Raw genomic sequence first — 47498 nt, forward strand, 5'->3', positions numbered from 1 at the left:
GCGGGACTCCGTCAGCCGGAGCCCCGCCCGTCTATTCGCCGTCCTGGAAGCCTTCCTCCCGCACTCACACCTGACTGCCCTTGGCCAGCACGATGGGATACGAGCTGTGTCCCATCAGCGTCCGGTCCGGCAGGATTTCTACATTTTTATCCGCGATCAGATGGGACACCGCCGCGCCCCGGCGCACCGCCGTCTCCTTGAAGAGCACGCAGTTGCGCACCACAGCGCCGGCCTCCACCACCACGCCGGGGAAGAGGATGGAGTTCTCCACCACGCCCTCGATGTTGCAGCCGTCTGCGATCAGGGAGTTCTCGCAGTAGCCGTCGGGTCCGATGTAGGCGGAGGACTTGTCAGTGGCCTTGGCTCGGATGGGCCGCTCGGCACAGAACAGCTCCGCCCGGATGGCCGGGTCCAGCAGCTGCATACTGCGGTCGTAATACTCCTGTACAGAGCGGATCTGCGCCGCGAAGCCGCCCCAGATGTATCCCTGGAGCTTCAGGCTGTCCTTCCGGGCCTGGAGCACGTCCCGCCGCAGGCTGTACTGATCCCGGGTGGCGCACTCGTCCACCAGATCCAGCAGCAGCCTGGTGGAGAGGATGTACACTTCCAGCCCCCGGTAGCCCCTGGGCCGGTGGAGGTGATACAACACATCCGTGACGCGGCCGGTGCCGTCCAGCTCAAAATAGGTGCCGTTCTCCGTCTCAAAGCTGTCGTTGCCGCAGACTACGGTGATGTCCGCGCCGGACTTGATGTGCTGGTCATAGATGTCGGACAGGGGCAGGTTCACCACCAGGTCGCCGTCCATAAGCACCACATAGTCCCGGCGGATCTCCTCCAGATAGGAGCGGACGCCCGCCAAGGCCTCCATCTTGCCCCGGAAGACCGCCGCCTCGCCCCAGTGCTGCTTGTATGCAAAGGGGGGCAGGATCTTCAAGCCGCCCCGCTTGCGGGACAGGTCCCAGTCCTTGCCGGTGCCCAAGTGGTCCAGCAGACTCTGATAATGGCCGTGAAGCACCACACCCACATCCGTGACACCGGCGTTCACCAGGTTGGACAGGGCGAAGTCCACCGCCCGGTACCTCCCGCCGAAGGGGATGGACGACGCGGAGCGGATCTCCCCCAGCTCCCGCAGGTCATTGCGCTTTTCATAGGAAAAGATGATCCCGTGCATGCCGTTCATCTGGACACCTCCTCGCCGTTCTTGTTCAGCATCACGCCGGGGCGCACCCGCTTCTCATCCTCCAGGACGCAGCCCGGCGCCAGCACCGTCAGGCCCCAGGGATCCGGCGCCGTCTCCTCCGGCGTGCCGCCCAGGCGGCAGTTGCGGCCGATGCGGCAGCCCTCGCCCAGGATAGCGTATTCCACCACGGCGCCGGGCTCCACGGTCACCCCGGGGAACAGGACGGAGTAGGACACCCGGGCCCCCTCCCCCACGGTGACATTGGGAGCCAGGACGGAGTTCTCCACCGTCCCCTCCAGATCGCTGCCCCGGTTGAAGGCACTGTGGCTGATCTGGCAGCGGCGGCCCAAAAAGGCCGGCGGCGCGTTGACGGACCGGGCGTAAATGGGCCAGGACTCGTCCAGCAGGTCCAGGCCCGACTCCGGGGAGAGCATATCCATGTTGGCGTCCCACAGGGACTCCAGCGTCCCCACGTCCTTCCAGTAACCGCTGAAGCGGTAGGCGGCCATCCGTTCTCCATCCCCCAGCATGGCGGGGATCACATTTTTGCCGAAGTCATTTTCGGAGTTAGGGTTGGCCTCGTCAGCCTCCAGATACCGCCGCAGGGTCTTCCAGGTGAAGACGTAGATGCCCATGGACGCTAGATTGCTCTTGGGCTCCTTGGGCTTCTCTGCGAACTCCGTGATGAGGTCGTTCTCGTCCACGCTCATGATGCCGAAGCGGGACGCCTCCGACCACGGCACCTCCATGACGGAGATCGTGCAGGCGGCGCCCACGGCCTTATGGCGCTCCACCATCTTGGAGTAATCCATCTTGTAGATGTGGTCGCCGGAGAGGATCACCACATACTCCGGGTCATACAGGTTGATGAACCCGATGTTCTGATAGATGGCGTTGGCGGTGCCCTTGTACCAGGTGCCGCCCTTGCTGCCCATGTAGGGCGGCAGGATGTGGACGCCGCCGGTGGACCCGTCCAGGTCCCAAGGCACGCCGCTGCCGATGTAGCTGTTCAACTCCAGGGGCCGGTACTGGGTCAGCACGCCCACGGTGTCGATGCCGGAATTGGTGCAGTTGGACAGGGGAAAGTCGATGATGCGGTATTTCCCGCCGAAGGGCACGGCGGGCTTGGCCATGTCGCCGGTGAGGACGTACAGGCGGCTGCCCTGGCCGCCGGCCAGCAGCATGGCGATGCACTCTTTTTTCATGTCTTTTCCAACTCCTTTGCCTGTTGTTTCTTCCTGGGTCTGGGGAACGTCCCCTCGCCCCGCAGGAACACCGCACCGAAGGCCGGGATCCGGATGGCGGCGGAGCATTCCTTTCCATGGGAGGGCACGGCCTCCACCATCACCGCCTCAGAATCGCCGAAACCGTCGCCGCCGTATGCGGGGTCATCGGTATTGAACACGGGCACATACCGCCTGTGGGGCGGCACGCCCATCCGATAGTTCGTATAGGTGTTGGGCGAGAAGTTCACCGCGCACATAAGGTCGCGGCCCTTCTTGTCCCTGCGCAGAAACACCACCACGTTGTTGTGGTTGTCGTCCGGCACCAGCCATTCAAAGCCCGCCCAGTCGAAGTCGACCTCCCACAAAGCCGCCGTCTTTTTATAAAAGGCGTTGATCTCCCGGAAGAACTTCCGGAGCTTCTGATTCTCTGGTCGGTCCAGCAGGTACCAGTCCAGCTGCCCGTCGGAGTCCCACTCGTGCCACTGGCCGATCTCCGCCCCCATAAACAGCAGCTTCTTCCCCGGGTGGGCCAGGAGATAGGCGTAGAAGCCTCTCAGGCACCGCAGCTGGTTGTCGTAGTCCCCGGGCATCTTCCCCACGATGGACCCCTTCATGTGGACCACCTCATCGTGGGAGATGGGCAGCACAAAGTTCTCAGAAAAGGCATACATCATGGAGAAGGTGATGTCCTTGTGGTTGTACTGGCGGAAATAGGGATCCAGCTTCAAATAGTGGCACATGTCGTTCATCCAGCCCATGTTCCACTTCAGATTGAAGCCCAATCCCCCCACGTCCGGCGGGCGGGTCACCAGGGGCCAGGCGGTGGACTCCTCGGCGATCATCAGCACGCTTGGGTCCGTCTGGAAGGCCATGGTGTTCAGCTCCCGCAGAAACTCGATGGCCTCCAGGTTCTCGTGTCCACCGTACTGATTGGGGGTCCAGGCTCCGCCCTGGCGGTCGTAGTCCAGGTACAGCATGGAGGCCACCGCGTCCACCCGCAGGCCGTCGATGTGGTACTCTTCCAGCCAGAAGCGGGCGGAGGAGAAGAGAAAGCTCTTCACCTCGGGCCGGCCGTAGTCGAAGACCCGGGTGCCCCAGGCGGCGTGCTCCCGCTTGTTGGGATCGCTGTACTCATAGCAGTAGGTGCCGTCGAATTCGTAGAGGCCCTGAGCGTCCTTGCAGAAGTGGGAGGGCACCCAGTCCAGCAGCACCAGGATGCCGTTTTTATGCATGTGGTTCACGAACCACATGAAGTCCTTGGGCGTGCCGAACCGGGAGGTTGGGGCGAAGTACCCGGTGCACTGGTAGCCCCAGGAGTCGTCCAGGGGGTGCTCCGTCACCGGCAGCAGTTCGATGGCGGTGTAGCCCATATCCTTCACATAGGCGGCCAGATCCTTCGCCAGGTCCTTGTAGTCGATGAAGTCCCCGTTCCCCCGCTTTTTCCAGGAGCCCAGATGGACCTCATAGATATTCAGCGGTGATGTATAGACCGGGTGCTTGGCCTTCTTCTCCCGGAAAGCGCCGTCCGTCCACTTGAATCCGCTGATGTCATACAGCTTGCTGGCTGTCGCCGGCCGGGTCTCTGTGTGGAAGCCGTAGGGGTCCGCCTTCTGGCGGACCTGGCCGTCCGCCCCCCGCACCGCATATTTATAGGAAGTATAGACCGGCAGGTCCGGCAGAAAGCCCTCCCAGATCTCGCCCTTGCGGGCGAGGGGGGCCGCTCCCTCCTCCCAGTCGTTGAAGTCGCCCACGACGGACACCGCCTCCGCATGGGGGGCCCAGACCCGGAACGTCCAGCCATCTCTGCCCCGCTTTTTGGCAGGGTGGGCGCCGAACCAGCGCCAGCCGTCCGTCATCGTCCCCTGGTGGAAACGGTCCGCCTGTCCTTGTTTTGCCATGGCAGCAGCTCCTCTCCCCGCCGCGGAGTATCCCCGGCAGGCTCGTCATTCTTAGAGTAAAGCGTTTGCGCGGAATCTGGATATGCATATAATTGTTTATATTATACTTCCTGGGAAAAATACCGTCAAGGATGGTCCTGTCGAAAAAGGGCGGCACAAGTTGGTGGGATTTCCCAGTTTTTTCCCGTATTTTCACAAGAATGTTTGGTGCTTTTTGTGGGATTGGTCAGGATTTTTCCCGGAACTTTCCGCTTTTTAATCTCGTCTGAACAGAGGAAAAATTTTCCGCCCGTGTTGGGCGGAACGGAAAGGAAGAATCCCATGAAATCCCGCTCTCTGTTCTGTGCGGCACTGGCCGTGCTGCTGCTCCTGCTCTCCGCCTGCGGTCATCCGGCACCAGAGGCCAGCGGAGCCGCAGCGGAAGGGCTCTCCGCCACGGACACCATCACGCCGGAGGAAGGCGTCGCCATTCTGGAAAAGCAACTGGGCGCAGTGGACGAGGCCACCGGCAATGTGATGTCCTACGGCTACGAAGGGCCGCTTACTCTGGACGGAGTGGACTATTACAACTACCGGGTCTCCTGGCTGGTGGACGGCGATCACCTGTCCTATCTCACCAACTATCTGGTATCCACCGACGGGCTGGTGGTCCAGGAGTACCTGCCGGAGACGGATTGATTGCCAAATGAAACCACCCGCCGGGCCTGCATAGCCAAACAAATCCTGCGGATACTAGCTTTTGCCAAGCAGAATCATCCTGAAAAATCTGAAAGACAAAAGGAGTTTTCGATATGAAGGCAACTGGAATCGTGCGGCGGATCGATGACCTGGGCCGGGTGGTAATCCCCAAGGAGATCCGGCGCACCATGCGGATCCGGGAGGGCGATCCATTGGAAATCTACACCAGCCGCGAGGGTGAGGTCATCTTCAAGAAATACTCGCTGCTGGGCGGTGTGGAGGACTTCGCCGCGGAGCTCTGCGAGACCATGAGCCGGTCCACCGGCAGCGTCTGCGCCGTCACGGACCGGGACACGGTCATCGCCGTGGCGGGCGGCAGCAAGCGGGAGCTTATGGGCAAGCGGATCACCCCGGAGCTGGAGCAGATCATGGAGAGTCGGAAAATCTACCAGTACACCGGCGAGGGCCAGCCCCTCCAGGTGACGGAGGGCATCGACAGCCTGCTGACCACCGTGGCGGCCCCCATCCTGGCGGAGGGCGACCTGCTGGGCCTGGTGCTGTTCATCTCCAGCGATCCCGCTGCCGTCACCGGCGACACCGAGTACAAGCTGGCCCAGACCATCGCCGCCTTTCTGGGCCGGCACATGGAGAGCTGAATCCTCTCTCCCGCGCGGACGCCTGTACAGGCGTCCGCGTTTTTGATGGCATGAAATGCCGGAAAGACGCTATGCTGGAAGTATCCCCCAATTCGGAAGGAGCTGCTTCCATGACAGTTTCAGAGTGGATCGCGTATGTGGACCAGCGGGTCTGGGGCCCGGGAATGCTGGTGCTGCTGATGGGCACCGGCGTCTTCCTCACCCTGCGCACCCGCTTTCTCCCCTGGCGGAACCTGGGCTGGGCGCTGAAAAGTGTTCTCGGCCGTGACTCCCGCGCCAAGGCAGGCGGGGCCGGCGATGTGTCCCCCTTCTCCGCCCTGATGACCACGCTGGCCGCCACCATCGGTACCGGAAACATCGTGGGCGTGGCCACGGCCTTGGTGGCGGGCGGCCCCGGCGCCTTGGTGTGGATGGAGATCTCCGCCCTCTTCGGCCTTTCCTCCAAGTGCGCGGAGTGCCTGCTGGCCGTCAAGTACCGCCAGCGGGACGCCGGCGGCGAAATGCGCGGCGGCCCCATGTATACCATGTGCGCCGCCCTGCGGTGGAAGCGGCTGGGAGGTGCCCTGGCCTTTCTCTTCGCCCTCTTCACAGTCCTGGCCTCCCTGGGCATGGGGGACATGGCCCAGGCCAATTCCATCGCCGGGGCGCTGGCCGACAGCTTCTCCGTTCCGGCCCGGACCACCGGGGTGGCAGTGGCTCTGCTGGCTCTCGTGGTCATTCTGGGCGGTATCCGGCGGATTGCCGGAGTCTGCTCCGTGGTGGTGCCCCTCATGGCGGTCCTTTACCTGCTGGCGGGCACCGCAGTGCTGCTGGGGCATCTGTCCGTTCTGCCCGGAGCCGTGGCAGAGATGTTCCGCCTGGCCTTCTCTCCCGCCGCTGCTGCGGGTGGCGCGGCGGGGACTATGACCGCCTCCGCCCTGAACGCCGCTCGCTGGGGCATTGCCAGAGGCTGCTTTTCCCATGAGGCGGGCATGGGCTCCGCCGCCATCCCCGCCGCCTCTGCCGCCACAGACAGCCCCGCCCGCCAGGGCTATGTGAACATGACCGGCGTATTCTTCGACACCACGGTGATCTGCACAGTCACGGGCCTGTGCATCTGCGCCTCCGGCGTGCTGGGGACTGCCGACGCTTCCGGCGGGCAGGTAAACGGCGTGGCCCTCACCGCCCTGGCCTTTAAGACCGTGCTGGGCCCCCTGGGGGGGCTGCTGGTCTCCCTGGGGATCGTGCTGTTCGCCTTCTCCACCATCCTGGGATGGGAGTTCTGCGGGGAAACGGCCTTTGCATTTCTCTTCGGCCGCCGGGCCATCCCTCTCTATCGAATTCTCTTCGCCCTGGCGGCCTTTCTGGGCGCCACTCAGAGCCTGGAGGTGGTATGGAATCTCTCCGACATCTTCAACGCCCTGATGGCAGTGCCCAACCTGATCTCCCTGCTCCTCCTCTCCGGCACCGCCGCCCGGGAGCTGGAGGCCTTCCAGCCGGAGATCCGCCGCGGGCGGAGACTCCGGCAGATGCGGGCCGTCCGGCGGGCACTCTGAGTCCGCTTTCTTCAGGTGCCACCGACGGGGGCCGCCTGCCCCTGCCGACATGTCCGGGACCGTGTGCAGGTCCGTCTCCCCATTCGGATGGGAAATGGCGGAATTCGTGAATTTTTTTCTGGAGGAGTTGCTTTTTTCCAGTTTGATGGTAAGATAAAGTACGGTAAAAATTTTAAACAAAGGACTTGATACCATGACCAAAATTGATATTGTCTCCGGCTTCCTTGGCGCCGGCAAGACCACTCTTATCAAAAAGTTGCTGGCGGAGGCCTTTCCCGGCGAAAAGCTGGTGCTGATCGAGAACGAGTTCGGCGAGATCAGCATTGACGGCGGCTTTCTGAAGGAGTCCGGCGTGCAGATCAGCGAGATGTCCGCCGGGTGCATCTGCTGCTCCCTGGTGGGGGACTTCCACAAGGCGCTGAAGGACGTGCAGGCCCAGTTCCACCCGGACCGCATCCTCATCGAGCCCTCCGGCGTGGGCAAGCTGTCCGACGTGATCGTGGCGGTGCAGAACACCGCCGATGAGACCGACGACATGAAGCTGAACAGCTTCGTCACCGTGGCGGACGCCACCAAGGTGAAGGTCTACATGAAGAACTTCGGCGAGTTCTACAACAACCAGATCGAGGCCGCCGGCACCATCATCCTCTCCCGGACCCAGAAGATGAGCCAGGAGAAGCTGGAGGCCGCCGTGGCCATGCTGCGGGAGAAGAACGCCGACGCCGCCATCCTCACCACCCCCTGGGACCAGCTGGACGGCAAGACCATCCTGGCGGCCATTGAAAAGGTGTCCCTGGCGGACGAGCTGCTGGAGAAGATGCGCGCCGAGCACGCCGCCGACGAGGCGGAGCACGAGCATGCGCATCACCACCATGACCACGAGCATGTGCATGAGGAGCACGAACACCATCACGATCATGACCATCACGACCACGAGGAGCATGAACACCATCACGATCACGATGAACACGCGCATCACCATGACCACGAGTGCGACGATCCCAACTGCTCCTGCCACCATCATCACCACCACGCCGACGAGGTGTTCACCTCCTGGGGCAAAGAGACCCCCAAGGTGTTTGCCCAGGCGGACATTGAGCGGATCCTCACGGCCCTGGACTCCGGCGACTACGGCAAGATCCTGCGGGCCAAAGGCATCGTGAACGGCGAGGGCGGCAAGTGGATCGAGTTCGACTTCGTCCCCGAGGAGCATGAGGTCCGGGCAGGCCATCCCGACTACACCGGCCGGCTGTGTGTCATCGGCGCCGAGCTGCAGGAGGACAAGCTCTCCCAGCTCTTCGGTCTGTGAACTCTTTTCTTGAAAGACTGTAACCACACTTGATATTGCTGCACAAAATCAAGTGGAGTCCGTCCCCGAAGTAGGGAAAAGAGCCAAAAGAGCTTCAGCGCGCCGCGGTGGCCGGTGTGGGGGACTGTCAGAGTCGAAAGTCAGATTTCCTGCTGTCCGGGCGCCCGTTCCGCGTATTTTACCCGAAAGGAAATGCACATTATAATGGCAGACATTCCTGTTTATCTGGTGGCCGGCTTTCTGGATGCCGGCAAGACCAATTTCATCAACGGCATCCTGGAGGACGGCTTCGCCCGCCAGGATCCCACCCTGCTGCTCTGCTGCGAAGAGGGCGAGGAGGAGTACGAGAAAAACGCTTTGGACAACGTGACGGTCATCACCATTGAGGACGAGGAGGACCTGAAGTGCTCCTACCTGAAGGAGCTGGAGAAAGAGTACCACCCCAAACAGGTGCTGATCGAGTACAACGGCATGTGGCAGATGGAGCGGCTGTACCGGGAGGTTCTGCCCGCCAACTGGGTGCTGTACCAGATCATGACCTTCGTCTACGCCCCCACCTTTGAGATGTACGCCAAGAATATGGGCCAGCTGATGATGGAGAAAATCACCAACGCGGACATGCTGGTGTTCAACCGCTGTACGCCGGAGCTGCGGGACGCCCTGCGGAAGCGGAACCTTCGGATGGTGAACCGTCGGGCTGACATTTACCTGGAGATGGAGGACGGCACCAGCGAGGACTACCTCACCGGCGACGAGTGCCCCTTCGACCTGAGCCAGGACCTGATCGACGTGCCGGACGACGACTTCGGTGTGTGGTATGTGGACGTGATGGATCACCCGGACCGCTGGGCGGGCAAGATGGTCCACATGAAGCTTATCATGTGCCACTCCAAGAAGTACCCGGGCATCCACTGCCCCGGCCGCTTTGTCATGACCTGCTGTGAGAACGACATCCAGTTCATGGGTCTCATCGCCAAGGGCATGAACCTGAACCAGTACCAGAACCGGGACTGGGTGGAGGTCACCGGCCGGATGGCGGTGGAGAAGCACGCCGCTTACAAGGGCAAGGGGCCGGTGATGCATGTGATCTCCATCGGGCCCTGTGAGAAGCCCCAGCAAGAAGTCGTGACGTTCTAAGGGGGGAGCGGGCTCCCCTCCTAACCACCCCACCACCAGTCTGCGGACTGGTGTGTGCGCCCAAGGCGCACGGATCAACGTATTTTCGGCAGGCGCATGTCCTGCCGAAAATGGATCCGAATTTCTTTGAAATTTGATACAGGGTGTATAACTTTGCTGCAAAAATCCCCTCCGTTGTTGAACGGAGGGGATTTTTGTCTTATGCGAGACCAAGCGCCCAAGGATTCTCATCGGGCAGGCCCCAGCCCGTCTCCCAGCGGCTCACGGCCTTGTCCGTCACGTGGAGCCATTCCGTCAGTTCCCCCTGGCTCCAGTTCTTCTCTTTTCGGCGCCGGGCGATCAGCCCGCCGGTGGCTTTTGCGTCCATGCCATCCGCTCCTTTTCCAGCCATATCATACCACAAAACTGTCTCAAAGGCACTCTACACTTCGCAGGAGCCTTGCTTTTTTCCGGAAAATCCTTATAATGGAGGTATTCTGTGTGTGGAAATCTAACCAGAAAGGACCGTCTGCTCTTGAAGCTCCATGACCATTTTCCCAAAGTCCGACTGCCCCTGTGGGCCACGCTTCTGGCCGCTGTGCTGCTGGCGGGCGCCATCACTCTGCTGGCGCTCTGGTGCCAGCCCAATGCCCTGCGGAGCGTCCTGGCCGTCTTCCGGGCGCAGCCGCTGCTGATTATCCTGAACTGCCTGCCGGTGGGGATGCTGCTGCTGGTGTTCACCTGCCTGCTCCGGAACGTGTTCTTCGCCGGGGCGCTGGCGAACTTCGCCGTCTGCGCCCTGTCTATCGCCAACCGCATCAAGATCGAGGTACGGGACGAGCCGGTGTTTCCCCGGGACTTTGCCCTGCTGAAAGAAGCGGGCAGCGCTGTGGGGACTTACGACATCCAGTTCCCGGTGCCGTCCATCGCCGCCGTCGTGGTGTTCTCGCTGGTGCTGGTGGCCCTGGGGCTCTTCGTAGGCAGCCGCCCCTTCCCCATCGCCCGGCTCCGCGGCTGGGTGGGAAGCCTGCTGGGGGCTGCCGCCAGCTTTGCCGTGCTGGCAGGACTGATCCTGACAGTCTATGCCTCCAATGATCTGTACAACTCCTTCCGGGTGTCTAACGCCTACTATATTCCCTCCGTGTTCAACGAGCTGGGGTTCCCCTACTGCTTCTGCCACCAGTTCACCACCTACCCGGTGGACAAGCCTGAGGGCTTCAGTCGGTCGGAGGCGGCCGGCTGGGACCAGGGCGGCGACACCGGTCTGGGGAAGGATGTGAACGTCATTATGGTGATGGATGAGGCCCTCTCCGATATCACGGACAGCGACGCTTTCGCTTTCACAGCGGAGAACGACCCCCTGCCCAACCTCCACGCCCTGCGGGAGGATCCCCACGCCGTCGCCGGCCATATCGTGGTGCCCGGCTTCGCCGGCGGCACTGCCAACACGGAATTCGACGTGCTGACAGGCATGCAGACCAACGCGCTCGCTGCCGGAACGACCTCCTCCTTCCGGGTGGTAAACCGGAACCTGGACAGCCTCTTCCGGGTGTTTGGCGGCGATGGCTACCACACCTCCTTCTTCCACCCGGGGGACGACTGGTTCTACAACCGGGAGAACGTCTACCGCTGGTTCGGGGCGGAGGAGACCGTATTTGCTGACCAGATGGAGGCGCTTGCATACAAGGGCCGCTGGGTCACGGATGACTACATGGCGGGCCTGATTGAACAGGAATTCGCGGACACTGTGGCCGCCGGCGAGACGCTGTTCCACTACACAACCACCATTCAGAACCACATGTCCTACACCCTGGACAAGTACGGCGAGAGCTATGCCTATCCGGAGGTGCCGCTGAACACGGCGGTGTCCGACGAGGTGGAGACGCTGCTGAGAGTCTACACCGAAGGGGCTCGGGACGCGGACGCCATGCTGGGCCGTCTGGTGGACACTTTCTCCGCCGCGGAGGAGCCGGTGGTGCTGGTGTTCTTCGGAGACCACCTGCCCTATCTGGGCGACAACCAGCTGGCCTACGCGGAGCTGGGCTTCACGGCCCGGGCGGAGTGGGACGCGCTGACCTCCTACGAGACGCCCTATGTGATCTGGGCCAATGACGCCGCCGCGCAGGCCCTGGACTGGGAGGCCGCCGTAGCGTCCCTGGACCTGCCGGAGGATGGGCGGCTCTCCGCTAGCTTCCTGGGGGCCGCAGTGCTGGAGCTCACCGGGCGGACCGGGGAGAGCCCCTGGTTCGACTTTCTGAACCAGCTGCGCCGGGAGCTGCCCGTGGTGCAGAAGCAGGCATATCAGCTGGCAGACGGCACAGTGACGGACCAGCTGACGGAGGAACAGGCGGCGAAGATCGCCAAATGGCGTCAGTGGAGCTACTACAAGCTGATGTATAAGGAGATCGACTGAAAACGGCCCCCGGTGGACAGTGTCCGCCGGGGGCCGTTCTTTTCTTGACAGGTCTGACTGCCCTTGATACAATGGAGAAAAGCCCCATCTTTTGAAAGGATGTGCGCCCCATGAAGTCCTGGTCTCAACGGGAACTGGCGCTGGCTGTGCTGGTGGTTTTGGCGGCGATCTTCGTTCCCTATGCCGCTGTCCCTCTCTTGGCGAGGCTGGAACAGCTCCTCTCCAGCAGTGCGACGCCGCTGATCCTGTTCCTCTACGCCTGGATCTCGGCCCTGGTGACAGGGATGCCGTTTTTTCTGTGGGCCCGGAAAGGCCGGCGGGTCTGGCCCTGGATTTTGGTCCTGACTATCTGCCTGGGGTTGCTCTTCCTTTTGAGCAGAAATCTGGACACCGCCGCCCATCTGGTGGCGGTCTTCACCGATTTTTATGATACGGAGTCCACCGCCTTCCTGCTGCTCTTTGCCATGCTGACCTGCGGCGGGATGCTGTTTGGGGTCCTCCTGGCGGCTGCTGTCGCCTGGGTCCTCCGCAAAATCGACTACTGACAAACAACCCGCCCGGAGCTGTTGGCTCCGGGCGGCCTTTTCCGCGAAGCGCCCGCAAGTCGATCCATCAATCCCTGCCGCCTGTTGTCCGGATTCCCTTCGGCGGCACCAGTTCTGTCCCCTCCGGGAAGGCTCCGGCACAGGAGACGCCTGCGGCGTCCAGCAGCTCCAGCCGCATCCGGCAGAAACTCCCGCCGCCGGTGATGTAGAACACGTTTTCCCCCTGCCGCAGCGTCACCGGCCAGTTGCTCCAGATGGCGCCGTATGCCTCCTCCGATGCCCCCGGCAGTTCCCAGGACTCCCCACCGGCCAGACACACCGTCACCGGCTGGTCCTGAGAGGCATAGGTGCAATTCACCGTGGTCGTGCAATCCTCCTCCACGGTGACATAGAGAAACGCCGCTTGTTCCTGCCGGGTGGTCAGGGAGAATTCTGCCGTGATCGGATCATCGGCAACCGTCAGGGTTTCAAACTGCGGCCCTGCCGGGGTCTCGGCGGTCTCTTTCCGTTCCGTCTCTGGAAACGCCGACAGATCCTCCGGAATGTCTTCCAGGCGGCCGCAAGCCGCCATGAGAAAGCAGCAGATCAGGATCAAAACGCAGTGTTCCTTCTTCATGAAAATACCAGTCCTTTCCTCACGCTCTGTTTATCAAACGAAATGGCTGCATCCTTTTCCTCATCTCCCGTAAAAAAGCCAGCGGCTGTGCCGCTGGCTTTCAGACGTTCTCGTTTTTCGGGTGAAAATGTTCCCACACCGCCTGGGCGGCGGCCCGGGGCACCACGGCGGCAAGGGTCTCCACATCCGCCTCCCGGATGGCCTTGATGGTGCCGAAGTGTTTCCGCAGCTCCGCCCGCCGCTTCTCGCCCACACCTGGGATACCGTCCAGGGCGGAGCGGGTGGCGCTTTTGCTGTGGCTCTCGTGGTGGTAGGTGATGGCAAAGCGGTGGGTCTCCTCCTGGATCTGGCCGATGAGGGAGAACACCGCCTGCTGGGTGACGATGCCGATCTCCCGGCCCTCCGGCGTCACCAGGGCCCGGGTTCGGTGGCGGTCATCCTTCACCATGCCGAAGATGGGCACATCCACACCGAATTCCCAGGCCACCGTCTGCGCTGCCCGGGCGTGGGTCTCGCCGCCGTCGATCAGAAACACGTCCGGCAGGGGCAGAAACTTCTCGTCCCCATCCGCTGCCCGCTGGAGCCGTCGGCGCAGCACCTCCTGCATGGAGGCGTAGTCATCCGGATGTCCCTCCAAAGACTGGATGCGGAAACGGCGGTAGGCGGACTTCAGCGGCCGGGTGCCGCTGTATACCACCATGGAGGCCACGATGTCGCTCTTTCCCGTGTTGGAGATGTCGAAGGACTCCATCCGCTTCGGAGGCTCCGGCAGATTCAGCATCTTCCCCAGCAGCTCCAGGGTGTAGGCAGTCCGCTCCTCCACGGTGGTGGCTCGCTCTGTCTCCTCCTGGGCGTTCCGCTGGGCCATGGCCCGCAGCTCCGCCTTCTCTCCCCGCTGGGGCACGTGGACCCATACCTTGTGGCCCGCCCGCTTCGTCAGGACCTCCGACAGCTCTTCGCAGTCCTCCGTCTCCATGGGCAGCAGGATCTCGTGGGGCAGGATGGCCCGGGGCAGGTAGTACTGGGCCGTCAGGGCGGAGAGCATCTCGGCCTCCGACTCCTCGTTGGGGGCGGAGAACAGCTCCGTCTCCCGGCCGGCCAGATTTCCCTCCTCCATGTGGAGAATGGCGTAACAGCTCTTGCCGGATCCCCGGTACAGTCCCCAGATGTCCGTATCGGCACAGAGGCCCGCGATCACCGTCTGCTTTTTGCTGAGGGCACCGATGGCGTTAATCCGGTCCCGGAGCAGCGCCGCCTGCTCGAAGTGGAGGGCCTCCGCCTCCGCCTCCATCTCGGCGGTCATGTCCCGGAGCAGCTGCTTGCTCCTCCCCTCCAGCAGCTGCACCGCCTGCTCGATCCGGCGGTTATACGCTTCTGCTGTCATCTCCGGCCGGCAGAATCCGTCGCACCGGCCCATGTGGAAGTTCAGACAGGGGCGCTCTGCCCCGATATCCCGTGGGAATTTCCGGCTGCAGGTAGGCAACCGCAGGGCCACACACACCGCGTCCAGGGCCTGGCGGGTCTCGAACCGACCGCCGAAGGGCCCAAAGTACCGGGCGGAGTCATTGGCCATCTTGTTCACCAGGGAGAAGCGGGGGTATGCCTCTTTGGACAGGCGGACGAAGGGGTACCCCTTGTCGTCCTTCAGCAGGATGTTGTAGCGGGGCATGTGCCGCTTGATAAGGGAGTTCTCCAGCACCAGGGCCTCGAACTCGCTGGTGACGAAGATAGTGTCGAAGCGGTCCACCTGAGACACCATGTTCCGCGTCTTGGCGGTGTGGGAGGCGCTGTCCTGGAAATACTGGCTCACCCGGTTTTTCAGCTTCTTGGCCTTGCCCACGTAGATGACCCTGCCTGTTTTATCCATCATCAGATAGACGCCCGGCGCCAGTGGCAGGTCGTTGGCCTTCTCCCGCAGCTCTTCCTTTGTCACGCCCGCCGCCTCCTCGCATAAAAGATACACGGCCTTGCGCGCCGCAGGGCCGTGTCGTACTTCCTGTATCGAATGTGTTATTCGCCGAAGTTGTCCTTGACCAGTTCCACCAACGCCTCGACAGCCTCTTTCTCATCGGCGCCGTCGGCGATCAACGTAATGGTGGTGCCCTTCACGATGCCCAGGGACAGAACGCCCAGCAGGCTCTTGGCATTGACGCGGCGATCCTCCTTTTCAACCCAGATGCCGCTCTTGAACTCATTTGCTTTCTGGATAAAGAACGTGGCCGGTCTTGCGTGCAGACCTACCTCATTATTTACGGTGATCTCCTGTGTATACATGATCCAGCTCTCCTTTTCTATACCAAGTCAACCAAGTCTGTTCCAACAGCTCCACATGATAACCGATGATTTTTCTGATAACATCATACCCGGTTTTACACAGACAGTCAACGGCGTTTTTCACAAACATTTTAAAATTTCCAGGAAACCGTACACAGTCTTTTCGTCTTTCAGCCTATCTTTCACAATTTTCCGGCAGTTACGCCCTCTTTTTTATCTATTTCTACAAGGGCGGCTGGAGACGCAGACAGGGGACCTCCCAAAAGGAGGTCCCCTGTGGACAGTGGGATCAATAGTTCTCGGCCTTCACCTGGAAGTAGGCCTGGGGGTGCTTGCACACCGGGCACACCGCCGGCGCGCTCTCGGCGATCTCCACATGGCCGCAGTTGCGGCAGAACCACATGACCTTCTCGCCCTTCTTGAAGACCTCGCCCTTCTTCAGGTTGTCCAGCAGCTTTAAGTACCTCTCCTCGTGGGTCTTCTCGATCTTGGCCACGCCCTCGAACTGGGCGGCCAGCGCCAGGAAGCCCTCCTCCTCGGCGGTCTTCGCCATCTCGGCGTACATCTTGGTCCATTCCTCGTTCTCGCCTGCAGCGGCAGCCACCAGGTTCTCCTCAGTGCTGCCGATGCCGTCCAGGGCCTTGAACCACAGCTTGGCGTGCTCCTTCTCATTCAGAGCGGTTTCCTGGAAGATGGCCGCGATCTGCTCGTAGCCCTCTTTCTTGGCCTTGCTGGCAAAATAGTCGTACTTGTTCCGGGCCTGGGACTCCCCGGCGAACGCGATCCACAGATTGGCTTCCGTCTTGCTGCCCTTCAGTTCCATGTGTCTGACTCCTTTCAAATTTTACAATTGTCTCTTTTTTCCTCTGGTCTATACTCATGCCGGCCGTCCTGTCCCGCACAGCGCGGGCAGTGTCCGGTGAATATCAGGGTGTGGCCCGTGACCACGCAGCCCTGGGCCGCAGCCAGACGGTCCAGCCTCTCGTCATAGGGCACAGTCTCCAGATCCAGCACAGCCCCGCAGGCGCGGCAGCGGAAATGGGTATGGGGCCGAGTCACCGCGTCAAAGCGGGTCACAGGGCCGTCCAGCTCTGTCAACCGCCCCTCCCGGGCCATCTGCTGGAGATTGCGGTACACGGTCCCCAGGCTCAGCCGGGGCATCTCCGGCTTCAGCTGCTGATAGACCATCTCCGCCGTGGGATGGGCGCGGCTCTCCAGCACAGTCTGGTAGATCCGCTCCCGCTGCTGGGAAAAACGCTGCGGCATAGGCTTTCTTCCTTAAATAGTAATAATTACTATTATTTATATATCATATCCTGCTGGAAAATGCAAGCACTTTTTCAAAATTCGGACAACATTCGACTGTCCGGCGCTGGCGGAAACTTCCGCTGCTAAATCCAGACGCCACGGAGACAATAACACCTGGGTATCGCGAAACAAACGCCCGCGCAAAGGGAGGTCAACCCATGAAAAGACAGTTTACGCTCTTGCTGGCCTCTGTCCTGGTGGTGTTTGCCCTGACCGCCTGCGGCGGCAACGACAAAGACACCAACCAAGATAACAACGGCCAAAACACGGTCGGAGAGGATATCCAGAACGCTGGCGAAGACATCATGGATGCCGGCGAGGACATCCTGGACCCCGACAACAACAATAGCAACAAGGACAACGGGACCGGCGATCACAAGAACGACCAGAACACCACCGACAGAGGTGACAGTGCCCTCACCGGCGGCGACACCACCGTGGAGGATGCCGTCACCAAGCAGAACAGCCGTCCCGGCGTATCCTACGGACAAATGCTGCGCAATGCCCGGGTCCACGATTCCGACGGGCTTCTGACGGACCACGAAAATGCCGCCAGCGGCCGCACAGCATAAAAACGGACAGAGAAGCGTTTTGCCTGCTTGAACAGGAAGACGGCGCGCAGAAAACACACAGGGCCGCGGCAACAGCTGCGGCCCTGTCTTTTTCCGAAAGGGCTTGGGAAGGTCCTTGCCTTTTCCAGGGAACATGGTACAATAAGGCAAAGCATACATTTTGTGGAAAAGGAGCCGCTATGAGCACTGTGAAAGAACCCCTCCACCCCCTGAGGACAGCCCGGTACCTGTGGCTGGGCATCCTTCTCTGCGCCCTGGTGGGCGGCGCCTGCTTTCTGGGCGGGCGGTGGTCCGCCGGCCGGTCTGAGACAGCGAAAATAGACACGGTCGTCCTGCAGAATCAGCTGTCGGAGATCCGGGAGCTGGCCACGGTCACCTACGCCTACACCAACATGGCCCAGTTCGAGAGCAGCAACGACTTCTACGGGGTGAAAATCCCCTTCACCACCAAGTCCTTCATTCTTACCTACGACGGCACCGTCAAGGCCGGGGTGGACCTGGACGGGGCGGAGGTGTCCGTCAGCGGCACCACGGTCACCATCACACTGCCGGAGGCGGAGATCCTCTCCCACGAGATCGATGAGGACAGCATGGAGGTGTTCGACGAGAAGACCTCCATCTTCAATCCCTTCACAGTGGAGGATTTCACCTCCTTCCAGTCGGATCAGAAGGCAGCCATGGAGGAAAAGGCCCTGTCCCGCGGGCTTCTGGCGGAGGCTCGCGCCAAAGCCGTCTCCAGCGTAGAGCAGCTGTTTGCCGCCGCACTGCCGGACACATACACCGTCACGGTCCAATAAAAAACAGAGGCGGAGCCGCGGCTCCGCCTCTTCTCATGCCAGGATATAGTCTCCCAGGGCCTCCGGCGTGTCCGCCAGATGGTCCGCCCCGGCGTCCTCCAGCTCCTGCCGGCTCCGAAATCCCCAGGTGACGCCGCAGGCCGTCAGGCCGCCGTTGTGGGCCGTTTGCATATCCACGCCGCTGTCTCCCACAAACAACGTCTCCTCCGGGCGCACTGCCAGGTCGGCCAGCAGAGCGTGGATGCCCGCCGGGTCCGGCTTCACCGGCACTCCCTTGACTTGGCCCCGCACCAGATGGAAGACACCGGGAAAGTAGTGTTCCACGATCTCCCGGCAAAAGCCGTCCGCCTTGTTGGAGTAAACCGCCAGGGTCACTCCCCGTCTCCCCAGCCGCTCCAGCAGTGCCGGGATGCCGTCATAGGGCCGTGTCTCGTCCATGTTGTGGGCGCCGTAATAGGCGGAAAACTGGGCGAGAGTATTGGCCAGCAGCAGGGGACTGCGGCTCTTCTCCGGAGAAAACCGCCGCACCAGATTGGGGATTCCATGGCCCACCATGGTCTTGAACTCCTCTGCGGAGTACTCCGGCCAGCCGTTCCGGCGGCAGACCCAGTTTCCGGCATTGGTCAGGTCCTGAATCGTGTCCAGCAGGGTGCCGTCCAGGTCAAAGATCACTGTATGATACATGGCCCGTCTCCTTTGTTCTTCGGTAAGATTGTTTTTATTTTATCAATTTCTCCGCACCGCTACAACTGGCATTCAAACCGAAAGGCGCGGTTTTCACCGCGCCTTTTTTATGAAAGTTTCCCGTCATTTCACAGGGGGCAGGGCTTCCAACCCTTCCCGGTCAGCAGAACACATTCCCGGAAACCCGCCGCTCTTGCCAGCTCCGCCGCCTGGCCGTAGCCATACACGACCGTTTCCGGGCTGTGGGCGTCGGCGGTGAGGATGATCTGTCCTCCCATGCCCCGCCACTCCCGCAGAAGGAACACCGCCGGATAGGGCGTGTCCCGGTATCCCCGGGAGATGGCGCCGGTGTTGACCTCCAGCAGCGTGGCATCCGGATCCGTGTGGTGCAGGGCCTCCAGCGCCGCCGTGCGGCAGCGGGGATCGTCCTCGTCAAACAGGGCATTTCCCCGATTCAGCTTGGTCACCAGGTCAATGTGGCCCAGAATGGCGGGTCTTCGGTCCGCCATGGCGGCCACATCCCGGTAGTAGCCCTCTGTCAGGGCCAGCATATCGCCGCCGAACATCTGGTCCCGGCAGGCGGTCAGCCGCTCCCGGTCCCAGTCTATGCCATGGTACTTCCCGGTCTTCGGGTCATAGAGGTTGTGGACGGAGCCGATCCAGTAGTCCGCCCAGTCCGGCACCGGCTGTACGGACTGGCTGTCCTGCTCGATACCCAGCAGGACCTCCATCCGTCCGGCGTATTCCGTCCGGAGGCGCAGCACCTGCTTCCGGTATTCCGCCGGATCGGTTGGCAGGACGTTGCCCGCGTCGTGGGGGATCTCCGTGTGGCTGTGGCCGGAGGCGCCGAAGAAGCGGACCCCTGCCGCATACGCGGCCGCAGCCATCTCCGCCAGGGTTCCCTTCCCGTCGCAGAGGACGGAGTGGGTGTGGACGGAGCAGCATTCCGGTGTCAGTCTCATTGCATCCGCTCCTGCTTCACCTTGTGGTCGATGACATGGCGCTTCTCCAGCTCCGCCGTCACGTCCTCCAGGGTGATGCCCATCTGGACCATCAGCACCATCACATGGTAGGTCAGGTCGGCGATCTCATAGATGGTCTCCTCCCTGTCCTCCTTGCGGCCGCCGATGATGACCTCGGTGCACTCCTCGCCCACCTTCTTCAGGATCTTGTCCAAGCCCTTTTCAAAGAGATAGGTGGTGTAGCTGCCCTCCTTGGGATCGGTCTTCCGCCCCTGGATCAGACGGTACAGGCCCTCATAGCTGAAAGCCTTCAGCTCCTCGGAGAGGTAGACCGGCCGGAAGAAGCAGCTCTCCGCCCCGGTGTGGCAGGCGGGGCCGTCCTTCACCACCTCCACCACCAGGGCGTCCTTGTCACAGTCCGCGGTGATGGACACCACATGCTGGACGTTGCCGGAGGTCTCCCCTTTGCGCCAGAGCTGCTGGCGGCTGCGGGAGAAGAAGCAGGTCCGGCCCTCGTCAATGGTGATGGCCAGGCTCTCTGCGTTCATGTAGGCCAGGGTCAGGACCTCCTTGGTGTAGTGGTCCTGGACGATGGCGGGGATCAGGCCGTTTGCGTCAAATTTCAAATCCATGGTGCTGTCTCCTTTTCTTGGGTATGCCGCCCGTGGGCGGCTGGGACTCCGCTTCCCGTCCGGAACCGGGCGTTCTGTCAGATCCGCATCTCCACGCCTTGCGCCCGCAGATAGTGCTTCAGCTCCTTGATATCCACCTGCCGGGTGTGGAAGATGGACGCCGCCAGCCCCGCATCGATGCCGGGGTGGGTGAAGAGCTGGGCAAAGTCCTCCATTTTCCCGGCGCCGCCGCTGGCGATGATGGGCACGCTCACCCGTGATGCCAGGGCGTCCAGCATCTCCAGGTCAAAGCCCTGCTTGACGCCGTCGGTGTCGATGGAGTTCAACACGATCTCCCCGGCGCCGTCGGCCACGCCCCGGGCGGCCCACTCCATAGCGTCGATGCCGGTGTCCTCCCGGCCGCCCTTGGCGAAGAGGCGGAACTGCCCGTCCACCCGCTTCACGTCCATACTGAGCACCACGCACTGGTCGCCGTACTTCTTGGCTGCCGCGCCGATGATGGCGGGGTCCGCGATGGCGCCGGAGTTGACGCTCACCTTGTCGGCGCCGCATTTCAAGACCCGGTCAAAGTCCTCCAGCGTCCGGATGCCGCCCCCTACCGTCAGGGGAATGAAAATCTCGCCCGCAACCCGCCGCAGGATGTCCGTAAACAGGTTCCGGCCCTCCGCAGAGGCGGTGATGTCATAGAATACCAGCTCGTCCGCCCCGGATTCGTTGTAGAACCGGGCCATCTCCACCGGGTCTGCCATATCCCGCAGACCCTCAAAGTTGGTCCCCTTCACCACCCGGCCGTCCTTCACGTCCAGGCAGGGGATGATCCGCCTGGCTAACATGCGCCCACCTCCCGGATGACCGTTTTTAAATCCAGACGGCCCGTGTACAGGGCCTTGCCCAGAATGGCGGCTTTGGTCCCGATCTTCCGGAGCTCCCGCAGCTCCTCCAGACTGCTGACGCCGCCGGAGGCGGTGATGTCCAGGCCCTCAATTTTTGCCAGCTCCCGGTAGAGCGCCAGATTGGTGCCCTGTTCCGCCCCATCCCGGCTGATGTCCGTATAGATGACGGTCTGGACGCCCGCGTCCCGGAGGCGGCGGCAAAAGTCCACGCCCTTTTCCGCAGACAGCTCCTTCCAGCCGCTGACGGCCACGTAGCCGTCCCGGGCGTCCACCCCCACGGCGATCCGGTCGCCGTATGTTTGGGCCATCCGCTCCGTGAAGTCGAAATCCTTCACCGCGATGGTGCCCAGGATGCACCGGCCCACACCCAGATCCAGGTACCGGCGGATGCGGTCCTCGTCCCGGATTCCGCCGCCCACCTCGATGTAGAGGCCACCCTGTCCGGCAATGGCGGCGATGGTGTCAAAGTTGGCCAGGGTGCCGTCCTTGGCGCCGTCCAGGTCCACCACATGGAGGTATCCGGCACCGGCGGCGATGAAGTCCCGGGCCACGGCGCAGGGGTCCTGGGCGTAGACCGTCTCTTTGTCATAGTCTCCCTGATACAGGCGGACCACCTGTCCGCCCCGCAGGTCAATGGCGGGAAAAATCTGCATAGACCACGTCTCCTCTGTCAATCTTTGTTCTTGTTGTCCAGAAGCACCAGCACCAGACCGATGATCCCACAGAGCAGACCCACCGGGGCCCAATAGGCCCGCATCCAACTAAGAATCGTGAGCGCAGGGGGCTCAAATCCGACCAATACCAGCAGAATGCCGAACAGGATCCAGGCAAAACCCAGCCAGATCCGCCTCATGCCGTCTCCTCCCAATCTAATTATAGGTGCTCCTTGCAGGAGAGCTCCTCCGCATCCAGCCGCAGGACGCACACGGCGTCCACCGCCGCGTCCGGAAAGGTCCAGTCCCCGCAGCAGGTAGCCTGGCGCATGATAGCCGCCAGACCCCGCCGCCTCTCTTCCGCCGTCTCTACCACACGGATGGGGCCCTCGCCGATGACGCTTTGAAACGCGGCGGTGTAGCCGCAGGCCGCCTCCGCCCCCTGAAGCCGGTAGCCGGTGTCCAGCTCGAACCCGGCCCAGCCGTTTCGGCGGACCAGGTCCACCTTCCGCCCCTCCGCGGCGCCGTGGAAGTAAAAGACATGGCGGCCGCCCTCCACCGTGTGGCCGAAGTTCACCGGCACCACGTAGACGCCTCTGCCGTCCTGAAGGCCCAGGCGGCAGACTTCACATGCGTCGATAACCGCCCGGACCTTCTCCGGAGCCGTGACGGCCCTGTCCTGTCGTCTCATAGGTCTCATGGCATCCTCCCTCACAGTTCCGCAAAGGCCCGCAGCAGCCGCAGTCCCGTGTCCCCGGATTTCTCCGGGTGGAACTGGGTGCCGTAGACGTTTCCCCGGCGCACCACACCGGTGACATCCACATTGCCGTACCGGGACGCGGCCAGAGTGCCGGCGGCGCAGTCCCGGGCATAGAAGCTGTGGACGTAATACACATACTCTCCGTCCCGGACGTGGCGGAACAGGGGGTCATCTTTCAAAATCTGCAAGCTGTTCCAGCCCATGTGGGGGACCTTCAGCGTCTTGTCCGTCAGGTCCCGGCGGAGGTCCACTACTTGGCCGGGCACCAGCCCCAGGCCGGGGTGCTCCCCGTACTCAAAGCTCTTGTCAAACAGCAGCTGCATCCCCAGGCAGATGCCCAGGAGAGGCTTCTTCTCCGCCTCCTCCTGAATCACCGGCACCAAGCCGGTGGCATCCAGCTTGGCGCGGGCGTCCCCAAAGGCGCCCACGCCGGGCAGGATGATCCGGTCTGCCGCCCGGAGGCGGCCGGCGTCGCCGGTGACCTCCGCCTCCAGGTCCAGGGCCCTCAGGCTGGAGAGCAGGGAGAACAAGTTCCCCACGCCGTAGTCTACAATTGCAATCATTTACAGCACACCCTTCGTGCTGGGAATTTCATCCCGGTGTTTTTCGTCCGGGGCCACAGCCATCTTCAAGGCCCGGCCCGCGCCCTTGAACACGGCCTCCAGAATGTGGTGAGTGTTCTCCCCGGCCATCTGCCGGATGTGGAGGGACATGGGGCACGCCCGGACGAAGGCCAGGAAGAACTCCTTGCCCAGCTCCGTATCGAAGTCCCCCACCCTTTGGGCGGGCAGGTCCACGGACCAGCCCAGATAGTCCCGGCCGGAAAGGTCGCAGGCCACCAGCACCAGCGTCTCGTCCATGGGCAGGAGGAACTGGCCGTAGCGCGTGATACCCCGCTTGTCCCCCAGAGCCTCTGCAAAGGCCCGGCCCAGGCAGATGCCGATGTCCTCCACGCTGTGGTGGCCGTCCACCTGAGTGTCCCCCTGGCAGCGGATGGTCAGGTCAAAATCCCCATGCCGGGCGAACAGCTCCAGCATGTGGTCCAGGAACCCCACGCCGGTGGCGATGTCCGCCTTCCCAGTGCCGTCCAGGTTTAAAGAGAGCTGGATCCGGGTCTCCCGGGTGTCCCGCCTGATATCAGCAGTGCGCATCTCTCCGCCTCCTTACAGCTCTTCCAGGATGGCCGTCAGCTCCTCCACCAGGGTCTCCATCTGCTCCATGGATCCGATGGTAATGCGGATATAGTCCCGGATCCGGTCCGCGTCGAACCAGCGGACCAGGACGCCGTTCTCCTTCAGCTTCCGGTACAGGGTCTCGCCGGGAAGCTGGCTGTGGCGGGCAAAGACGAAGTTGGCCTGGGAGGGCAGGACAGTGAAGCCCAAATTCTCCAGCTCTCCCACGGTCCAGGCCCGGGTCTGCCGGATGGCAGCGGTGCAGGCGGCGAAGTACGCCTCGTCCGCCACAGCAGCGGCCCCTGCCGCGATGGACAGCCGGTTTACATTGTAGGGATGGAAGCTGTATTTCACCCGGTTCAGGTCCGCGATCAACTCCGGGCTGCCCAATGCGTAGCCCACCCGACCGCCGGCCAGGGACCGGCTCTTGGACATAGTCTGGGTCACCAGCAGGTTGTCATAACGGTAGATCATGGGCACGCAGCTCTCGGCGCCGAAGTCCACATACGCCTCGTCCACGATCACCACTCGGTCTGGGTTCGCCTCCAGCAGCCGCTGGATGTCGTTCCGGGGCACGGCAATACCGGTGGGGGCATTGGGGTTGGCGATGACAATGGTGCCGGGGAAATCCATATAGTCGTCCACATGTAAGGTGAAGTCCTCCCGCAGGGGGATTATCTTCACATCCAGATCGAACAGGGCAGCCTGGGACTTATAGAACCCATAGGTAACATCCGCAAAGGCCACGGGTTGCCCCGCTCCGCAGAAGGCCCGGAAGGCAAAGGCCAGCACCTCGTCAGAGCCGTTGCCCGCCAGCACGTTCTTGGCTTTCAGCTCATAGCGCCTGGCGATGGCCTCCGTCAGCGCGGCACAGGTGGGGTCGGAGTACAGGTTCAGTTTCAGGATCTCCGCCCGGTTGATGGCCTTGAGAACCTTGGGCGACGGGGGGAAGGGGCTCTCATTGGTGTTCAGCTTTACATACTGCTGATCCTGGGGCTGCTCGCCGGGGGTGTAGGGGGCAAGGCGCTCCGCCTCCTGGGAAATCCAGCGGCTCATGGGATCACTCTCCTTTCTCTTCCGTGCGGGACAGGGCAGACCGGGCGTGGCCGTGGAGGCCCTCCCGCTCTGCAAAGTCCGCGATCCGGGGGGCGGCGTCTGCCAGCGCCTCCCGGGTGTAGTAGATGAACTGGGTCTTCTTCACAAAGTCGTCTACGCTGAGGGGACTGGAAAACCGGGCCGTACCGCTGGTGGGCAGGGTGTGGTTGGGACCCGCGAAATAGTCCCCCAGCGCCTCTGGCGTGTGGCGGCCCAGAAAAACGCTGCCGGCGTTTTTGACCAGGGGCAGCAGGGCAAAGGGATCGTCCACGCACAACTCCAGATGCTCCGGAGCGATGCGGTTGGCGGCCTCCATTGCCGCGGCCAGGTCCTTTGTCACCAGGATCTTACCGTTGGCCTCCAAGGACTTTTGAGCGATATCTCGCCGGGGCAGGTCCGTCAGCTGGCGCTCCACCTCGTTTTGGACGGCCTCCGCCAGGGGGCGGCTGTCCGTCACCAGCACGGCGGCGGCGTGGGCGTCGTGCTCCGCCTGGCTCAACAGGTCCGCCGCCACCCAGGCGGGGTCGCTCTTCCCGTCCGCCACCACCAGGATCTCACTGGGGCCGGCGATCATGTCGATGTCCACCTGTCCGAACACCTTCCGCTTGGCGGCAGCCACAAAGACGCCGCCGGGACCCACGATCTTGTCCACCTGGGGGACTGTCTCCGTGCCGTAGGCCAGGGCCGCCACCGCCTGGGCGCCGCCGATCTTGAACACCCGGTCCGCCCCGGCGATTTTTACCGCTGCCAGAGCTTCTGCAGAGATGGCGCCGTTTTGGTTCGGCGGCGTCACCACCGCGATCTCTTTTACCCCGGCGATCCTGGCAGGGATGACGTTCATCAAAATGGTGGAGGGAAAAGCCACCGGGCTGCCGGGTACGCAGATGCCCACCCGCTCGACAGGCGTGTATCGCTGGCCCAGCACCACGCCGGGCCGGTCCGTCAGGCAGAAGTCCCGGTGGACCTGTGCCTCATGGAAGTGCCGGATATTGTCCGCCGCCTGCCGCAGCGTCTCCCGGAAATTCCCGTCCACACGGTCCCAGGCGGCGCGCAGCTCCTCCGCCGTCACCTCAAACCGCTCCAGATCTGCGCCGTCGAACCGGCGGGTGTATTCCCGCAGGGCCTCATCCCCCCGGGTGCGGACGTCCGCCAGAATGGCGGCCACCGCCGCATCCACGTCCTCCTCCGCCTGGGGGGGCCGGTCAAAGAGGGGCAGGTCCTCCAGGCGGTCCGCCTCATAGATGGGAATCATGCCTCCGTCACCTCCTTCAGCCTGCCCAGAAGCGCCTCGATCTCCTGGTGCTTGAACTGGTAGCTGGCCCGGTTGGCGATGAAGCGGGCCGAGATGGGCATGAACTCCGTCAGCACCTTCAGATCGTTCTCCCGCAGGGTGGTGCCCGTCTCCACGATGTCCACAATCACATCGGAGAGGCCCAGGATGGGGGCCAGCTCAATGGAGCCGTTCAGCTGGATGATGTCGATGTCCCGGCCCTGGGCGGCGTAGTACCGCTTGGCGATATTCCCGAATTTGGTGGCCACCCGCAGGGCCCGGCTCTGGTCCTCGGTAAAGTCTTTCGGCCCGGCCACGCACATCCGGCACCTGCCCAGGCCCGTGTCCAGCAGCTCATACACATCCGCGCCGGACTCCGCCAGGATGTCCTTGCCCACGATGCCGATGTCCGCCGCGCCGTGCTCCACGTAGATGGCCACGTCGCTGGGCTTCACCAAGAAGTAGCGGATGCCCGCCTTTCGGTTCTCCACCACCAGCTTCCGGGTGTCGGCGTAGTTTTCCGGGCAGCCGTAGCCCACGCCCGCCAGCAGGTCGTAAACCTTGTCTCCCAGGCGGCCCTTGGGCAGGGCCACGTTCAGCATCACCAGGCCAGCCGGCTCCGCCGCCGCGTCGGACAGCCGGTCCAGCTCGTCTAAGTACAGCGCAAAGCCGATGGCCCGGGCGCCGGGGCGGAACTGCTCCGCCAGGGGGTCATACTGCCCGCCCCGGAGCACTGCCCGGGGCGCTCCCGCCAGATATCCCTGGAGCACCAAGCCGTTGTAATACTCCATATCGTTCACCAGGGAGAAGTCCAGCTTCCAGTGGTCCGTCTGCCCCTGGTCCTCCAGCGCCCGACACAGGCCCCGCAGCTCTTCCAGCGCCGCCCCCATGGCGGCGTTCAGGGCCAGCACCTCCGCGGCAGCAAGAACCTCCTGCCAGGGCCCTGCCAGAGTCCCCAGGCGGCAGAGTGCGTCCGTCCCCTGGCGGGAGAGGCCCGCGGCCTCAGCGGCTTTGCGCAGCTCATGGACGTTTTTGTCCCGGATACAGGTGAGGAGCCTGGGCCGCACAGCCTCCTGGGCGCCCACCGCGTCAAAGAGGCCGGTGACGAAGCCCATGTGGCTGATCTCCAGCACGAAGTCCCGCCCGGTCAGGGCCAGGCTCCGCAGGGCCAGGGACACCACCTGGGCCGCAGCGGCATCATCCACGGCACCGATGCACTCCAGGCCCATCTGACTGATCTCCCGGAAGGTATGGCTCTCCTGGCTGGGGCGGTAGACGTTTTCCTGATAGTAGTACCGGCCGCAGCCGCCGGGCCCCACCTGGGCATTCTTGGCGATGGAGAGGGTCACGTCCGGCTTCAGCGCCAGCAGCCGCCCGTCCAGGTCCGTAAAGGTGATGACCTGCTCGCTGGAAAGAAAACGGCGGTTCTCCTGATAGAGACCGTATTCCTCGAACCGACCCATGTGGTATTTGCGGAAGCCCTCCTGTTCATACAGCAGCCGCAGCTGCAGCGATGCCCGCTCCTGGGGCCGCAGGACGTTCAGATCCAGTTCCATGGGGACTCTCCTCCCGGCGGACTATCAGCCCGCGTTGATTTCAGCATTTATTTTACTTTATTTTATTAGCAAAGTAAAGCGGTAATTCGGTAGTAAGGAAAATTCTATGCTTTTAACAAATTCAACTTCGCACAAAATAGAAGTTAACGTGATTTTACACCCAGGATGGTGTTTTTGCAATCTCCCTTTCCCCTGTTCCCGCCCTGACATTTCCAGCCCTAAAAATGAAATTTTCTTCATAGATAGAGGATTTCCGACAAATGCTCCTTTTATCATTTAAAGAAAACCCATGATTCTATGGAGTATGGCAATGAAAAGAAGTACCCCTCTGACCCGCAACATCGGCGCGAAAGTGAAATACTACCGGAAGCTCCGCGGCCTTTCCCAGAAGCAGCTGGCCGCCCAGCTGCAGACCAACGGCTGCGATATCACGGAGACCATGCTGGGCCACATCGAGACGGGCTACCGCTCCACTTCCATTTTTGAGATCGACAAGCTGGCCGAGGCGTTGAAAGTGGACTACAACGCCCTGTTTGCCCAGGATTAACGGCACGGTACGGAGAGATCTCCGCGCCGTGCCGTTTTGCTTCCGGTCATCCGTTGTCCAGGGCCACGGTGTAGGTGAAGGAGAGGCGGTTGCCCTCCTCCACCGGCTGCCAGCCCATGCCTTGGAAGTAACAAAATCCTGTCTGCTCCACCTCTGCCGTGATGATTACCCCCGGCTGATGAAGGGTGAAGCCCCGCTCCCAGTCCGCCTCCTCCTGCTCCCGCAGCTGGGCCTGCCGGGAGAGAGACCAGAAAGGCGCCTCCCTGCGCCCCCAGACCAGGGCCGTCACGATTTGGGGCACATAGCTGTCAGGTGTTTCCACCCACATAGCTGTGGTATTTTGGAAGGTTCCGGACATGGTGACCGCTGTGACATGGCCGTCCTCCACCGTGTAGTGGAACGCCTTGGCATCGTCCCAGGGGTTCACATCCATCAGGTCTTCCAGGGAGATGATCTGGCTGCCATCCTCCGGCTTTTCCTGCCACTGGCCGTCTTCATCCAGATAGGCCCTGCCGCCAAAGTCCAGATATTCCGCCTGGCGGTTGTAGTTCTCCGCGAACTCCGCCACAGTCAGATCCCCTCTGTTGGGCGGCAGCTGGGACCAGCTGTTGACAGCCTCTCCCACTATCAGCACCAGGAGTACCGTCAGGATCAGCGATGCGGCGTATCGGAGCCGGAAGGGCTTTGCGGTGTAGGCCACCCCGTCGTCCCAGGGCTGGGGCTCCTCTTTCCAGCACCGCCAAGCAGATCGGAGGATCATCACAAGAGACAGTATGGGGATATAAAAGCCCAATCCCATCCATAGCATCATGAGATAGCGGGTCACGCCCTCGCTGTATGGGAGGTTTTTTCCATCCATTCCAGCCAGCCGCATCCCCAACAGGGCCTTGCCCGGCGTGGTGCCCCAGAGATGCAGGGACAGAGGTTCCAAAACACCCAGCAGGACCACCCCCGCGAAACTGATAGCCAGTGCGGCCCGAGTCGGGTTATACCCCAGCAGGCATAGTCCCGCCACCAGCAGCATCCGCACCAGCATCTCATCGAACATTCGGGCGAACAGCCGCCGGGAGGCGCTGCACACCGTAGGCAGCCGGTCCGTCTCCGGCAGGGCCGAAGCAGATGCCTTCTCCCACCAGGGGCCGCCCTCCCCCGGCAGGGCCGGGGCGTCCAGGTCCGCCAGGTACCTCCCCGGGTCCAGGCCGGTGAATGTGGTGCCGGTCCGCCGCAGGTCGCCGCAGACCCGCTCCACCCGGCCCAGGGCGGCCTGTTCGCCGCCCACCTCCGCCAGTCGCCGGTCCAGCACGGCAGAAAGTTCCGCCCTGCCGTCCCGCAAGGCCCGAAGCGCCTCGATGGTTACTCCCAGCCGCCGCAGCAGCTTGATCTTCTCCAGGGTCCGCAGGTCCTCCTCGCTGTAATCCCGGTAGCCGTTACCGGACCGGGCGGGGGCCAGCAGCCCCTCCGCCTCGTAGTAGCGGATATTGGCCCGGGGCACGCCGGACCGGGCCTCCATCTCCTTGCTGGTCAATGATACCGCCTCCTTTGGCCTCAGGATAAAGTATCAAGGGACTTGACAGTCAAGCCTTTTTCGCAAAAAAGCCGCCCGCCGCCGGAGATTTCCCGGCTGGACATTCCCCTTTGCCTCTGCTATGATGGTATCATCTTCGCCGGGGCTCTGCAAGACCACCGGCAGATCAATAAAAAGGAGAGACTGCCATGTTCACCCCATCCGACAAGTGCCCCCGTCGGGATGCCTGCGTCCAGAACGGCAAGGGCCTCATCCACATGAAGGACCTGACGGACAAGGAGGGCCTCTATAACCACGGCCGCCTGTTCGCCCACGTCACCGTGGACCCAGGCTGCTCCATCGGCGACCACCCCCACGACCATGAGACCGAGTTTTACTACATCATCAAGGGCGAGGGCGTGTTCAACGACAATGGCAAGGAGATCGTGGTCCGCCCCGGCGACATCTGCGCCACCGGCTACGGCGAGGTCCACGGCCTGGAGAACCGGGGCACGGAACCCGTGGAGCTGATTGCTTTAATCGTGGGAGAATAAAACCGGATCCAAGCGGCCCCTGGGGCCGCTTTTTCCTGCCCTGAAAAAAACTTTCCCCTCCCTGAAAGTTTTTTCCCCGCCGGATCGTATCCTGGGTGAGAGCGCTCCAAAGGAGTTGAGATACATGGACGATATGGAACAGGCGGAGCGGCTGGCCAACACATACGCCGACGCGATCCTCCGCCTCAGTTACACCTATCTGAAAAACACCCACGATGCCCAGGATATCTGCCAGACGGTCTTCGTGAAGCTGCTGATGGAGCCCCGGGAGTTTAAGAGCCCGGAGCACGAGCGGGCCTACATCCTGCGGATGGCGGCCAACGCCTGCAAGGACCTGCTGAAAAGCCCCTGGCGGCAGCGGTCCCAATCCCTGGACGTCGGACTGGAGGTCCCCGCCCCCCAGGCGGGCGACGGGTCTGTGCTGGAGGCGGTAAATCAGCTGCCGCCCCACTACCGGGCCGTCATTTACCTGTTCTATTACGAGGGTTACCAGGCTGCCGAGATCGGTCAAATCCTGGGCATCCCCACCGCAACCGTCCACACCCGGCTGGCCCGGGGACGGGCGAAGCTGAAAGAACTTTTGGGAGGATATGGCTATGAACAGCTCGTTTGAATATCAGGAGTCCCTGAACAGCCTGCACTTTACAGAGGAGGAAAAGGCCGCCATCGCCCGCCGGGCCGCTGAGGCGGCGCGGAAGCAGACCCGGCCCGCTCGCCGCCCCGTCCGCCGGATAGCCCTGATCGCCGCTGCGGCGGTGCTGGTGCTGGCAGTGGGCACCGCCGGCGCCACCGGCATCCTGCGGTCCGCTGCGGAGGTCTTCTCTCCCCTCTTTGGCGGGGCACCCGCTCAGACGGAGATCATCGACAAGATCGGCTATCCCGTGGGCGCCAGCGACACGGACAACGGCGTCACCGTCACCGCCGACGCCGTCATGGGCGATGCGTATAATGCCGTTATCGTCTACACCATCAGTCGGGACGACGGTACCCGCCTGCTGCCGGAGGACATCACAGGCGAAATGCTGCTGGTCCACGGCAACGGCACGGACCTGAGCATTCTGGGCGGAAGCCACGGCAGCAGCTATTTTGTGGTGGAGGATCCCGCAGCCAGCTCCATCCAGATGGTGGAGACGGTCAGCGCCGACAAGCCCATCAACGACTGCACCGCCACCGGTGTGTTCGAGAACCTCTACAAGTGGGACGAGGAGGCCGGCGAGGCCGTACCCATCATCGAGGGCAAGTGGAGGCTCAAGTTTGAGATGACCTACGAGGACAGCTCCGTCACCCTGAGCGGCGGCGAGACCTTCACCCAGGACGGCATGACCTTCACCATCGACTCCATCACCCTCTCTCCCGTGGCCTACAAGGTGGACTACACCGTGGACAGCGCGGTGGTGTGGAGCAACTCCGGCAGCGGCCGGCAAAGCGAAGAGGACCGCCTCACCACACAGCGGTACTTCGAAAACGTGGAAATCCTGCTGACCCTCACCGACGGCACGGTGATCGACCTGTCCAACGCCGGCGGCAGCATCGGCCCGGAGGATGGCGTCACTGTCTGCTCCAAGGGCGAGGTGTTCTCTGAGGTCCTCCCCATGGAGGACATGGCCTCCATCTCTGTGGGCGGCGTGGTGTACGATCTGACAGCGGAGTGAGCTGAGGCATTCCCAGGCAGGCCGAACCGTTCCGGAAGCAGCGCAGAGAACTGTGCGGCCGCCTCTATCGGACGGCTCTCAGACGAAGGGGCCCGCACTGCTCTAAATTAAAACTTTGCCTGTCCTGTCAAAACGTTTTTTGCAGAAGAAGGACCCGCCGGGGCACACGCCCCAGCGGGTCCTTATCTTTTGCAGTTCCGGTTACTGGGGCGCCACGTGCTCCGGCTTTACCAGATCCGCCAGCAGCTCCTTCGCCCGCTCCACGTCCTCCGGCTTCACGGAGATGTAGTAGGTCAGCCGGTCGATCTTCCCGTTGGGGCCGAAGTCCCGGTGGTCCAGCTTGGCGCCGCAGCCGCACGCCGGCGCCTCCGTCTCATAGAAACCGGTCTCCATGACCTTGATGCCAGCATCCTTCAGCCGCTGCCGGGCTTCCTTCCACCGGGGTTTGTCGCCCCAGACCTCATAGGCCTTCTCACGCTTTCCGAACAGCGCCATACGTCAGCCCTCCAGGGACTTCCAGGCAGTCTCCAGGGCGATCTCCATCATCTCGTGGAAGGAGTCCTGCCGCTCCTGGGCGGAGAGGGACTCCCCGGTAAAGATGTGGTCGGAGATGGTCAGCAGGGACAGCGCCCGCTTCCCCAGCCGCTGGGCCGTCCAGTAGAGGCCAGCCGTCTCCATCTCCAGCGCCAGGATGCCGAACTTCCGGTACATGGCCCCGGCGTCGGAGTTGTCGTTGTAGAACTGGTCCGCCGTGAACACCTGACCCACATCTGCCCGGACGCCCATGGCCTCCGCCGTCTCCACCGCGTCCCGGAGGAGCCGGAAGTCGGCGGTGGCGCACAGCTGGCCGGGGAACCGGTACTGGTCGGCGAAGTGGGAGTTGGTAGAGGCCCCCAGGGCGATGACCACATCCCGGACCTTCACATCATCCCCGATGCCGCCGGCGGAGCCGATGCGGATGATGGTATCCACACCGAAGAATTGGTACAGCTCATAGCTGTAAATACCCATAGAGGGCACGCCCATACCGTGGCCCATGACGGAGATGCGCTTGCCCTTGTAGGTGCCGGTGTAGCCCAGCATGTTCCGGACGGTGTTGAAGCACACCACCTCCTCCAGATAGTGGTCCGCCACGTACTTGGCCCGCAGGGGGTCGCCGGGCATCAGCACAGCTTTTGCAATCTGGCTCTCTTCCGCCGCGATAGAGGCGGATGGGGATTCCTTAACGGCCATTTTTGATTCCTCCTTGTAATGTAGATGTCAGATATTCCATTTTGTTGTCACTTCTTGTCGTCAAACAGCGCCTTCAGGCTCTTGGTATAAGGCGGGCGGCAGATGCCCTTCTCCGTGACGATGCCGGCGATCAGCTCATGGTCCGTCACATCGAAGGCGGGGTTGTAGCACTTCACCTCGGGCAGAGCCATGGGCTTTTCGTACCACATGGTCTTGATCTCCTCGCCGTCCCGCTCCTCGATGGGGATGTGGTCCCCGTCGGGGCAGGCCATATCAATCGTGGAGGTGGGGCCCAGCACGTAGACGGGAATGCCGTAGTGCTTAGCCAGAATCGCCACGCCGGAGGTGCCGATCTTGTTGGCGGTGTCGCCGTTGGCGGCCACCCGGTCGCAGCCCACGAAGCAGGCCTGGACCCAGCCGTTCTTCATGACAATGGAGGCCATGTTGTCGCAGATCAGCGTCACGTCCACCCCGGCCCGCTGGAGCTCATAGCTGGTGAGCCGGGCGCCCTGGAGCAGGGGGCGGGTCTCGTCGGCGAATACCCGGATGTGCATCCCTCGCTCCGCCGCCAGCAGGAAGGGGCCCTGGGCCGTGCCGTATCGGGAGGTGGCAAGGGGCCCGGCATTACAGTGTGTCAGGACGCCGTCGCCCTCCTTCAGCAGACTCAGACCGTATTCGGAGATGGCCCTGCATTTGGCGATGTCCTCCTCATGGATGGCTACTGCCCGCTCGTACAAAGCGTCCAGCATTTGGCCCCGGGTATCGTGGACATGCTCCAAGGCGGTGCGCATCATCTCCCGGATGGCCCAGCCCAGATTCACCGCCGTGGGACGGGCCGCGTCCAGCTGCTGGCCATAGTCGCTGAGGCGCTTCAAAAACGTGGGACGGTCCTCGGTCCGGATGGACTTGGCCAGCACATACATGCAGTAGGCGGCGCAGATGCCGATGGCCGGGGCCCCCCGCACCCGCAGGGCCCGGATGGCCTCCACCATCTCGTCAATGGTCTGGAGGCGGATCTCCTTCTCCTCCCCCGGCAGCAGGGTCTGGTCGATGATGTAAAGGGCCTCCGCCTTCCGGTCGTAGCGGATGTTCTGGGCATGGGTTACCGCAGTGATATCTGGCATGGTGGTTCTTCCTTTCCAAACGGCGGCCGCCCCTCCGGTCTCCCGGGGCAGCGCCTTCGTGTTCTCCCGTCCAGTGTATCGCAATTTCCCCGCCGACGCAAGGGGGGAGGTCCGCAGCTCCCTTTTCAAGCTCCGTTGTGATGGCCTGAACTCCGTCTTTCACCAACCGACCTTGTGAAAAATGGGTCTGTATGATAAAATAGGGGTGTTTCCAGTGAGCCTGTGTATCAGGAGGGATTGTATGCGCCAGCCCCAAACGATCTGGTCCTTATGTGCTTTTATATTTGGGTTGATGGGAATCATTTTTGTTTTCCTCGGGATGCTCTTTTATATCACAGACATCCCTGTGAATGGCGGCTGCAATTGGTTTTTTATCCCAATCGGGGCGATCCTTTTATTGGGCAGTATTGTCTGTTTGGCGAGGTGCGGTCTGCAGGAGCAGCGCAGAAAGCACCTAAAAACAAACGGCATTTCAGTGGTCGGAAAAATTCAATCCGTTCGACATCTAGTTTGGATCAACTGGAACACAAAGACATTTGTAAACTGGCCCGGGCAATGCTCTCCGTGGGTCGTTCAATGCTCCTACTGTTATGGCGGACGGACTTATACAGTCAAAAGCCTCTTGTCATGGATAAAGCCGGCTACTGATTTTCAGCAGCCCGTTATTTATCTTGATCCACGCAATCCAGTACATGCCTATGTGGATATGGATACAATCAAGTGGGAACTTTCATCTTTTTGAGCGCAATCACAAGCCGATCATATCTACAGGCCTCTCTGTTGATTTCACCAAATGAAGCGATTGCATACGATTCGCCAAGGGCTACCGCAGCAAAACAGCAGGGCGGCGGGAATGCTCCCGCCGCCCTGTGTATCTGTCACACGCGGAGGATCCAGCCGTCCTTCCGGGGCTTGGGGGCGGGCAGGTCCCCCTCCACATACCCCAGGATGCAGTTGCCCACACCACGGTAGGTCTCCGGCAGCCCCCACTTCTTCAGCAGTTCCTTGCCCTCCGGTCGGTCAAAAAGCTCCATGGCCCGGTTGATCCAGCAGGAGCCCAGTCCCAAAGCCGCGGCAGCGGTCATCAGGTTTCCCATCACCAGGGAGCCGTCCTGCAGCCAGTTCAGCTTCTCTCCGTCCCCCAGAACCACCACCACGGTGGGGGCACCGTAGAAGGGATCCGTGCCGGGATTGCCCTGGATCTCCGCGTTCAGCTTGGACATCCAGGCAATGGTCTCCGGGTCCTGGACCACCACCATGACAGAGGTCTGGAGTCCCTTGGCGGAAGGCGCCCAGGTGCCCGCCTCCAGAATGGCGTTCAGCTCCTCGTCCCTGATCTGCTCCGCCTTGTACTTGCGGACGCTCCGGCGCTCCTTCAAAACCTTCAATGTCTCGTTCATGTTCGCAGCTTCCTTTCTATCGTTATGTTGCTTTGAAAATCAAATGGCTCCGGGTTCCAGCACCTGCCCCATAATCTCCCGGCACTTTTGGTACATCAGGATGGTGTCGCGCAGGCCAGGACGCACAGGTCCGCCGCTTCCCCGGCCCGGACCATCTCCACAGTTTTCTCCGGGCCGTAATAGGTGTGCTCCAGATCCACGGTCAAGAACCGGAACCCGGCGTAGCCCGCGGCCTCCACAAACTCCGGTGCAGCGGACTGGATGAAGGTCCCCAGAAAAGGCCGCCCCTCCGCCAGCAGAGCGGAAAATGCAACGTGCATGGCCGTGCCCCTTTCTCATCTATTATAGCACATCCCCCCGGAATTCCCAACGTTTTTTCACATCAGGTATCGCCCCTTTGCGGATTCCGGAGGTGACAGCTGTCCCGTGACGTGCTATACTGATAAAAATATTGCGCTTTGGCAGGACTTTTTCCCAACTGTTCCAAATTAAGGAGTGATTTTGACCATGCCCCAGCCTCTTTCTGAACGCACCGCCAGTTTCACCGATTCCGTGATCCGGCGGATGACCCGCGTCTCCCTGAAGTACGGCGCGGTGAACCTGTCCCAGGGCTTCCCCGACTTCGAGCCGCCCCAGGCGATCCTGGAACGGCTGGCCCAGGTGGCCCGGGAGGGCCCCCATCAGTACTCCGTCACCTGGGGGGCCCAGAACTTCCGAGAGGCCCTGGCCCGCAAGCAGTCCCGCTATATGGGCCGCACCATCGACCCGGACAAGGAAATCGTGGCCACCTGCGGCTCCACCGAGGCTATGATGTGCGCCATGATGACCGCGGCCAACCCCGGGGACAAGGTCATCGTCTTCTCCCCCTTCTATGAGAACTATGGGGCAGACACCATCCTCTCCGGGGCGGAGCCCATCTATGTGCCACTGCACCCGCCCGCCTTCACCTTCGACGTGGACGAGCTGGAGGCTGCCTTCCGCCAACGTCCCAAGGCCCTGGTGCTGTGCAACCCCTCCAACCCCTGCGGCCGGGTCTTCACCCGGGAGGAGCTGCTGACCATTGCGGAGATGGCCACCAGATACGACACCTACGTCATCACCGATGAGGTGTATGAGCACATCGTCTACGCCCCCCACCGGCACACCTACTTCGCCACCCTGCCGGGGATGTGGAACCGGACGCTGTCCTGCTCCTCCCTGTCCAAGACCTACTCCATCACCGGCTGGCGGCTGGGATACATCATCGCGCCGGAGGAGATCATCGACCGGGCCAAGAAGGTCCACGACTTTCTGACGGTGGGCTGCGCCGCGCCGCTGCAGGAGGCGGTAATCCCCGGCCTGGAGTTCGGCCAGGACTACTATGACGACCTGCTGGCCAAGTACACCCACAAGAAGGACCTGTTTCTCAAGGGGCTGGATGACCTGCACATCTCCCACAATGACCCGGAGGGCGCCTACTACGTGCTGCTGGACATCAGAGAGTACGGCTATGAGAGCGATCTGCAGTTCTGCAAGAACCTGGCCCGGGAGGTGGGCGTGGGGGCCGTGCCCGGCTCCAGCTTCTTCCGGGAGCCGGTGAACCACCTGATCCGCCTCCACTTCGCCAAGAATGACGACACCCTCAACGAGGCCCTGAACCGGCTGGAGAAGATCCAGAAGCTGAAAAAATAATCCCCCTCGGGCCCGTCCGGAAAACCCGGACGGGCCCTTTTTCGTCTAAAGACAGAAGAGGTTCTCTTCCCTCCGCCCCAGTCCGCGCATATCCCTTTTTCTCCCCGCATAGGATGGAGCAACAAGAGGCGGGGAGTGTTGTGTTTTGAAGGGTAACATGGAGGAGCGGGCCGAACGGCTGGCTCAGTACATCATCGAAAACCGGACCACGGTCCGCGCCGCCGCACAGAAATTCGGCATCAGCAAATCCACAGTGCACAAGGACATCTCCGAACGGCTGCCCCAGTTCAATCGGGTGCTGTACCAGCAGGTGAAGGAAGTCCTGGAGGTGAACAAGGCCCAGCGACACATCCGCGGCGGCATCGCCACCCGGAAAAAGTACCGCGGGGAATAAAATGCGCATAGACTAGTCTTAGAAAGCTCGCAACGGAGGAATCGATATGGCAAAGCAATCCCGCTGCCGCCGCGTGGCCCGGTCCACACCGGAGCCCCCGGTCGCCGCAGTGCCGGCCACCCCGGAGCCTCCCGTCCGCCGCTGGCCTCACCCGGTGGAGGGCGTGGAGCCCATCCAGGACCTGGATCCGGCACTCCATTACATACGATGCGCCCTCTCCTATCAGAACCAATTGCTGGCTGACATCAAGACTCTCTTGCAGCAGCTGGTTCCGGAGGAGACCCGGGAAGATGCGGAGAATTCCTGAAAAATGGCGTGCCGCGCTCCGGCACGCCATTTTCCTCTTGTGTTTTTCCGCTTCCCGTTTTATAATGTTGCAACGAGTATTATGTAAATCTTCTCACCCAGTTTTTCCAAAGAAACCCCCGCGGCACCGCCGCGGCTGTAAGGAGCGTTTTGAATATGGCAAAGAGAACCCGCCGGAGACGGCGCAGCTGGAGCAGACTGCTGCTTCTCGTGGTCTTTGTGGCCGCCGCACTGTATGCCGGCTACTTCTGTCTCTTCCGTCCCCCTGAGGTCCCCGCCGAAACCACCCGGCCCGACGAAGCGGAGGAGGTCTCCGCCGAAGACACCGCCCAGGACGCAGAAGTCCTGGCCCAGGCGGCCCATCTGGAGCGCAAGCCCTATTTCTACACCATTCTGGTGTCCGGCGTGGATGACCACAATGGCGGCAGCGACACCAATATCCTGGTGGCCGTGGATGCGGAGAACGACTACATCTATGGTGTCAGCATCCCCCGGGACACCAAGGCCGTCATCAATGGAAAGAACCACAAGATCAACTTCGCCTATAACTCCGGCGGGACCGCTCTGCTGGCCGAGACCATCTCCCAGCAGCTGGGCATCCCAGTGGATTTTACGGTAACCGTGGATCTGGACGGCTTCGCCGCGCTGGTGAATGCCATCGGCGGCGTGGACTTTGAAGTCCCCATCAGCATGAATTACGACGATCCTTACCAGGACCTGCACATCCACTTCTCCGCCGGGATGCAGCATCTCTCCGGTGCGGAGGCGCTGAAGGTGGTCCGCTTCCGCCACAATAATGACGGCTCCGGCTACGGCAGCGAGGACATCGGCCGGATGCAGACCCAGCAGAACTTCCTAAAAGCCGTGGCTCAACAGACGCTGACGCTCTCCAACGTGGACAAGGTGGGGGAGTTCGCCAAGATCTTCCAGCAGTATGTGGACACGGACCTGTCTCTTGGGAACCTGGCCTGGCTGGGGAAGGAGGCCATCAGCATGGGTGTGGATAAGATCTCCTTCTCCACTCTGCCCAACGAGTGGCGCTCCCCCTACATCTATCTGGACCCGGACGCCACTCTGGAGCTGGTCAACCAGTACCTGAATCCCTATGTGGAGGACCGGACCATGGAGGATTTGGACATCCCCTCCTGAAAAGGCCCCTGTCCGCGTTTTGTTCCATCAGGCAGAAATCCTGAATTCGATCTTCCATTTTGTATAAGGAGGTGCCGTCATGAAGAAACGGGTCCCCGCGCTGGTGCTGGCACTGGCGCTTGCTCTTACTGTCCCCGCCTGGGCCGCCCAGGACACCCCGGACAATTTTGTCCGCAGCAAAACCTACGCCGGCCAGTTCTCCGACCTGACACCGGAGTCCACGTTCTACGACAATGTGGCGGCGCTGTATGCGTATGGTCTCTCCGTAGGCAAGGCCGACGGCACTTTCGGCCTGCGAGACCAGCTGACCGTTGGGCAGGTGGTGATTTTCGCCGGCCGCATCCGCAGTCTGTACCGCACCGGAGACGCGGAGGCAGGTCCAGGCGCCTACGCCGCCGAGAATGAGGCCGCGGCCCTCCGGTACCTGCGTTATCTCCAGGCGGAGGGTGTCATCGGCACGGAGCTGGACAAGTCCCTCTCCACCCCCGCCACCCGGGCCCAGGTGGCCCATGTGCTGGCAAACACCCTTCCGGAGGAGGCCCTGCCGCCCGTTCACGCGGACCTGGTAACTCAGGCTTACGCCAGCCGCCAGTTCATCACCGACGTGACCGAGTACACCCCCTATTACCAGGACATCCTGACCCTCTACCGCACCGGCGTGTCCGTAGGCAGCGACGCCGCTGGCTCCTTCCTGCCGGACCAGCCCATCACCCGGGGCGCGGCCGCCGCCATGCTGACCCGCATGGTGGATCCAAGCCTACGGGCAACGCCGGACTGGGACCTGGGAAAGGAGTCCTGGAGCGCCCAGGGCGCTGCCATGGGAGATCTGGTGCCCTTGGGGACGTATATCGCCGCTCCCGCCACTGCGGCGGAGATAGATGAAAGCGTCCGCTACATGCTGGCATCCAACCAGAACACGCTGGTCCTGCAGTACCCCAGTCTCTCCGTAACCTCCGCCCGACGGGTGATGGAGGCAGCCCTGGCAGCTGTGAAAACCTATTGTGAGCAGTGCTACAACACGGTCAACTGCACCTATTCTGCGGACGGGTCCATCACCCTCACCTTCTCCGCCGCCAGCGCGGGAGATCAGATCCTGACTTACCGCGACGCGGCCATGGAGGCGGCCATTGCCGTCCATGATGCCCTATGGGAGAGCGGAGAGATCACCACCTCCATGTCCGACTATGAGAAGGCCCAGGTCTACTTCACCTGGATCTGCGACAACTGCGTCTATGATTACACCGCCGGGGACAGCTCCCTGAGCCATATTGCATACAGCCTGTTTGAAAACGGCACCGCCGTGTGCGACGGGTACACCGGCGCCTACAACCTGCTGCTGAAGCTGGAGGGCATCGACTGCACAGCCCTCTCCAACAACTCCCACATCTGGACCGTGGCCACCTTGGACGGCACAGACTACCACATCGACACCACCTGGGGCGACAGCGGCCCCGCCCCCAATTACGACTACTTCGCCATGACTGCCGAAGAGTCCTGGCAGCACCACAGCTGGTAAGCTGTTGAAAAGCGCCCCCGGCTTTTGCCGGGGGCGCTTTTTTCTCTTCAGGGGCTGCCGACTTTCAAAGATGATGGTCCCGCAGCAGCCGCTTGGCCTGCTCCCACAGCTCGTCGCTGACAGTCTGGACCACCACGACCTTCTGCACCAGCTCCGGCAGGGCAGCCGTCAGCTCATGCTCGATCAGCGTCTCGTTGGTCAGGTCCGCGGAGGGGCACCCGGCACACTGGCCCAGCAGCTTGATATACAGCACGCCGTCCTCCAGGTGGTCGATCTCCAGCTCACCCCCGTGGGCCCGGAGAGACGGGCGCACCTTCTCGTCCAGCACGGCTTCGATCTGCTTCCACTCTTCCCTCATGTGTTTTCCTCCTGTTCTGCCGCCTTGGCGGCGGCAATCTCCTCCCGGATGCGGTGGCGGGTGCTGTCAAACAGCAGCTCCCGGTTGTGGCGGAAATAGGCGTCACAGCCAAACTGCTCCACGAACCAGGAGGTGTCGTACCCGGCAGTGATCTCCGTGACGAAGATCACCAGATCCTGGCTGTCGCCGAAGGTGGCCTCCAGGAAACGGAAGGCGTTGTCGAACATGGCCTTCGTCTCCATGGCCATGGCCTTCCGCCGCTCCACCTCTTCACCGAACCAGCCCCGGACGGCGTCCATAGCCCCTTCCGGGCCCACGGCCTCCCGGTCCAGCCGCTGGCGGTAGTCCTCCAGGGCGTTGATCTCCCGCTGCTTGAGGTCCCGGGACTCCTTGTCCAACTGGCCGGCCTCTTTGGCCTGCTTCATGGCAGTGCGCCGCTTCCACAGCAGCTGGTCCAGCACCGTCAGCGGCGGCGCGTCCGCGATCTTCTCCCGAAACTCTGTCAGGGAGGTGTGGAGGGCGTCGGTCAGGGCGTCCTGGCAGCGGGTGTTCCGGGCTTCCTCGCTGAGCCGGGACAGCACCAGCCCCATGACGGAGAGCTTCTCATCAAAGGGCGCCTCCCGCAGCTCCAGCACGGTGATGTTCTCCCAGGTGCCGCTGAGGATCCCCTCCACGTGGTAGGTCTTTTGATACTTGTAGAACATCTCCAGGTAATTGGCGAAGTCCTTGGCAATGCGGGGCATCTGGATGTACTGCCCCACCACCTCCCGGTCCGCCCGGATGCCCAGGGTCTCATAAGCGTACAGCAGTTCGCTGAGATCCTCCCAGCCCCGGGCGGTGGCAAACTGGAGGCCGTCTGCCGTGTTCTCGATGCGGTAGAAGTTGTCCTTCTTGATGTCCAGGTAGGAGAGGATGGCCCCGTGGAGGTTCTTCCGGCGGGCGTACTCCTTCCACACGCCGTAGTCCTCCTCCACGTCGATGCGCTTCACCCGGTCCAGGGTCACCACGTCGAAGTCCCGGACGGACTTGTTGTACTCCGGCGGGTTGCCCGCCGCCACGATCAGCCACCCCTCGGGAAGGGCCTGGTTGCCGAAAGTCTTGCACTGGAGGAACTGGAGCATCATGGGGGCCAGGGTCTCGCTGACGCAGTTGATCTCGTCCAGGAAGAGGATGCCCTCCTGCAGTCCGGTCCGCTCCATCAGCCGGTAAACGGAGGAGAGGATCTCGCTCATGGTGTACTCGGTGACGGAGACCTCCTCCCCGCCATAAGTCCGCTTTTCGATGAAGGGCAGGCCGATGGCGCTCTGTCGGGTGTGGTGGGTGATGGTGTAGGCCACCAGGCCCACGCCGGTCTCGGCGGCGATCTGCTCCATGATCTGGGTCTTGCCCACGCCCGGCGGGCCCATCAGCAGCACCGGCCGCTGGCGCACTGTGGGGATCAGGTAGTTCCCCAGCTGGTCCTTGGCCAGATACGCCTTCAAGGTATTGGTGATCTCCTGCTTTGCCTGTTTGATGTTCATATCGTTAGCTCCTTACAGTTGGGGAAGTTCGTCCAAATCGATCAGGTCCAGCCCGGCGGCTTTGGCCTCCTCCGCTGCCTCCCGGGCGGCCTGTTCCAGGGCCGGGGTGGGCACCACCAGCCGGATGGCCCAGGGGGGCATCTTTACGGACAGGGGCGGCTCCTCCAGCAGCACGAAGGCCGTGTCATAGGGCGGCCGCTTCCGGGGATAGACGCCCATGCCGTCGGTGAAGTACACCAGCCCCCGAAGGGAGGTGAAGGCCCCCTCTACCTGGAGCTCCGCCACGTGTTCAAACACCGGCCGGAAGTCCGTGGCGCTGCCGCCCATCAGAGAGAAGTTCTCCATATAGGCTTTCAATTCCTCCAGGTCGCGGATGGGGGTGTCGGACCGGACCTGGTCGTCGCACTGGAGAATGCGGATGTTCACCTTCCGAGTGAAGGTCTCCGTGCTGCGGAGGATGGCGTAGGTGCAGGCCAGAAACTGCCGCACCAGCTCGCCGGAGGTGGACATAGAGGTGTCCACGGCGATGACGAAGTCCTCGATCCGCTTCTCCTCCTTCGTCTCCGGCGGCTCCACCAGCGGCATGTTGCCGTAGAGCTGGAGGCCATAAGTGTAGAAGATGTAGTCGAAGGCATCTCCGTCTACCGCCATCACCTCCCGGGGTACGGCGAACCTCCGGAGGAAGGTCCGGTAGTCCACGTCGTCCCGGTTGGCCACCTGGATCTGCTCCAGCACCGCCTCGCCGCCGGTGGCCTTGCCGGCCAGCACCGTCTCCAGTCCTGTCTGGGTCTTTTCGGAGACGCCCTGCCACTTCTGCTCCCGCTGCTTCTGCTGCTCCTGGTCCTGCTGGTCCGGATCCCACAGGCCATGATCGTCCACCAGAAAGGTCCGCTGGAGCCGGGCCAGCTCGTACTCCGGCAGGTCCAGCCGCAGGAGATGGCGGTAGATACCCTCTGCCGTCAGCACCGGCATCTCTGCCCGGCACTCGCCGTAGAACTTCTGCTTGGCGGGGACGAAGCCCCCGGCCAGACAGGGGTAGTCCAGCTCGTCCAGGATGCTCTCCACCGCGACGTCGCAGGCCAGGTCCCAAAGCTCCGGCGCTCTGCCCCGCTTCTTCCACAGGTGCCGCAGCATACAGTGGAGCAGCACGTGGAGATAGGCCCGGTCCACCGCCGTCCGGGACCGGAGATACCGCTCCGAGAGGAAGCTGCCGTCGTAGTACAGCGTCTCCCCGTCGGTGGCCAGGGACAGCGTCACACCGCCGCCGGGCTGGAAGTCCAGGCTGCACAGCGCCACATCCAGATAGGGCAGATTTAGATACAGTTCATTCCGGGCCGTCTGCAAAATCTCCAGTCCGATGGCCGTCAGGTCCTTGGCCGCCATGGTGCGCCTCCTTCCCTGCTATAAGTCAAAAGTCTTGTCCAGCCCCCGGGGGGCCGCATCCCGCTGCTGTTCCAGCAGCAGGGCCAGGGCCTCGGAGACCCCGCTCTCCCTCGCCAGGGCGCAGGCGGCGGACAGGGCCTCCCGGTCCGGCTCCGCCGTCCTCAGCAGAAACGCCAGCCCCGGCATGTCCCGCTCTCCCACCAGCCAGACTGCCGCCTCTCCGGCGTGGGCCCGGAGGTAGGACAGGTACTGCCCCTCCGCCCGGGGCGTCAGCTCCACCGGGTAGCGCAGCCGCCAGAAGGCCAGCCGCACCGCGCAGTCCTCATCGTGCTCCATGCCCAGAAAACCGCTCCACAGCTCGTCATACGTCCGCAGGTCCAGCCGCTTCCGGCGGAAGGAGTGGTGATAGGGATATCCGGCGCCGAAGATGTTGTAATCAAAGTGATGGGCCGGACAGTTCTCCTCATAGACCTCCCGGTACTCCGGAAAGAGCAAACGGAACACGGTGCCGTCCGTCTCCTCCACGGTGACGTCCAGCTCCCAGGGCAGTTCGTCGGCAAACCAGGCCAGGGTGTCCCCCTGCTCCCCCACCCGGGTCAGATGGAAGGCTGCCAGCCGTCTGCAGTTCATCAGCACCCCGCCGCCCCACTGACCGATGCCGTCGTGAAGCCGCAGGGTCCGCAGGCCGCCGCAGTTCATCAGGGCGTAATCCCCCACCCGCTCCAGGGACCGGGGCAGGGTCAGGTCCTCCAGGTCCCGGTTGCTCCAGGTCCCCGGGTCCGTCCCGGCGCCGCAGGTCACCAGCAGGTCCTCCCCCTCCGCGGAAGCGGCGGTGGGCGAGAGGGCGTGGTCCCCCAGGGCCGTCACCGGCAGGCCGTATAACGTCTCCGGCAGGCGGGCCCGGGCGTCGCAGGTGGCCGCCCGCAGGATGGTGATCCCCGCCGCCTCCCGGCGAATGGTTAGCTTCCAGTTTCCGCTGCCGGGGATGGTCTCCACGGCGCTCACCTCCTTTTCTCCGGACAAGCCGTCAGTCTCAGCTTTAGTAGTGTATCACATTTTCTGTTGCGAGCCTAGCCCCAAGGACCAGAAAAATTTTTGCGGGATCCAGCATTTCCCTCTTGACAATCCGTGCATACTGTATATACTGTAAATGTACAGTACGAACAGGAGTGACTTCCATGGAACTCATCATCCGCAATACCACCAACCAACCCATCTACGATCAGATCTACTCCCAGATCAAAGCCCAGATCATTGCCGGGAAGCTCTCCCCCGGAGAGGCGCTGCCCTCCATCCGAGCCCTGGCCAAGGACCTGCGGATCTCCGTCATCACCACCAAGCGGGCCTACGACGAGCTGGAGGCCGACGGCTTCCTCTACACCGTGGCCGGCAAGGGCTGCTTTGTGGCGGAAAAGAATCTGGACCTGATCCGGGAGCAGAAGCTGAAGGAGCTGGAGGACCACCTGGACGCCGCCGTGGAGCTGGCCGCCCAGTGCGGCGTCTCGGCACCGGAGCTGATGGAAATGCTCCGCATCCTGCTGAAAGAGGAGGAACCTCACGTATGAACGCCATTGAATTGAGCCATGTGACGAAACACTTTCCCGGCTTTACCTTACAGGACCTGTCCCTCACCGTGCCCAGCGGCACCATCTGCGGCCTGGTGGGAGAGAATGGCGCCGGCAAGTCCACCACCATCCGCCTGCTGATGGGGGCTCTGCGGCCGGACAGCGGCCGATGCACCGTCCTGGGGGCGGATTCCGCCGCGCCGGAGTTTCTCTCCCTGAAAGAGGACATCGGCGTGGTGCTGGACGAGGCCTATTTCCCAGAGAGTCTGAATGCCCTTCAGGTGGGAGGCGTCATGGCCAAGACCTACCGCCGTTGGGACGGAAAGCAGTACCAGAATTACCTCACCCGCTTCGGCCTGCCGGAGAAAAAGCCCTTCAAGGACTTCTCCCGTGGCATGAAGATGAAGCTGGCCATCGCCGTGGCCCTGAGCCACAGCCCCAGGCTGCTGGTGCTGGACGAGGCCACTGCCGGCCTGGACCCCATCGTCCGGGACGAGGTGCTGGAGATCTTCAACGAGTTCACCCGGGAGGAGGACCACTCCATCCTGATCTCCTCCCACATTTTGAGCGACCTGGAAAAGCTGTGCGACTATATCGCCTTCCTCCACCAGGGGCAGCTGCTGTTCTGCGACGAGAAGGATCGGCTGCTGGAGGAGTATGGCATCTTCGTGGGCACGGCAGATCAAGTGAACAGCCTTCAGGACGGGGCCGTGGTAGCCCGGGAGAACAGCAGCTTCGGCGGCGTCCGGTGCCTGGTGAAGCGGGCGCTGGTGCCTGCGGGCTGGGCGCTGGAGCGGCCCACGGTGGAGGATATCGTCCTGTTTTTGGTGAAAGGAGCGAAGGAGCAATGAGTGCCCTGCTTTTGAAAGACTACTACGTGATCTTCCGGCAGATGAAGATCTTCCTGCTGTTAATTCTGGTGTTCTCCTGCATCCCCGGCACGTTTTACAGCACCTTTGCCGTGGTGTATGCCTCTATGCTGCCCTACACCGCCCTGGCCTATGACGAGCGGAGCCGCTGGGACCAGATGGCTGCCATGATGCCGTATTCCGCCCGGGACGTGGTGCTGAGCAAGTATCTCTTCGGCTGGATCGCCGTGGCCGTCTCGGCGGCGGCCACCTTTGTCCTTCAGACCATCCTGTCGGTCATCTGGCTCAGCGATGTGGAGGGTCCCTCCATCCCCGTCATCCTGCTGTCCGTGTGCGTGGCCGTGTGCATCCTGGACATCACCCTGCCCATGATGTTCCGGTTCGGCGTAGAAAAGGGGCGGCTGGCGATGTTCCTCATCATCTTTCTGGTGTGCGCCAGCGCCGGAGGCATCGCCACCATTGAGCAGTCCTCCCTGGACGGCGGCTTCTATCTGTCCCTCTCCCTGGTTCCCGCCGCCATCGCCGCCGTGGTGCTGAGCGTGGTGTCCATCCCTCTCGCCATCCGGTTTTACGGCCGCCGGAGCCGGTGAGCGGTATGGAGGATACACCGAAAACGCTCCGCCCGGCGCCGGCCCCGGCGGACCTGGCCGCGTTGCTGGCCCTGTGCGGGGCGGCCCTCCTGAATCGAAAGGAGCCGAAATGAAGAATTCGCACACCTGTCCCAAGTGCGGCAGCAGAGACATCGTCCGAATCCCCGACCACCCCAGCCGCTACGCCAGCGGCAGCAACATTTACACCACCCGGTACACCCTGCTGGGCAAGGTCCCGGTGATCCGCTACGTCTGCTGCGGCTGCGGGTATGTGGAGAATTGGGTGGAGTCCCCCATGGAGCTGGTCCAGATCCACCAGACCTACGGGGCTCCATGACTCTTCCAAAGGCCGGGCGCGGAGTT

54 protein-coding genes are annotated in these 47498 nt (G+C 62.4%); 23 read left to right on the forward strand and 31 right to left on the reverse strand.

Annotated features, from left to right (window positions below; all coding sequences use genetic code 11):
* Positions 1 to 64: 64 nt before the first annotated feature.
* Genes glgD through glgB form a run of 3 tightly spaced genes read right to left on the reverse strand, consistent with a single transcriptional unit; the run spans position 65 to position 4304 of the window.
* Entirely contained in the window at positions 65 to 1180 is a 1116-nt protein-coding gene (gene glgD, locus HMPREF1546_RS05370) for a glucose-1-phosphate adenylyltransferase subunit GlgD (protein WP_021748119.1), read from the reverse strand.
* Positions 1177 to 2385 carry a glucose-1-phosphate adenylyltransferase gene (locus tag HMPREF1546_RS05375; protein WP_021748120.1) on the reverse strand — a complete coding sequence of 403 codons (1209 nt, stop codon included), beginning with the start codon at positions 2383 to 2385 and terminating at the stop codon, positions 1177 to 1179. Before HMPREF1546_RS05375 ends, glgD begins: the two co-directional genes overlap by 4 nt.
* Positions 2382 to 4304, reverse strand: coding sequence for a 1,4-alpha-glucan branching protein GlgB (glgB, locus tag HMPREF1546_RS05380; protein WP_021748121.1), 1923 nt, complete (start codon positions 4302 to 4304; stop codon positions 2382 to 2384). The genes HMPREF1546_RS05375 and glgB overlap by 4 nt, the downstream gene beginning before the upstream one ends.
* Positions 4305 to 4625: 321 nt before the next feature.
* Here glgB and HMPREF1546_RS05385 point away from each other — a divergent pair, with 321 nt between their 5' ends.
* The 5 genes from HMPREF1546_RS05385 (at position 4626) to HMPREF1546_RS05405 (ending at position 9619) form a co-directional block, all read left to right on the forward strand.
* Complete coding sequence (locus HMPREF1546_RS05385) at positions 4626 to 4982, forward strand: hypothetical protein (protein WP_021748123.1); 357 nt, start codon at positions 4626 to 4628, stop codon at positions 4980 to 4982.
* A 113-nt stretch (positions 4983 to 5095) separates the two neighbouring features.
* Positions 5096 to 5638 carry a stage V sporulation T C-terminal domain-containing protein gene (locus tag HMPREF1546_RS05390; protein WP_021748124.1) on the forward strand — a complete coding sequence of 181 codons (543 nt, stop codon included), beginning with the start codon at positions 5096 to 5098 and terminating at the stop codon, positions 5636 to 5638.
* A 110-nt stretch (positions 5639 to 5748) separates the two neighbouring features.
* On the forward strand, positions 5749 to 7173 hold the full coding sequence (locus HMPREF1546_RS05395) for a sodium:alanine symporter family protein (RefSeq protein ID WP_051319953.1): 1425 nt from the start codon (positions 5749 to 5751) through the stop codon (positions 7171 to 7173).
* 193 nt (positions 7174 to 7366) lie between these two features.
* Entirely contained in the window at positions 7367 to 8482 is a 1116-nt protein-coding gene (locus HMPREF1546_RS05400; protein ID WP_021748126.1) for a CobW family GTP-binding protein, read from the forward strand.
* A 204-nt stretch (positions 8483 to 8686) separates the two neighbouring features.
* A complete protein-coding gene (locus tag HMPREF1546_RS05405; protein WP_025544065.1) occupies positions 8687 to 9619 on the forward strand; it encodes a GTP-binding protein in 933 nt (310 codons plus the stop codon).
* A gap of 199 nt (positions 9620 to 9818) precedes the next feature.
* Here the strand turns inward: HMPREF1546_RS05405 and HMPREF1546_RS18720 are convergent, their stop codons facing one another.
* Entirely contained in the window at positions 9819 to 9986 is a 168-nt protein-coding gene (locus HMPREF1546_RS18720; RefSeq protein WP_156909656.1) for a hypothetical protein, read from the reverse strand.
* Positions 9987 to 10097: 111 nt separating this feature from the next.
* On the opposite strand from HMPREF1546_RS18720, the gene HMPREF1546_RS05410 reads away from it, so the two are divergent.
* Positions 10098 to 12011 (forward strand): LTA synthase family protein, encoded by a 1914-nt coding sequence (locus HMPREF1546_RS05410; protein ID WP_273481740.1) that lies wholly within the window; start codon positions 10098 to 10100, stop codon positions 12009 to 12011.
* Between the two features lie 110 nt (positions 12012 to 12121).
* Positions 12122 to 12556 (forward strand): hypothetical protein, encoded by a 435-nt coding sequence (locus tag HMPREF1546_RS05415; RefSeq protein WP_021748133.1) that lies wholly within the window; start codon positions 12122 to 12124, stop codon positions 12554 to 12556.
* Positions 12557 to 12623: 67 nt separating this feature from the next.
* Here the strand turns inward: HMPREF1546_RS05415 and HMPREF1546_RS05420 are convergent, their stop codons facing one another.
* From HMPREF1546_RS05420 to HMPREF1546_RS05440, 5 genes are all read right to left on the reverse strand, one after another.
* Entirely contained in the window at positions 12624 to 13172 is a 549-nt protein-coding gene (locus HMPREF1546_RS05420; protein ID WP_021748134.1) for a hypothetical protein, read from the reverse strand.
* A 100-nt stretch (positions 13173 to 13272) separates the two neighbouring features.
* Entirely contained in the window at positions 13273 to 15105 is a 1833-nt protein-coding gene (gene uvrC, locus HMPREF1546_RS05425; RefSeq protein ID WP_036629673.1) for an excinuclease ABC subunit UvrC, read from the reverse strand.
* A 77-nt stretch (positions 15106 to 15182) separates the two neighbouring features.
* Positions 15183 to 15446 carry an HPr family phosphocarrier protein gene (locus HMPREF1546_RS05430; protein ID WP_021748136.1) on the reverse strand — a complete coding sequence of 88 codons (264 nt, stop codon included), beginning with the start codon at positions 15444 to 15446 and terminating at the stop codon, positions 15183 to 15185.
* A gap of 289 nt (positions 15447 to 15735) precedes the next feature.
* Positions 15736 to 16269 (reverse strand): rubrerythrin, encoded by a 534-nt coding sequence (gene rbr, locus HMPREF1546_RS05435; RefSeq protein WP_021748137.1) that lies wholly within the window; start codon positions 16267 to 16269, stop codon positions 15736 to 15738.
* Positions 16270 to 16283: 14 nt separating this feature from the next.
* On the reverse strand, positions 16284 to 16712 hold the full coding sequence (locus tag HMPREF1546_RS05440; protein ID WP_021748138.1) for a transcriptional repressor: 429 nt from the start codon (positions 16710 to 16712) through the stop codon (positions 16284 to 16286).
* A 200-nt stretch (positions 16713 to 16912) separates the two neighbouring features.
* On the opposite strand from HMPREF1546_RS05440, the gene HMPREF1546_RS05445 reads away from it, so the two are divergent.
* A complete protein-coding gene (locus tag HMPREF1546_RS05445; RefSeq protein WP_021748139.1) occupies positions 16913 to 17326 on the forward strand; it encodes an entericidin EcnA/B family protein in 414 nt (137 codons plus the stop codon).
* A 179-nt stretch (positions 17327 to 17505) separates the two neighbouring features.
* Positions 17506 to 18123 carry a DUF4230 domain-containing protein gene (locus HMPREF1546_RS05450; protein WP_021748140.1) on the forward strand — a complete coding sequence of 206 codons (618 nt, stop codon included), beginning with the start codon at positions 17506 to 17508 and terminating at the stop codon, positions 18121 to 18123.
* A 33-nt stretch (positions 18124 to 18156) separates the two neighbouring features.
* Here the strand turns inward: HMPREF1546_RS05450 and HMPREF1546_RS05455 are convergent, their stop codons facing one another.
* The 12 genes from HMPREF1546_RS05455 to hisG form a co-directional block, all read right to left on the reverse strand.
* Positions 18157 to 18807 (reverse strand): HAD family hydrolase, encoded by a 651-nt coding sequence (locus HMPREF1546_RS05455; RefSeq protein WP_021748141.1) that lies wholly within the window; start codon positions 18805 to 18807, stop codon positions 18157 to 18159.
* 128 nt (positions 18808 to 18935) lie between these two features.
* A complete protein-coding gene (locus tag HMPREF1546_RS05460) occupies positions 18936 to 19769 on the reverse strand; it encodes a PHP domain-containing protein (RefSeq protein WP_021748142.1) in 834 nt (277 codons plus the stop codon).
* Complete coding sequence (gene hisIE, locus HMPREF1546_RS05465; protein WP_021748143.1) at positions 19766 to 20401, reverse strand: bifunctional phosphoribosyl-AMP cyclohydrolase/phosphoribosyl-ATP diphosphatase HisIE; 636 nt, start codon at positions 20399 to 20401, stop codon at positions 19766 to 19768. Before hisIE ends, HMPREF1546_RS05460 begins: the two co-directional genes overlap by 4 nt.
* A 77-nt stretch (positions 20402 to 20478) precedes the next feature.
* The gene (gene hisF / locus HMPREF1546_RS05470) at positions 20479 to 21234 is read right to left on the reverse strand and encodes an imidazole glycerol phosphate synthase subunit HisF (protein ID WP_021748144.1); all 756 of its coding nucleotides are present in this window, start codon (positions 21232 to 21234) and stop codon (positions 20479 to 20481) included.
* Positions 21228 to 21947 carry a 1-(5-phosphoribosyl)-5-[(5-phosphoribosylamino)methylideneamino]imidazole-4-carboxamide isomerase gene (gene hisA / locus HMPREF1546_RS05475; RefSeq protein ID WP_021748145.1) on the reverse strand — a complete coding sequence of 240 codons (720 nt, stop codon included), beginning with the start codon at positions 21945 to 21947 and terminating at the stop codon, positions 21228 to 21230. Before hisA ends, hisF begins: the two co-directional genes overlap by 7 nt.
* A gap of 17 nt (positions 21948 to 21964) precedes the next feature.
* Positions 21965 to 22147, reverse strand: a complete 183-nt coding sequence (locus tag HMPREF1546_RS05480; RefSeq protein WP_021748146.1) for a hypothetical protein — start codon at positions 22145 to 22147, stop codon at positions 21965 to 21967.
* 20 nt (positions 22148 to 22167) lie between these two features.
* Entirely contained in the window at positions 22168 to 22638 is a 471-nt protein-coding gene (locus HMPREF1546_RS05485; RefSeq protein ID WP_036629674.1) for a pyridoxamine 5'-phosphate oxidase family protein, read from the reverse strand.
* A gap of 20 nt (positions 22639 to 22658) precedes the next feature.
* Positions 22659 to 23270 carry an imidazole glycerol phosphate synthase subunit HisH gene (gene hisH / locus HMPREF1546_RS05490; protein ID WP_021748148.1) on the reverse strand — a complete coding sequence of 204 codons (612 nt, stop codon included), beginning with the start codon at positions 23268 to 23270 and terminating at the stop codon, positions 22659 to 22661.
* A complete protein-coding gene (gene hisB, locus HMPREF1546_RS05495) occupies positions 23271 to 23858 on the reverse strand; it encodes an imidazoleglycerol-phosphate dehydratase HisB (protein ID WP_021748149.1) in 588 nt (195 codons plus the stop codon).
* A gap of 12 nt (positions 23859 to 23870) precedes the next feature.
* Complete coding sequence (hisC, locus tag HMPREF1546_RS05500) at positions 23871 to 24935, reverse strand: histidinol-phosphate transaminase (protein WP_021748150.1); 1065 nt, start codon at positions 24933 to 24935, stop codon at positions 23871 to 23873.
* Between the two features lie 4 nt (positions 24936 to 24939).
* Entirely contained in the window at positions 24940 to 26226 is a 1287-nt protein-coding gene (hisD, locus tag HMPREF1546_RS05505) for a histidinol dehydrogenase (protein ID WP_021751761.1), read from the reverse strand.
* Complete coding sequence (hisG, locus tag HMPREF1546_RS05510; protein ID WP_021748153.1) at positions 26223 to 27800, reverse strand: ATP phosphoribosyltransferase; 1578 nt, start codon at positions 27798 to 27800, stop codon at positions 26223 to 26225. Before hisG ends, hisD begins: the two co-directional genes overlap by 4 nt.
* Before the next feature lie 310 nt (positions 27801 to 28110).
* Between hisG and HMPREF1546_RS05515 the strand changes: the two genes are divergently transcribed.
* Positions 28111 to 28347, forward strand: coding sequence for a helix-turn-helix domain-containing protein (locus HMPREF1546_RS05515; RefSeq protein ID WP_025544054.1), 237 nt, complete (start codon positions 28111 to 28113; stop codon positions 28345 to 28347).
* A gap of 46 nt (positions 28348 to 28393) precedes the next feature.
* Here the strand turns inward: HMPREF1546_RS05515 and HMPREF1546_RS05520 are convergent, their stop codons facing one another.
* Complete coding sequence (locus HMPREF1546_RS05520) at positions 28394 to 29872, reverse strand: MerR family transcriptional regulator (RefSeq protein WP_051319954.1); 1479 nt, start codon at positions 29870 to 29872, stop codon at positions 28394 to 28396.
* 188 nt (positions 29873 to 30060) lie between these two features.
* On the opposite strand from HMPREF1546_RS05520, the gene HMPREF1546_RS05525 reads away from it, so the two are divergent.
* The 3 genes from HMPREF1546_RS05525 to HMPREF1546_RS05535 all read left to right on the forward strand — a co-directional run bounded on the left by HMPREF1546_RS05525 (position 30061) and on the right by HMPREF1546_RS05535 (position 32057).
* On the forward strand, positions 30061 to 30405 hold the full coding sequence (locus HMPREF1546_RS05525) for a cupin domain-containing protein (protein WP_021748157.1): 345 nt from the start codon (positions 30061 to 30063) through the stop codon (positions 30403 to 30405).
* Between the two features lie 124 nt (positions 30406 to 30529).
* Positions 30530 to 31018 carry an RNA polymerase sigma factor gene (locus HMPREF1546_RS05530; RefSeq protein ID WP_021748158.1) on the forward strand — a complete coding sequence of 163 codons (489 nt, stop codon included), beginning with the start codon at positions 30530 to 30532 and terminating at the stop codon, positions 31016 to 31018.
* Positions 31002 to 32057, forward strand: coding sequence for a DUF4179 domain-containing protein (locus HMPREF1546_RS05535; protein ID WP_036629676.1), 1056 nt, complete (start codon positions 31002 to 31004; stop codon positions 32055 to 32057). The genes HMPREF1546_RS05530 and HMPREF1546_RS05535 overlap by 17 nt, the downstream gene beginning before the upstream one ends.
* A 201-nt stretch (positions 32058 to 32258) precedes the next feature.
* Here the strand turns inward: HMPREF1546_RS05535 and HMPREF1546_RS05540 are convergent, their stop codons facing one another.
* The 3 genes from HMPREF1546_RS05540 to mtnA are packed head-to-tail and all read right to left on the reverse strand — an operon-like array spanning position 32259 to position 34414.
* Positions 32259 to 32552: a hypothetical protein gene (locus HMPREF1546_RS05540; RefSeq protein WP_021748160.1), complete on the reverse strand. Its 294-nt coding sequence runs from the start codon at positions 32550 to 32552 to the stop codon at positions 32259 to 32261.
* A 3-nt stretch (positions 32553 to 32555) separates the two neighbouring features.
* Positions 32556 to 33290: a purine-nucleoside phosphorylase gene (gene deoD, locus HMPREF1546_RS05545; protein ID WP_021748161.1), complete on the reverse strand. Its 735-nt coding sequence runs from the start codon at positions 33288 to 33290 to the stop codon at positions 32556 to 32558.
* 47 nt (positions 33291 to 33337) lie between these two features.
* Positions 33338 to 34414 carry an S-methyl-5-thioribose-1-phosphate isomerase gene (mtnA, locus tag HMPREF1546_RS05550; protein WP_036629677.1) on the reverse strand — a complete coding sequence of 359 codons (1077 nt, stop codon included), beginning with the start codon at positions 34412 to 34414 and terminating at the stop codon, positions 33338 to 33340.
* A 241-nt stretch (positions 34415 to 34655) separates the two neighbouring features.
* Between mtnA and HMPREF1546_RS05555 the strand changes: the two genes are divergently transcribed.
* On the forward strand, positions 34656 to 35156 hold the full coding sequence (locus tag HMPREF1546_RS05555) for a hypothetical protein (RefSeq protein ID WP_025545173.1): 501 nt from the start codon (positions 34656 to 34658) through the stop codon (positions 35154 to 35156).
* Positions 35157 to 35292: 136 nt separating this feature from the next.
* Here HMPREF1546_RS05555 and HMPREF1546_RS05560 read toward each other — a convergent pair whose 3' ends face one another.
* Positions 35293 to 35814 (reverse strand): nitroreductase family protein, encoded by a 522-nt coding sequence (locus HMPREF1546_RS05560; RefSeq protein ID WP_021748164.1) that lies wholly within the window; start codon positions 35812 to 35814, stop codon positions 35293 to 35295.
* A 95-nt stretch (positions 35815 to 35909) separates the two neighbouring features.
* Positions 35910 to 36134: a hypothetical protein gene (locus tag HMPREF1546_RS05565; protein ID WP_021748165.1), complete on the reverse strand. Its 225-nt coding sequence runs from the start codon at positions 36132 to 36134 to the stop codon at positions 35910 to 35912.
* Positions 36135 to 36321: 187 nt separating this feature from the next.
* On the opposite strand from HMPREF1546_RS05565, the gene HMPREF1546_RS05570 reads away from it, so the two are divergent.
* The 5 genes from HMPREF1546_RS05570 to HMPREF1546_RS05590 all read left to right on the forward strand — a co-directional run bounded on the left by HMPREF1546_RS05570 (position 36322) and on the right by HMPREF1546_RS05590 (position 40850).
* On the forward strand, positions 36322 to 37485 hold the full coding sequence (locus HMPREF1546_RS05570; RefSeq protein ID WP_021748166.1) for a pyridoxal phosphate-dependent aminotransferase: 1164 nt from the start codon (positions 36322 to 36324) through the stop codon (positions 37483 to 37485).
* 145 nt (positions 37486 to 37630) lie between these two features.
* Positions 37631 to 37879, forward strand: a complete 249-nt coding sequence (gene spoIIID, locus HMPREF1546_RS05575; RefSeq protein WP_025545171.1) for a sporulation transcriptional regulator SpoIIID — start codon at positions 37631 to 37633, stop codon at positions 37877 to 37879.
* A gap of 46 nt (positions 37880 to 37925) precedes the next feature.
* Positions 37926 to 38186: a hypothetical protein gene (locus HMPREF1546_RS05580; RefSeq protein ID WP_021748168.1), complete on the forward strand. Its 261-nt coding sequence runs from the start codon at positions 37926 to 37928 to the stop codon at positions 38184 to 38186.
* A 155-nt stretch (positions 38187 to 38341) separates the two neighbouring features.
* Positions 38342 to 39334 (forward strand): LCP family protein, encoded by a 993-nt coding sequence (locus HMPREF1546_RS05585; RefSeq protein ID WP_021748169.1) that lies wholly within the window; start codon positions 38342 to 38344, stop codon positions 39332 to 39334.
* 79 nt (positions 39335 to 39413) lie between these two features.
* Positions 39414 to 40850 carry an S-layer homology domain-containing protein gene (locus HMPREF1546_RS05590; protein ID WP_021748170.1) on the forward strand — a complete coding sequence of 479 codons (1437 nt, stop codon included), beginning with the start codon at positions 39414 to 39416 and terminating at the stop codon, positions 40848 to 40850.
* A 64-nt stretch (positions 40851 to 40914) separates the two neighbouring features.
* Here the strand turns inward: HMPREF1546_RS05590 and HMPREF1546_RS05595 are convergent, their stop codons facing one another.
* From HMPREF1546_RS05595 to HMPREF1546_RS05610, 4 genes are read right to left on the reverse strand one after another with little or no spacing between them, the layout of a single operon-like run.
* Positions 40915 to 41208: a NifU family protein gene (locus HMPREF1546_RS05595; protein ID WP_021748171.1), complete on the reverse strand. Its 294-nt coding sequence runs from the start codon at positions 41206 to 41208 to the stop codon at positions 40915 to 40917.
* Positions 41205 to 42728, reverse strand: coding sequence for an ATP-binding protein (locus HMPREF1546_RS05600; protein ID WP_021748172.1), 1524 nt, complete (start codon positions 42726 to 42728; stop codon positions 41205 to 41207). Before HMPREF1546_RS05600 ends, HMPREF1546_RS05595 begins: the two co-directional genes overlap by 4 nt.
* A gap of 12 nt (positions 42729 to 42740) precedes the next feature.
* A complete protein-coding gene (locus HMPREF1546_RS05605; protein WP_021748173.1) occupies positions 42741 to 44111 on the reverse strand; it encodes a VWA-like domain-containing protein in 1371 nt (456 codons plus the stop codon).
* An 18-nt stretch (positions 44112 to 44129) separates the two neighbouring features.
* The gene (locus HMPREF1546_RS05610) at positions 44130 to 45107 is read right to left on the reverse strand and encodes a hypothetical protein (protein WP_036629678.1); all 978 of its coding nucleotides are present in this window, start codon (positions 45105 to 45107) and stop codon (positions 44130 to 44132) included.
* A gap of 182 nt (positions 45108 to 45289) precedes the next feature.
* Here HMPREF1546_RS05610 and HMPREF1546_RS05615 point away from each other — a divergent pair, with 182 nt between their 5' ends.
* The 4 genes from HMPREF1546_RS05615 (at position 45290) to HMPREF1546_RS05630 (ending at position 47472) form a co-directional block, all read left to right on the forward strand.
* Positions 45290 to 45676, forward strand: a complete 387-nt coding sequence (locus tag HMPREF1546_RS05615) for a GntR family transcriptional regulator (protein ID WP_021748176.1) — start codon at positions 45290 to 45292, stop codon at positions 45674 to 45676.
* Positions 45673 to 46527 carry an ABC transporter ATP-binding protein gene (locus HMPREF1546_RS05620; RefSeq protein ID WP_021748177.1) on the forward strand — a complete coding sequence of 285 codons (855 nt, stop codon included), beginning with the start codon at positions 45673 to 45675 and terminating at the stop codon, positions 46525 to 46527. Before HMPREF1546_RS05615 ends, HMPREF1546_RS05620 begins: the two co-directional genes overlap by 4 nt.
* Positions 46524 to 47135, forward strand: coding sequence for an ABC-2 transporter permease (locus tag HMPREF1546_RS05625; RefSeq protein WP_021748178.1), 612 nt, complete (start codon positions 46524 to 46526; stop codon positions 47133 to 47135). The genes HMPREF1546_RS05620 and HMPREF1546_RS05625 overlap by 4 nt, the downstream gene beginning before the upstream one ends.
* A 109-nt stretch (positions 47136 to 47244) precedes the next feature.
* On the forward strand, positions 47245 to 47472 hold the full coding sequence (locus HMPREF1546_RS05630; protein WP_021748179.1) for a hypothetical protein: 228 nt from the start codon (positions 47245 to 47247) through the stop codon (positions 47470 to 47472).
* Positions 47473 to 47498: the final 26 nt, after the last annotated feature.

The sequence above is a fragment of the Oscillibacter sp. KLE 1745 genome, from assembly GCF_000469445.2.
GTDB lineage: Bacteria > Bacillota > Clostridia > Oscillospirales > Oscillospiraceae > Oscillibacter > Oscillibacter welbionis.

Bases quoted from the DNA above. Each gene is read 5' to 3' on its own strand.
- HMPREF1546_RS05600 (WP_021748172.1), bottom strand. From the start codon at position 42,728: ATGAACATCAAACAGGCAAAGCAGGAGATCACCAATACCTTGAAGGCG.
- hisB (WP_021748149.1), bottom strand. From the start codon at position 23,858: ATGCGCACTGCTGATATCAGGCGGGACACCCGGGAGACCCGGATCCAG.
- HMPREF1546_RS05565 (WP_021748165.1), bottom strand. From the start codon at position 36,134: ATGCACGTTGCATTTTCCGCTCTGCTGGCGGAGGGGCGGCCTTTTCTG.
- HMPREF1546_RS05595 (WP_021748171.1), bottom strand. From the start codon at position 41,208: ATGAGGGAAGAGTGGAAGCAGATCGAAGCCGTGCTGGACGAGAAGGTG.
- glgB (WP_021748121.1), bottom strand. From the start codon at position 4,304: ATGGCAAAACAAGGACAGGCGGACCGTTTCCACCAGGGGACGATGACG.
- HMPREF1546_RS05375 (WP_021748120.1), bottom strand. From the start codon at position 2,385: ATGAAAAAAGAGTGCATCGCCATGCTGCTGGCCGGCGGCCAGGGCAGC.
- mtnA (WP_036629677.1), bottom strand. From the start codon at position 34,414: ATGCCAGATATCACTGCGGTAACCCATGCCCAGAACATCCGCTACGAC.
- HMPREF1546_RS05385 (WP_021748123.1), top strand. From the start codon at position 4,626: ATGAAATCCCGCTCTCTGTTCTGTGCGGCACTGGCCGTGCTGCTGCTC.
- HMPREF1546_RS05515 (WP_025544054.1), top strand. From the start codon at position 28,111: ATGAAAAGAAGTACCCCTCTGACCCGCAACATCGGCGCGAAAGTGAAA.
- HMPREF1546_RS05560 (WP_021748164.1), bottom strand. From the start codon at position 35,814: ATGAACGAGACATTGAAGGTTTTGAAGGAGCGCCGGAGCGTCCGCAAG.
- hisC (WP_021748150.1), bottom strand. From the start codon at position 24,935: ATGAGCCGCTGGATTTCCCAGGAGGCGGAGCGCCTTGCCCCCTACACC.
- HMPREF1546_RS18720 (WP_156909656.1), bottom strand. From the start codon at position 9,986: ATGGACGCAAAAGCCACCGGCGGGCTGATCGCCCGGCGCCGAAAAGAG.
- HMPREF1546_RS05420 (WP_021748134.1), bottom strand. From the start codon at position 13,172: ATGAAGAAGGAACACTGCGTTTTGATCCTGATCTGCTGCTTTCTCATG.
- HMPREF1546_RS05590 (WP_021748170.1), top strand. From the start codon at position 39,414: ATGAAGAAACGGGTCCCCGCGCTGGTGCTGGCACTGGCGCTTGCTCTT.
- HMPREF1546_RS05585 (WP_021748169.1), top strand. From the start codon at position 38,342: ATGGCAAAGAGAACCCGCCGGAGACGGCGCAGCTGGAGCAGACTGCTG.
- rbr (WP_021748137.1), bottom strand. From the start codon at position 16,269: ATGGAACTGAAGGGCAGCAAGACGGAAGCCAATCTGTGGATCGCGTTC.
- HMPREF1546_RS05480 (WP_021748146.1), bottom strand. From the start codon at position 22,147: ATGAGGCGGATCTGGCTGGGTTTTGCCTGGATCCTGTTCGGCATTCTG.
- HMPREF1546_RS05555 (WP_025545173.1), top strand. From the start codon at position 34,656: ATGCGCCAGCCCCAAACGATCTGGTCCTTATGTGCTTTTATATTTGGG.
- HMPREF1546_RS05525 (WP_021748157.1), top strand. From the start codon at position 30,061: ATGTTCACCCCATCCGACAAGTGCCCCCGTCGGGATGCCTGCGTCCAG.
- HMPREF1546_RS05615 (WP_021748176.1), top strand. From the start codon at position 45,290: ATGGAACTCATCATCCGCAATACCACCAACCAACCCATCTACGATCAG.
- HMPREF1546_RS05460 (WP_021748142.1), bottom strand. From the start codon at position 19,769: ATGAGACTGACACCGGAATGCTGCTCCGTCCACACCCACTCCGTCCTC.
- HMPREF1546_RS05570 (WP_021748166.1), top strand. From the start codon at position 36,322: ATGCCCCAGCCTCTTTCTGAACGCACCGCCAGTTTCACCGATTCCGTG.
- HMPREF1546_RS05440 (WP_021748138.1), bottom strand. From the start codon at position 16,712: ATGCCGCAGCGTTTTTCCCAGCAGCGGGAGCGGATCTACCAGACTGTG.
- HMPREF1546_RS05605 (WP_021748173.1), bottom strand. From the start codon at position 44,111: ATGGCGGCCAAGGACCTGACGGCCATCGGACTGGAGATTTTGCAGACG.
- HMPREF1546_RS05580 (WP_021748168.1), top strand. From the start codon at position 37,926: ATGGCAAAGCAATCCCGCTGCCGCCGCGTGGCCCGGTCCACACCGGAG.
- HMPREF1546_RS05620 (WP_021748177.1), top strand. From the start codon at position 45,673: ATGAACGCCATTGAATTGAGCCATGTGACGAAACACTTTCCCGGCTTT.
- hisG (WP_021748153.1), bottom strand. From the start codon at position 27,800: ATGGAACTGGATCTGAACGTCCTGCGGCCCCAGGAGCGGGCATCGCTG.
- HMPREF1546_RS05415 (WP_021748133.1), top strand. From the start codon at position 12,122: ATGAAGTCCTGGTCTCAACGGGAACTGGCGCTGGCTGTGCTGGTGGTT.
- HMPREF1546_RS05430 (WP_021748136.1), bottom strand. From the start codon at position 15,446: ATGTATACACAGGAGATCACCGTAAATAATGAGGTAGGTCTGCACGCA.
- hisF (WP_021748144.1), bottom strand. From the start codon at position 21,234: ATGTTAGCCAGGCGGATCATCCCCTGCCTGGACGTGAAGGACGGCCGG.
- hisA (WP_021748145.1), bottom strand. From the start codon at position 21,947: ATGCAGATTTTTCCCGCCATTGACCTGCGGGGCGGACAGGTGGTCCGC.
- HMPREF1546_RS05485 (WP_036629674.1), bottom strand. From the start codon at position 22,638: ATGAGACGACAGGACAGGGCCGTCACGGCTCCGGAGAAGGTCCGGGCG.
- HMPREF1546_RS05455 (WP_021748141.1), bottom strand. From the start codon at position 18,807: ATGTATCATACAGTGATCTTTGACCTGGACGGCACCCTGCTGGACACG.
- HMPREF1546_RS05405 (WP_025544065.1), top strand. From the start codon at position 8,687: ATGGCAGACATTCCTGTTTATCTGGTGGCCGGCTTTCTGGATGCCGGC.
- HMPREF1546_RS05390 (WP_021748124.1), top strand. From the start codon at position 5,096: ATGAAGGCAACTGGAATCGTGCGGCGGATCGATGACCTGGGCCGGGTG.
- hisIE (WP_021748143.1), bottom strand. From the start codon at position 20,401: ATGGATTTGAAATTTGACGCAAACGGCCTGATCCCCGCCATCGTCCAG.
- deoD (WP_021748161.1), bottom strand. From the start codon at position 33,290: ATGGCCGTTAAGGAATCCCCATCCGCCTCTATCGCGGCGGAAGAGAGC.
- hisH (WP_021748148.1), bottom strand. From the start codon at position 23,270: ATGATTGCAATTGTAGACTACGGCGTGGGGAACTTGTTCTCCCTGCTC.
- hisD (WP_021751761.1), bottom strand. From the start codon at position 26,226: ATGATTCCCATCTATGAGGCGGACCGCCTGGAGGACCTGCCCCTCTTT.
- HMPREF1546_RS05445 (WP_021748139.1), top strand. From the start codon at position 16,913: ATGAAAAGACAGTTTACGCTCTTGCTGGCCTCTGTCCTGGTGGTGTTT.
- HMPREF1546_RS05395 (WP_051319953.1), top strand. From the start codon at position 5,749: ATGACAGTTTCAGAGTGGATCGCGTATGTGGACCAGCGGGTCTGGGGC.
- HMPREF1546_RS05450 (WP_021748140.1), top strand. From the start codon at position 17,506: ATGAGCACTGTGAAAGAACCCCTCCACCCCCTGAGGACAGCCCGGTAC.
- HMPREF1546_RS05535 (WP_036629676.1), top strand. From the start codon at position 31,002: ATGAACAGCTCGTTTGAATATCAGGAGTCCCTGAACAGCCTGCACTTT.
- HMPREF1546_RS05625 (WP_021748178.1), top strand. From the start codon at position 46,524: ATGAGTGCCCTGCTTTTGAAAGACTACTACGTGATCTTCCGGCAGATG.
- HMPREF1546_RS05540 (WP_021748160.1), bottom strand. From the start codon at position 32,552: ATGGCGCTGTTCGGAAAGCGTGAGAAGGCCTATGAGGTCTGGGGCGAC.
- glgD (WP_021748119.1), bottom strand. From the start codon at position 1,180: ATGAACGGCATGCACGGGATCATCTTTTCCTATGAAAAGCGCAATGAC.
- HMPREF1546_RS05400 (WP_021748126.1), top strand. From the start codon at position 7,367: ATGACCAAAATTGATATTGTCTCCGGCTTCCTTGGCGCCGGCAAGACC.
- HMPREF1546_RS05530 (WP_021748158.1), top strand. From the start codon at position 30,530: ATGGACGATATGGAACAGGCGGAGCGGCTGGCCAACACATACGCCGAC.
- HMPREF1546_RS05630 (WP_021748179.1), top strand. From the start codon at position 47,245: ATGAAGAATTCGCACACCTGTCCCAAGTGCGGCAGCAGAGACATCGTC.